Here is a 41089-nt window from a genome sequence, read left to right as displayed (position 1 = left end):
CCGCGGGTCCGAGTCCCGTTGTCCGCTCCATTCGAAGCCTCACCATAGCGGTGGGGCTTTTCGTTTATCCTGTTATCCAGCGAGTCCGTTTTCCATCGCGTTTGAATCGAAGTTGGTTCGGTGGAAAGGCGCGCATCATTCGGCGGCGAGGCGCATCATCGAACCAGCTCAACCGTCAGATCAACAAAAATTCCGTGCGATACCATCCAGCGCCGGCATCGCACGGAATCACCGCTCCCCCATGCCGCTCCACGCATAGTCCAGATGCATGAACTCAGGCACCTTGTACCATTTGACCGGATATCCGGCTCCGTGCGCGCAGAATACCGAATCGGGCGTGTTCTCCAAATCGGATTCCGGATCGTAAGCCATGCTCTCAATCACTTCATCGGCATTGTGACAGGCCCGGTAGACGGCGAACACGCAGCTCAGATGACCGCGGCCATGCGTGTACGCGTTCACATCCATCGCGTAATCGCGCATCTCGCTCACCGGTGCGGTGCCGTTGAGCACCATGTATTCGCCATCGCCGGTAGGCGTGTCGAATGAGCCGGATATACGCTGGATGTCGGCCATCGCATGCCCGACCATGTCCTGCGGCACCTCCAAACGGAAGCCATACCATGGTTCGAGCAGACGGCAATCGCCCTTCTTTTTCGCCTCCATCAGACCCTGGCGTATCGCACGATAGGTGGCTTGGCGGAAATCGCCGCCTTCCGTATGCTTCAGATGCGCGCGGCCAGTCAGCAAGGTGATCCGCATATCCGTGATCGGAGAGCCGGTGAGCACGCCCAGATGCTCGCGTTCCTTGCAATGCTGCATGATGAGGCGCTGCCAGTTGCGGTCGAGCACATCCTCGCTGCACACGGTCTCGTATTCCATACCAGAGCCTTGCGGCAGCGGTTCCAACAGCACATGCGTCTCCGCATAGTGACGCAATGGCTCGAAATGGCCGACACCTTCAATTGGCGAGGTAATCGTCTCCTTGTACAGAATGCCGCCGGGACCGAACGTGACATCCAAGCCGAAACGGTCATGCATGATCTGCTGGATGATTTCCAGCTGCACCGCGCCCATCAGCTGCAGATGCACCTCTTCGAGACGCGGCTGCCACACGACGTGCAGCAGTGGATCCTCATCCTCCAGCTCACGCAATGCCACCAGGCATTTGTGCGCGTCGCACTCCCCCGGCAGCAACGTGTAGGTGAGCACCGGCTGCAACACCGGACGTTCGCCATCATGCTCCTTGCCCAGTCCAGCGCCGGGGAACGTCCATGTCAATCCCGTGACGGCGCATACCGTGCCGGCTGGAACCGAATCGACGGTGGTGAACTTCGCTCCGGAATACACACGCACCTGATCCGCCTTCTCATGCCACAGACCATCATCATCGGTCCGCGTTCCATCATCCGCACCGGTGTGCGCGGCATCCACACGCGCGGTGCCGTCGAGCATCATCTTAGCTTTCAGCTCGCCGCCTGTGACCTTGAGCCAGGTCAGACGGTTGCCCTGCGCGTCATGCGACACCTTATATATGCGTGCGCCGAAATCGCCATCATATTGCGGTTCCTGCGTGAAGTGTTCGAAACCGGCCACGAACTGCTCAATGCCTTCCATTTTCAACGCGGAGCCGAAATAGCATGGGAACAGTTTGCGATTGGCAATCATGGAGCGAATGGTTTGCTCCGGCACGGTTCCGGTATCAAGATACACGTCCATGGCTGTCTCGTCCTGCATGGCGATGTCCTCCATGCTGGAGTCGGGGTCGGTGAAGTCGATGCAACCATCCGAGAAACGCCGCTTGAGCTGGTCCATCAACTGCGATTTGTCGGCGCCGGGCGCATCCATTTTGTTGATGAAGACGAACGTGGGCACGTGGTATCGATCAAGCAGCCGCCACAGCGTTTCGGTGTGCCCTTGGATGCCGTCCGCACCGGAGATGACGAGGATGGCATAGTCGAGCACGGCAAGTGTGCGTTCCGTCTCGGCGGAAAAATCAACGTGGCCGGGCGTATCGAGCAGAGTGATGGTGAGATCGGGCGTGGTGATGACGGCCGGTTCAGTGAAGATGGTGATGCCACGCTGGCGTTCCATGGCATTCGTATCAAGGAAGGCGTCGCCGCGGTCGACACGTCCGAGTTTGCGCACCTGGCCAGTGGCATAAAGCAGGGCTTCGGACAGCGTGGTCTTGCCTGCGTCCACATGTGCCAGAATACCTGCGACGATTCGATTCATGTCTTTCCCCTATCTCGCCATCCAATGGACGGGAAAGCCCCCGCACCATACGGATATGGCACGAGGGCTTACAATGGGTGACCCCGGGGAGACTCGAACTCCCGACCTTGAGATTAGAAGTCACATGCTCTATCCAGCTGAGCTACAGGGCCAAACCAGATTTAGTATAGTCAGTTCATGCACGGTTGCCAACTCGACACGGCAACCGTTCCACCAAACCGACGCTCAGGCCCGTCTCACCGTCGGTTTGGCATACTCCGTTCCACGAAACCGACGCTCAGGCCCCTCTCACCGTCGGTTTGATCGAACTTCTTCCGCGAAACCGACGCTCAGACCCGTCTCACCGTCGGTTTGGCATACTCCGTTCCACGAAACCGACGCTCAGGTGGCTGTAGGCGTCAGTTTGGTCGATTTGGAAGTCGGGTTGATTGGGACGATTGGGAAGGACGGAGTTGGACGGGGTTGGGTTTGGGGTTGGGCGGGCTTGGTTGGGGATGGGCTGGGACTGGGTTTTATTCGATGATCCAGCTCAGAACGACGAGCACGATGAGGAACAGGACGTTCACCGCGGTGTAGACGGCCAGATAGCGGCCCTTCTTGTCCGGATACGCGCGCGTCACGTTCTTGTAGCCAATCAACGACGCCATGGATGCGATCAGCGTGCCCAGACCGCCGAGATTGGTGCCGATGATCAGCTCGCGCCACTGGTCGCAGAAGCCGGACAGCAGCAGCGTGGTCGGCACGTTGGAGATGAACTGGCTGGACACCACGGAGACCTCCAGCGGATGCGCTCCGACCAGGGAGGCGGCCAATTCGTAGAATTCCGGCACACGCTTCATATTGCCGATGAAGATGAAGAACATGCAGAACGTGAGCGGCAGACCCCAGTCGACGTTGCGGAACACGCGGCGGTCGCACAGCAGGAACGCCACGAACACGACGACGCACATCACCCACAACGGAATGAAATCGTTCACGGCCAACAGGCAGACCGCGAACCGCGCAAGGTACACGATGGTGCGCCAGCCGCCATAACCGGCGCCATAGCCGGTCACACGGATCTCATCGGGTTGCGGCTGGTCGGAATGCGGGGCGAGCACGTTCTGCTCGATGCCGGAGCCGTCGATCGCGGAGAATTCGGCAACCGGTTTGCCACCGAACACGACGCATGTGATGATCACCAGCAGCACCGCAGCCGCAAAGGAATACGGCGCCATGATACCGATCATCTCCGTGGCCGGCATGCCGGTCAGCGCCTTCAGATACAGGTTGTGCGCATTGCCGATGGGAGTGAGCATGCTGCCAACGTTCGCGGCGACCGTCATCAGCGTGCCGACCAGCACCGCATGCTCCTCCATATGCGCCATCGTGAGCACGGCGATCGCGAACGGCACGAACGTGACCAGAGCCACGTCATTGGTGATAAGCATGCCTGAGAAGAACGGCAGCGCGATCAGCGTGAGCACCAGACCACGCGCGGTCTTGACATGGTGAAGCAGCCGCGAGCCGATGATGCGGAACACGCCGATGCGCTGGAACCCGCATACCACCAGCATCAGGCAGATCAGCTGCGAGATGGTGCTGGCGTGGATGTAGCCGGCGTACTCCTTATCCGGCGGCACGATGAAACATGAAATCAGTGCAAGTATTGTAGCGACTACGAGAATGGTCTCGTTCTTCAGGACCTTGACGACCAATCGCCGCATGCATTCCTCCGTCAATCCCGTTTGCAATCGCCTTGCACACCTTGCAAAATCCAAGCGATTTTCATGCAAACGCCTAGACCACTTTACCCAAAAGTGCGCCTAGCATGAGCCCTCGGCGTGCTGCTTTCCCGACCATTCCAACGATTTTCAGCCGCTATCGCTTACTGCCGCATACCCTTGCAAACCGGCAAAATTCATTTTGGTCGGCGAAAATCTTCACAATTTTCCTTTTCGGACATGAAGGATTCATCCGGAATTCGCCGTTCCTTCGCAACGAATTCACCGGCAACGCACGTCTATTCCGCCCTACTCCGCCCTATCTTGAACATTCAGACCACGACGCTCAGACCACGACGCTCAGGCCACGTCGTTGCCGAAGACGCGGGACTGCAGATCCTTACGCAGCATCTCCAGTTTGGTGATCTGTCCGAGCAGTTCGATTTTCTCGGCACCGTCCGGCAGCTGCGCCATGCGACGTTGCGACGCGCCGATCTTGCGCATGATGCCGGTGTCGAGCAATCGTACGATCAGCTCGGAGGCGTAGCGACGCTCGTCATCCGTTGGCCTGCGCAGCTGCGCGGATCGTTCCTGCGATTCGTCCGCGTCACGACTGGCGTCCGCCTCGCTCGGCGGCAACGGCAATGGCATGACGGCCAGCTCGTTAATGACGGATTCGAGCATCGGACCGCCCGCCTTCGTCAGATTGTGCATCCACAATCCCTGCGGCACGTCCGGTGCGGGCAATCCGCCAGCCGCGGCGACCGTCTGGAACAGCGTGCGGAACACCGGCGTCATGAAACTCGACAGGGTCAGGCTGGCGAACATCGTCGGGTCGACGGCCAACGGCACCTGAATCAACGTGGCCATGAACTGCTGCTCGCAGATGAACACGGCGTCATCGATGCGATAGTAGGTCTGTTCGACCGCATCGCGATGCTCCAAAGCCTTGCGCGCTGCGGGATTCGCATACGGGTTCGCGCCGCGGTCCGCATATGACGGTTCCGCCGATTGCCCCGCGTTGCCGGAAAAACGGCGCTTCGGCGCATACGCGTCCTCGTCGCGCACGTTGAGCTTGCGACGTTGGAACGACACCTCCCGCTGCATGATGTCCAGATCGACGCCGATACGGCGCACCGCCTTGCGGGAGTAAAGGTCGAGCAGCGAACGGTCGCGGATCTGCGCGATCAACGGGGCGACGGCCTTGACCGCGCCCATCTGCCCGGTCGCGTACGTGGTGTCGAAACGGTCGATCGCGGAATCGATCACGAAATCGTACAGCGGACGCGCGTTGGCGATCAGCGCACGCACCGCTTCGTTGCCGCGTTTGATGCGCAGGTCGCAGGGGTCGAGATTGTCCTCGGCGACCGCGACGAAGGCCTGCGTGGAAAACGCCGCGTCCAGACCGAACGCATGGATCGCGGCCTTCTGTCCGGCAGCGTCGCCATCGAAGGTGAACACGACACGCGAGCTCAACGCCTGCCCCTCCACCTTCAACGGACCGACCAGCTGCACGGCGCCCAACGAATCGTCCGCAATCAAACGGCGGATGATCTTCGCATGCTCCGCGCCGAAAGCCGTGCCACATGTGGCGACCGCCGTGTCGATGCCGGCCAGATGCATGGCCATCACATCGGTATAACCTTCGACGATAACCGCCTGACGTTTCTTCACGATCGCCGATTTGGCCAGATCGATGCCGTACAGCACCTGGGTCTTGCGATACAGCTGCGTGTCGGGCGTGTTGATGTATTTCGCGTTGATCGCATCGTCCTCGTACAGCTTGCGCGCGCCGAAACCAAGCGTGCGTCCGGTCGAGTCGCGTATCGGCCATGTCACGCGGCCGCGGAAATAATCGTAGACGCCGCGCTGGCCCTGCCGCGCGAGACCGGCATCGAGCATCTCCTGCTGGGTGAAGCCTTTGCCGGCAAGATGCCGTACCAGATTGTCCCATCCTTGGGGGGCATATCCGCAGCCGAACCGCTGGCAGTCGGCCTGGCTGAAATTACGACCGTCCAGCAGTTTGCGCGCGGCGAGCGCCTCCTTGGTCATCAGCTGGGATACGAAGAACTCCTGTGCCGCCTCATTGGCCTCGAGCAGACGCGCACGCTTCGATCCGGTGTGCGTGGGAACGTTGTCTGCCTTGTCGTAATGCAGTTCGATATGGTATTTGTCGGCGAGCAGCTCCACCGCGTCACGGAAATCGATGTTCTCCTGATGCTCGACGTAGCCGAACACGTCGCCGCCGAGACCGCAGCCGAAGCAATGCCACACGCCGAGCGCGGGACGTACGGAGAAGCTCGGCGTCTTCTCGTCGTGGAAGGGGCACAGGCCTACGTATGTGCCGGTTCCAGAGGGCTTGAGCGTGACGGTCGCGGATACGATGTCATACAGGTCGGCGGCGGCGCGGACCTTTTCTATGTCTTCCTTCTTGATCATTCCCGGCATATGTTCCAGCCTACCAGTCCATTCGGCCTCAGCACAGCAGGGAGTGGAGCGCCATCGCGGAGGCGTCGGTCAGGCTGGCCACCTGGTCGATGGCCACGCGGAGCCGGGCGCCATCGTCCGCGGCCCGACGCCAATCGTCGAGGAACACGTTCTCCAATGCGGTGGACGGCCGGGGATTGTCCTTCATGAACACGTCGACCAGATCCCCGACGATCCGGCGTTGCTCGACGTGCATCGGATCGTGTTCGCCGGGCGCCATGACGAAATGCACCGCGATGCCTTTGAGCGCCACGATCTCGTAGCCCGTCTCCTCGGGAACCACCAGATTCCCACGATAACGGGTCAGCGGATCGGTCCCATACGTGTCCCTCGTGGCATGTTCCACGGAATCGGCGAACCGGCCGATCAATTCGCTGGTCATGTTCTTCAGCCGTGCGAACGAGCGCCGCGAACCATCGAAGCCGTCGGGGAACGTGTCACGTCGGCGCATGCGGTCGAACGCATCCACCAGCCTGCCGCCATCCCATTGGGGGCCGTACCATGCGCGCGCGTCCTCCGCTATCGCACCGATCACCGCGCCGTCGCGTAGGACGCCTGGATCGAACGCGCCGGTGGCGATGGCGTCCTCCACGTCGTGCACACTGTAGGCGATGTCGTCGGCAAGGTCCATGACCTGGCATTCGATGGGCCGGCGTGTGGGATCCGACGCGCCGCGTTTGAGCCAGTCGAACACATCCGTATCGTCCGGATAAACACAAAATTTGGCTCCGCGCTCCCCTTTCGGATGCGCGGCGGCCTCGTCGAGCGTCCATGGATATTTGACTGCCGCGTCAAGCGCGGCACGGGTCAGGTTCACGCCCGCGGAACGGCCATCGGGGAACATGACCTTCGGCTCGAGTCGTGTGAGCAGCCGCAGGGTCTGCGCGTTGCCTTCGAAACCGCCGATGTCCCGGGCGATTTCAGCGAGCGCACGTTCCCCGTTATGTCCGAACGGCGGGTGTCCAAGGTCGTGCGCGAGGCAGGCGCAGTCGACCACGTCGGGATCGCAGCCGAGCGAAGAGCCGATCTGCCTTCCGATCTGCGCGACTTCCAGCGTATGTGTGAGCCGTGTACGTGCGAAATCGTCCGTGCCGGCTACCAGAATCTGCGTTTTCGCACCGAGCCTGCGCAGTGCGGATGAATGGATGAGACGGGCGCGGTCGCGTTGGAAGGCGGTGCGCGAGCTTGATTTGGGCGATTCGGGCGCCCAACGTTCCTCGTCGGACGCGCAGTATCCCTCGCTCGTCATGGCGCACCGCCTTTCGGTCGCTCCGGCGATTGCCGCGCGGATTGTTACAGAATGCTCGTCGGGTCGAGTTTGGCGAAGTCCTCGGCCGGCAGCACTTCCGCGGCATGCTCGTACAGGCGCGGGATGCGGTTGCGCAGGCAGGTGAAGATCTCATAGCTGATGGTGTCGGCGGCGCGGCCCCAATCGTCGGCGGTCGGCTCGGCGTAGTCCTCGCCGCGGCCGGGTCCGAACAGTTCCACGGTGTCCCCCTCGTGGATGCCGAGCGATTCGGCGGAACCGTGCAGGTCGAGCATGAACTGATCCATGCACACGCGGCCGGACACACGGTACAGCCGGGGGCCTTCCGCGGTCATCACGCGCACCGGCCCGCCGGGCTTGATCACATGCTTTGCGCCTTCCATGTCGAATCCGGAGGCGGAACGGTGGATGCCGTCGGCGTAGCCGAGCGGCACGATCGCGGTAGAGGTGTCGGTGGGGGTCAGATAGGTGCGCCCGTAGGAAATGCCGTGCCCGGCCTCCACAGCCTTGACCGTGCCCAACTGGGCCTGCAGGGTCATGGCCGGTTTCAGATCGTACGTGGATGGGGTGCCCATGGCCGGGTCAGCCTCGTATCCGTACAGGCCGATGCCGGGACGGGTCAGTTCGAAATGAATCTCCGGGCGGGACAGCGTCGCCGCGGTGTTGGCGAGGTGGCGAATCTCCGGCGCGATGCCGGCGGCTTCCATGCGGCTGGTGAAATCCTTGAAGCATTCGACCTGCTGGTCCGTGGCGGCCACGAATTCCGGCACGTCGGGCGCGTCCGCCACGGCAAGGTGGCTCCACTGTCCGACGATGTGCAGCACGCCTTCCTTGGCGAGCGGCACCAGCTTGGCGAGCGCCGTGTCGAACGTTGCGGGCGTGAAGCCGTTGCGGCCGAAGCCGGAATCGACCTTCACATGTACACGTGCCGTCTTACCGAGTCTGCGTGCGGCGGCCGCGACGCCGTCGATGCCGGCGAGCGAGCCGACGGAGATGTCGATGTCGTTGGCGATCAGCTCATCGAACGGCACTTCCGCGCCGCTGTACACCCATGTCAGAATATGGCAGCGATCCGGACCGATGCCGGCCTTGCGCAACAGCAGCGCTTCGTGCGATTGCGCGGTGCCGAGCCACGTGGCTCCGCCGGCCAGCGCCGCGAGGGCTGCCGGAATCAGACCGTGTCCGTACGCGTCCGCCTTGACGACGCCCATGACGGCGGTGCCGGAATGCGGGCCGCCCACGACGTTGACTAGATGCCGCATATTGTCGCGCAGTGCGGCGAGGTCGACGATGGCCTGCGCCGGATACTGTCGACGGGCAGCCTGGTAATTCGCTTTGCCTTGTTCGGATGAGAAATCCCATTCATGTGTTGCGCTCAAAGTCATGGCTCCTATTGTCGCGCCGCTATGTGACAGGAGTGGAACATCCGGAACGCATGGTGAGACGATTCACGATGTTTTCACGATTTTGTCCGGCAGTGTTTTTTACACTTTCCATACACAAGGCTGTTGCGCATATCGCCGCGGCCTTTCTGATTTCTGGCGTTGAGGCGTGCCAGAGTCCCGGAAATCCGTCCGGTCCAGCCCATTTTTAAAACAATCACAGGGAATCTGACGACCATGGATCTATTTCGCAAGAAGTCGGTGGACCAACTTGTCTCCGAATCGACTCCTCTGAAGCGAACACTGAAAACCTTCGATCTGACCATGTTGGGCATCGGCGCCATCATCGGTACCGGTATCTTCGTGCTCACCGGCAAGGGCGCGCTCACCGCGGGACCGGCATTGTGCGTGTCCTTCCTGCTTGCCGCGATCTGCTGCGGCTTCGCGGGTCTGTGCTACGCGGAATTCGCCGCAATGGCACCTGTTTCCGGTTCCGCCTACTCGTACGCGTATCTGGCGTTCGGCGAGCTGATCGCCTTCGTCATCGGATGGGATCTGATCCTGGAATACGCATTGCAGGCGGCCACCGTGTCCGCCGGCTGGTCGGGCTATTTCAACAAGCTGTTGGAAGGCTTCGGCCTGCATCTGCCGGTCGAACTGACCGCCGCGTACGGCACCACGCCGGGAGTCACCACGTATTTCAATCTGCCGGGCTTCGTGATCGTGCTTATCATCACGTGGGTGCTGTCCATCGGCATCAACCAGACGAAGAAGACCAACGACATCATGGTGATGATCAAGCTGGCCATCATCGTGCTGTTCATCGTGTGCACCGTCTGGTACATCAATCCCGCCAACTGGAAACCGTTCTCCCCGTATGGCATCTACACGTTCCAGCCGGGTTCGACGCAGCCGTACGGCATCGTGCCGGCCGCGTCGATCGTGTTCTTCAGCTTCATCGGCTTCGACGCCGTCTCCTCTTCCGCCGAGGAGACCATCAATCCGAACAAGACGCTGCCGCGCGGCATCCTGATCTCGCTGGCCGTGTCCACCGTGCTGTACATCATCATGACGCTCATCATGACCGGCGTGGTGCCGTACAAGGAGTTCGCGAAGTTCATCGACGCTCCGGTGGCGGGCGTGATTCTCGAGACCGGCCTCAACTGGCTGGCGTTCATCGTGAACCTCGGCGCGCTGATCGGCATGACCACCGTCATGCTGGTGCAGCTGTACGGCCAGTCGCGCATCTGCTACGCCATGAGCCGCGACGGCCTGTTCCCGAAATTCTTCGGCGATGTGCATCCGAAGTACCGCACACCGTTCAAGGGAACGTGGTTCTTCGGCATTCTGACGGCGATCGCCGGAGGCTTCATCAACATCAACGTGCTGTTCGAACTGGTGAACATCGGCACGCTGTCCGCGTTCATCATCGTGTCGGCCGGCATCCTGTGGATGCGCAAGACCCAGCCGGACGCCCATCGCGGCTTCCGCGCGCCGGGCGTGCCGTTCACGCCGATCTGCGCGATCGTGTTCTGCCTGATTCTGATCTTCGGCCTCAATTGGGAGACCTGGGTGCGGTTCGCGGTGTGGTTCTCACTCGGCCTGATCGTGTACTTCGCCTATAGCCGCAAGCACTCACAGCTCAACGAACCCGGTCTGTTCTAGGCATCCGCGGCTTTCCTTCCATCAGATAACAAGCGAGCCGTCCCCGTGTATCACGCGGAGGACGGCTCGCTTGTTATATCGAAAATAAGGTATGCGGCTTTCACCACTCGTGGCGTTGGTACGCGATCCTCGTAGTGTCGGTGGGCCTGTCCAGCAGCTGGATCAGTCCGCAACGCGCGAATCCGTTCGATTCGAGCACATGCTGCATGGCCTTGTTGTTCGGATGCGTGTCGGCGCGCACGTTGCCGTAATGCTCGATGCACCAGTTGATGCAGTCCTTGGCCGCGCCCTTGACGAGTCCGGACGACGCGATGCGGTGGATGGTCACGTACGAGTCGTCGTCCAGCCACGCCCCATCGATGTGCGCGTAGGTCGGATCATCTCCCGTGCACAGTGCGAATTGGGCGAGGATGCGCTCCCTGCCATCCACCTCGTCGACCAGCAGTATGGTGCGATGCTGGCGGATGTCGTCACGCACCACTTCCTCACGCGGAAACGTGTTTCCCCACTGCGTGGGATTCCCGTTGGCCGCCATGAGCTCACGCGCATGCTGGTAGATCCTCAGCATGGCGGGCAGATCCTCCGTGGTGGCGCGACGGAACCGACGTTCGAAAGTGGTTTCGCTCAACCCGTTCACCTCAATTCGACTGCATGCCTCTCTCAGGCATTCCAGCCGTCAAAGCTACCACGCCCACCGCACAGCGGCGCGCGTTTCACGCAATGTGTTTCACGCCACATACTCCACGCGACACGTCTCACACAACGCGGCGTTCGAACGGATCGGAGCTGATGCCCTTGGCGAGGATGCCCTTCGCCCACTCCTTGGCGGTGAACAGGCTGTGGTCGCGATAGTTGCCGCAGCTTTCGATCGTCGTCGCGGGCACATCGTTCCACGTGGCCTTGTATGCGATGAATTCCAGAGATTCCTTCAGCGCCTTCGCCACGTCCTCCGTGGAATGCTCGCCCCACGTCAGCAGATGGAATCCAGTGCGGCAGCCGAACGGGGAGCAGTCGATATATCCGGGGATGCGCTCGCGCAGCAGCACCGCGATGGTGTGCTCGATGGTGTGCAGACCTCCCGTCGGGATGGCGTTCTCATTCGGCTGCACCAGACGCAGGTCGTAGTTCGAGATCACGTCGCCGTGGGGACCAGTCTCCTTGTCGATGTAACGCACATACGGCGCCTTCACCTTGGTATGGTCCAGCTGGAAGCTTTCCACAACCGGCTTGTCTTCTGCCATGTTCACGTCCTTTCTTAGGGTTCCATTAACATTCGTCCATGTTCCACTGTCCACGTTTCGGCCGCATCAGTCAACCGTCGCGCCATACGTGTCGGCTATGACGCGCTCAAGCTTCACCGCCGGAGGCCGCGCGGATCACGTCCATGAACCGTTCGCCGTACTGTTCGAGCTTACGTTCGCCCACGCCATCGACTTCCAGGAATTCCTCGTCAGTGACCGGTTTGAGCCGCGCCATGCCGCGCAATGCCTTGTCGGAGAATACGATGTACGGAGGTTTGCCGAGTTCGCGGGCGATGTCCAGACGCAGCGCGCGCAATCGTTGGAACAACGCCTCGTCCTCATCGTCCGGCACATACGATCCGACGGCCGCCGGAGCAGCGGAAACCCGTTGCTCCGCCACACTCGACCGTTTGATCCGCTTGATCTCGTAATGGAAGTCCGGCGAAACCGTCTCCGCGGCGCGAGGTCCGAAACAGACGATCGGCATACGCCCCTCCGTAATCGTCAGGAATCCGTCAGTGGCCATCTGGCTCAGCACGTCGCGGATGCGCGCTTCCGGCACTTCGTCGAGCATGCCGAACGACGGCAGGCTTTCGGGGTTGAGATAGCTTAGATCCTGCGCCTTCGAGCCGCGCAGCACCTTGACGATTTTGCCGCTGCCGACATGCTGGTTCACATCGTGCACGCAACGGCTGATGGCTCGGGCGATGTCGGTGACGTCGATGGTTTCGAATGTGTGCTCGCAGTTGGCGCAACCGCCCACGCATTTGCCGTCCGTTTTCGCCGCCGCGCCCGCGGTTTCGCCGAAATACCGGGTCATGTACGCGTGCAGGCAGTCCGTGGTACGGCAGTAGCCGACCATCGCGTCGAGCAGCCGGCGTTTCGACGCGCGTACGGCCTCCTGCTCTTCGGGAGTCAATCGTTCGTTTTCGTAATCCGAATCGAGCAGCCGGCGGCGGGTGACGATGTCCGATTCGTTCCACAACAGCGTGCAGCGGCTTGGTTCGCCGTCTCGTCCGGCGCGACCCGCCTCCTGGTAGTACGCTTCGATGGATTCGGGCATGTTGTGGTGGATGACGAACCGCACGTTGGATTTGTCGATGCCCATGCCGAACGCGTTGGTGGCCACGACCACGGGCACACGGTCGGTGACGAAATCGCGTTGCGCCTTCTCTCGTGCGTCGGCGCTCATACCGCCATGGTAGGCGACGGCGATGGTGCCGATATCCGACACATCCGCACCCCCTGCGGCACGCAATTCGGCGACGGCGCTGTTAAGCGATTCGGCGAGCGCTTCCGTTTCCTTGCGCGTGGCGCAGTAGACGATGCCGGATTCGTCCGGATGGCTGGCGATATAGGACGCCACCCAGGATGCTTTGTCTTTGCGTGGCATGCTGATGACGTCGAAATACAGGTTCGGCCGGTCGAAACCGGTGACGGTGATGGACGGTGTGTGCAGGCCCAGAATCGAAACGATGTCGCGCCGCACGCGTTCGGTGGCGGTCGCCGTGAACGCCGCGACGGTCGGGCGGTTGGGAAGATGGGCGATGAATTCGCCGATGCCGAGGTATGAGGAGCGGAAATCCTGTCCCCATTGGGAGACGCAATGAGCCTCGTCAACGGCGACGAGGGAGATTCGCACACGGTTGGAGAAGTTGCGGAAACGGTCGGTTTCCAAGCGTTCCGGGGCTATGTACAGCAGTTTGATCCGGCCGGACGCCGCTTGGGCGAATACCATGTCCTGTTCGTCCGGCGTCTGCGTGGTGTTGATGAACGCGGCCGGAAGACCCACGTCGTTCAGTGCGTCGACCTGGTCCCTCATGAGGGAGATCAGCGGCGAGATGACGATGGTCACGCCCGGCAGCATCGCGGCCGGAATCTGGTAGCAGATGGATTTGCCGGCGCCGGTCGGCATGACGCCGAGCACGTCGCGTCCGGAGAGGATTGCCGAGACGATGCCGGATTGTCCGGGACGGAACGAATCGTATCCGAAATAGCGTTTCAGCGCGTCCAGCGCATGTGGGTCAACGGGTTCGACGGATTGAACAGCTTGCGTCATGCCTCCCAAGTGTAGCAACGTCGAAATTCGGCGGCATCGGTTTCGTCGACGTCACGTGGCATCGACGAAGGCGGGGCGGCCGGCACGGATTCCTTTCCATGCCGGCCGCCCCGCGATTCTCCGACGGATGGATCAGATCTGACGGAATGCCTGCTCCAAGTCGGCGATGAGGTCGTCCGCATCCTCCAGACCGACGGACAGGCGGATCAGGTTGGCGGGAACCTCAAGCGTGGTGCCAGCCACGGAGGCGTGGGTCATGGCGCCTGGATGTTCGATCAGTGATTCCACACCGCCCAAGGATTCCGCCAAGGTGAACACCTCGGTGGCACCGGCGAACTTCTTGGCCGCTTCGAATCCGGCGGCAATCTGGATGGAGATCATGCCACCGAAGCCGCCGTGCATCTGGCGCGCCGCGATCTCGTGGCCCGGGTGCGATTCGAGGCCCGGGTACCACACGCGCTCCACTTCGGGGCGGGTTTCCAGCCACTGCGCGATCTTCAGCGCGTTGCGGCTGTGCTGCTTGACGCGCAGGTCGAGTGTCTTGAGGCCTCGGATGTCCAGCCAGGAATCGAACGGCGAGGGCACGGCGCCGGCCGCGTTCTGTAGGAAGGCCACGGCGTCGCGGGTCTCCTTGTCATTCAGAACCACCGCGCCACCGACCACGTCGGAGTGGCCTCCGATGTACTTGGTGGTGGAGTAGACCACCACGTCGGCGCCGTCGTCCAGCGGATGCTGCAACACCGGCGACGCGAAGGTGTTGTCCACCACGACCTTGGTGCCGTGCGCATGCGCTACGGCGGCGGTGGCTGCGATGTCGGTGATGTTGAGCAGCGGGTTGGACGGGGTCTCAACCCAGATGTAGCGGTACTGCTTCTTCGCGAGCGCGGCGGACACGGCGGCCGTGTCGGTGATGTCGACCACGTCGAGGCCGATGCCCCACGGCACAAACACCTTGGAGAGCAGACGGTAGGTGCCGCCGTACACGTCGTTGCCGAGCAGGATGTTGTCGCCGGGCTTCAGGGTGGAACGCAGCAGCACGTCGATGGCTGCGAGGCCCGAGGAGAAGCTCAGCGCGTATTTCGCGCCTTCCACGCTGGCAAGCTGCTCGTCGAAGGAATTGCGGGTCGGGTTGATGGAACGGCTGTAGTCATAGCCGTGGCGCAGCCCGCCAACGCCGTCCTGCTTGAAGGTGGAGGTCATGTAGATCGGCGTGACCACGGCGCCGGTGGTCGGATCGGGTTCCTGGCCTGCGTGGATGGCACGGGTGGCGCGGGCGGAGGCGTTGAGGGCTTCGGTGTTGGTCGAGATGGTCATGATGGGAACTCCTTGAAAATATCGAATGGTTTGGGTTGTTCGGATGATAGGCATTGGATTATGGGTTTGCGGGTTTTCGAACGGTGTCTACAGATATTGTTCGGCGAGGCTCGGCTTGGTGGTGCGTTCCACGACGTCGGCGAATCCGTTGGCGCGCATCCAGTCGTCATTGAAGATCTTCTCCATATAACTGCGGCCGGAATCCGGTAGCAGCACCACGACAAGCTGGTTCTCGTCGAGATCGTGCTCGCGGGCGTATTTGAGGGCCGAGACCACGGCCATGCCTGAGGAACCGCCGACGAGCAGCCCCTCCTCGTTGGCGAGGCGACGGGTCATTTCGAAGGCTTCGGCGTCGGTGACCTGCACGATCTCGTCGGGAAGGTCGCGGTCGAAGGCCTTCGGATAGAAGTCCTCGCCGACTCCTTCGATCTTGTACTGGTGCACGTCGTCGGGGTTGGAGTAGATGGAGCCTTCCGGATCGGCTCCGATGACCTGCACCGCGCCGTCGGAGACGTCCTTCAGATAATGTCCGGTGCCGGAGATGGTGCCGCCGGTGCCGATGCCGGCCACGAAATGCGTGACCTTGTGGTCGGTGGCTTCCCAGATCTCCGGGCCGGTGGTGCGATAGTGGCTTTCCGGACCGTTCGGGTTATCGTACTGGTTGGGGCGGTAGCCACCGGGAATCGCCTTGGCGAGGCGGTCGGCGACCTGGTAGTAGGAGCGCGGATCGTCCGGGCCTGCGTCGGTGGGGGTCACAACCACTTCGGCGCCATAGGCGCGCAGGACGGCACGCTTGGCTTCGGAGACCTTGTCCGGCAGGGTGAAGATGGTGCGGTAGCCACGCTGCAGGGCCACGAGGGCGAGTCCCACGCCGGTGTTGCCGGAGGTCGGTTCCACGATCACACCGCCGGGCTTCAGCTCGCCGCTACGCTCAGCGGCATCGATGATGCGTTCGGCGATACGGTCCTTGGACGAGCCGCCCGGGTTGAGGTATTCGACCTTCACCGCGATGGTGGCCTTGATGCCGTCGGTCACGTGGTTGAGTTTGACGAGTGGGGTGTTGCCGATGAGTTCGGACAGCGAGTTGTGGATGGTCATGGCGTTTCCTTTGCGCGACGTTTGCTTCGTGGAATTTTCGATTGGTTTTCGATTTCTTGTTTTCGAGAAGCTCGCGTCCGTCGCGTGCAATCGCTGAAACGGGACCTGCGTATCGGAACATGCGTCCATTCGTCATCGCATATGCCGACTTCATCCGGCATGTGGTTTCGAATGATGTTTTGGCGATTCGCCCACGGACTGCCTCAATCGCAGCCGTGATATGAAAAGTCCTATCTCAAGTTATGCGTCGATGAACCGCGCGCCCCTCGGGGCGAGTGGTCAGCGACAACAACAACATGAGAAATTGAACATGGCTCACACCATAGCACACCCGTTGACAACAGCGTGTCCACCGTGTCCGCATGGTGAACGTGCCATAGCCCATGCAAGGTCGAAAATGGCCGGCGTCATCGCACGACCGCCATGCATGCGCGCATCCTTCGCACGGCTACATCGTGGCGGCTTGCAGCAATCGTTTCGTGTATTCGTCGCGCGGATGCGCCAGTATCCATTCGGTCGGACCGGATTCGACCACGCGTCCGTCATGCAGCACCAGGATGCGGTCCGCAAGGTGCTGCACCACGCCCAGGTCGTGGGAGACCATGATGATCGCCATATCGGGTTCGGCGTTGCGGATGGCTTCGAAAGATTCGAGGATCCGGACCCTTGCGGCCACGTCGATGGCGCTCATCGGCTCGTCGGCGAGCAGCACCTTCGGCTTGTCCACGATGGCGCGGGCGATCGCGGCGCGCTGCGCCTGTCCTCCGGACAGGTCGATGGGGAAACGATCGGCGAACATTTCCGGATCGAGGCTCACCATGTCCAACGCCTCGGCCACGCGTTCCGCGACATGCTCCCGCAGCCAATCCGGATGATGCAGACGGAGCGGCTCGCCGACAGAACGGCCGACGCGCCACCTCGGATCCAACGAATCGAACGGATTCTGGAACACCAATCCGGATTGCGCGCGCAAATCGCGCGCCACGTCGCCCCGAAGCGGCTTTCCGCAATATTCAACGCTGCCATCATCGGCGCGCTCAAGTCCCAGCAGCACGCGTGTCAGTGTGGTTTTGCCCGAGCCGGATCCGCCGATCACCGCAAGGCACTCCCCCGCATGCAATCGCACGTCCACGTCGAACAGCACCTGCCGGCGGTGCCGCCCCGCGCCATACCATTTGGCCAGACTCCGGCCTTCCAGCACCATCCGTTCATCATCGCCCATGGTCAGGCTCCTTCGTTTCCGGCGTGCAGCGACAAGGCGCGCGCCGCTTCGACCAGCCGTCGGCCCTCATCGGTTTTGGGATCCGCCAGCACATCCGCAGTCGTGCCGAACTCGGCGATCCGCCCGCGGTCGAGCACATAGCAGCGCGTGGTGACACGGCTCAGAACGGTGAAATCGTGGGTGATGAACAGCATGGAGGCCTTCGCGTCATCCACTAGGGAGGTGAGCAGATCCACAATCTGACGTTGGGTGATCGAATCCAACGCGGTGGTCGGCTCGTCCGCGATGATCAGCCGCGGAGACGTGACCAGCGCCGTAGCGATGCCGACGCGCTGCCGCTGCCCGCCCGACAGTTCGTGCGGATATTTGCACAGCACGTCCTCGCGCAAGCCGACCTTGTCCAGCATGCGCGTGACGCGTTCCAATCGCTCGGCGAGCGTCAGATCGTAATGCAGATACAACGGAAGCCCGACCTGCTGCGCCACCGTCATCACCGGGTTCAACGCGGCGGACGGATCCTGGAACACCATGCCCACGTACCGTCCACGCAGGTCGGCAATCACATTGTCGGACGCGCCAACGATCTGCGTGCCGCCCAATTCCACACTGCCTTCCACGCGTGCGGTGGGGGGCAGCAATCCCATCACCGCTTTGGCGATCATCGATTTACCGGAACCGGATGAACCGACCAAGCCGACGCGTTCGCCGTCGGCAATGTCGAGATCGACGCCGTGGACGATCGGCTTGCTATTGATGGCGATGCTCAGGTCACGGATGGAAACGCTCATGAGTCCTCCCTCAACGCGGGATTGGTCAATGGGTCGAGCGCGTCGCGCAACGCGTCGCCGAACAGGTTCAACGCGACCACCACCATGGTGACGATCAGGCCGGGCCATAGGACGGCCATGGGATAGATGCTGATGAATTTCACGGACGTGGACAGCGAATGCCCCCAACTGGGCACGCCGGCTCCGACGCCGACGCCCAGATACGTGAGTCCCGCCTCCGCCAGCATCGAGGTGCCGGCGCTCATGGACAGCTGCACGCACAATACCGGCAACGTGTTCGGCACGATGTGCGAGAAGAACACGCGGACGGTACTCGCCCCCGACCACAATGCCGATTCGACGTACGCGGAACGCGCGGCGAGCATGGCGGAGGGACGTAGGATGCGTGCCAGATTCAACCCGTATGCGCAGCCGCAGGAGGCCACGACCACCGCGGCGGACGCGCCAAACGGCACGGTGAGGATCAACGCGATCAGCACAGTCGGTATGGAGATCAGCGCGTCGACCACGACCACCGACGTGGACGCGAGGGCTCCGGAGCGGGACACCATCGCCGCCACCAGCGCCAGTCCAATCACCGCTGCGACGATGACGGTGAGCACGGCGATCAGCAGATTCGTGCGGGAGCCGGCCATCAGCCAGCTCAGCACGTCCGCTCCGGTGCCGTCGGTGCCAAGCGGATGCGCCGCGGACGGCGAGGCCCACACGTTGAAACCGTCGGTGTCGAGCAGCGGATACGGCGTCCAGACAAGGGATGCGGCGGCGGTCAGCAGCCACAGTCCGATGACGACCAGCGCGTATTTTCCGCCCACTTTGGACCAGATGGACGATATGACGATTTTCGACGCACTCATGCGGTCGCCTTTCCCGAGGTTATGCCGGCGGTTTTCAGACGTGGATCCAGCGCGCGGTGCGCCACATCGACCACGAGCCCCAGCAGCAGAAAGAACGCGGCCAGCAGGAACAGTTCGCTTTGCACCGCGATGAGGTCGCGGTTGCCGACGTCGGTGACCAGCATGGCACCAAGACCCGGCAGGGCGAACAGGTTCTCCACCACCATCACGCCGGTGATCATCTGCGCGAAGGTCAGACCGATCACGGACACCAGTTGAGGGGTGGCCAGACGCAGGGCCACGCGTAGCACTGCCTGCGTGCGGGTCATGCCGCAGGCCATGGCCATGTCCACCGCCTGCGAGGAGGCCATATCCCTCACCGCGGCGCGCGTGTAGCGCATGATGGACGCTCCGGCCGTGATGCCGGTGGTGAGCGCGGGCAACGTCAGCGAGGCGAGCGCACGCAGCGGCGACGACCAACCGTCATCCGGGAAGCCCTGCGCGGGTAGCAATCCCAACAGGCCCGAGCCTCGGGAGAACAGCAGTATCAGCAGCAGACCGCCCCATAACGCGGGGATGGCGCCGGCCACAATCGCAATGCCGTGGTACAGACCGCGCAACCGGTGGCTGCGCGCCAGCACGGCGGCACAGCCGAGCGGAAGCCCTATCGCAAGCGCGATCAGAAGACTCAGCACGATCAGCGGAAAAGTCACGGACATGCGCGTCACGACCTGCCCCGCCACCGATCTGCCGCCGACCGCGGACACACCAAGATTGCCATGCAGCAGCCCCAGCATCCAATCGCCGTATTGCGCGACAAGCGGCTTGTTCAAACCAAGATCGTCGCGCAACGACGCAATGCGTTCGGGGGTAGCGTTGGTGCCGGCGATCACCGCGGCCACGTCCCCCGGAAGCACGCGCAGCATCACGAACACCAACGCGGACAGGCCTATCAGAGCCGCCACGAACAGCACCAGCCGTTTCACCACGAATCGCATGATCGTCCACGCAACCTTACTTACTTGACCTGCCTGGTCTTACTTGGTCTTAGAGATCCGCCACAGAGGCAGCACCGTCTGGCTGAGCTTGCCGGGGAAGCCCTGCACGTGCTTGTCGACGGCCACCGTCACGCGGTAGCCGAACAGCCAGTCCGCCGGCGCGTCCTCGCTGACGGCCTTGGCCGCCTGCTTGAGGTAATCGGCGCTTTGCTTCTCGTCGGTGGCTTTGAGCGCTTTGGCGTACAGTTCCTGCGCCTGCTTGCCGTCGTAGTGGAAGTAGTAGTCCGGCGTGGTCCACTTGTAGAAGTCGTGGCTTTCGGCATGATCCACCAGCGAGAGCTCATAGTCGCCGTTGGTGTGCACGTCCTGCAACCAGGTGGAGAACTCCACATAGTTGATCTTCAGATCGATGCCGATTTTGGCGAGCTGGCTTTTGAGCTGGTCGCCAAGCTCGGTGCCGTAGGTGTTGGCGTAGGTGAGGGTGAGCTTCAGCGGATTGTCGGTGGAGTACCCGGCCTCTTTCATGAGCTGCTTGGCCTTGTCCACATTGTACGGATACAGGCTTGTCAGATCCTCGTATCCCGGGTCGACGGACGGAATCGGCCCGCCGAGCGCATAATCGACGTTCCCGCGGGAGGCGATGATCTCCTTGTGGTTGATGCCGTAGCGGACGGCCTGGCGGATGCGCTTGTCCTTGAGCTTGCTGTTCGCGCAGTTGAACGCGAGCACGAATTTGTCGCTGCCGTCGGCCGCGGACACCCGATATGTATTCGTATCAAGCGATTTGGCGAGTGTGGCGTTCACCGGGGAAAGCACGTCCACGTCGCCGCTTTTCAGCGCGTTGACGGCTGCGTTGTCGTCGGTGAGGAAGCGGATCACCACGTTCTGGGTGGCGGGCTTGTGCGCGGTTCCCCAATATTTCGGATTGGCTTTGAGCACCATTTTGCTGGCCGAGTCGAAGGATTCGACGGTATACGGGCCGGAGCCGACCGCTTCGGTTTTCGCGTTGTATTTGGCGTTTTTGTCGAACACGAGGCCAGGACGTCCGGTCAGATACCACAGCAGGTTGGAGTCGGGGGTGGAAAGGGTGAGCTTGACCGTGTTGGCGTCCACCGCTTCGGCCTTGTCGAGGCTGGCCACCTGGTTGGCGTTGTAGTACTGCTTCTCCTTGAGCTGGTTGATGGACCAGGCCACGTCGTCAGCGTCGAGCTTGTCGCCGTTGGAGAAGGTCATGTTCTGGTTGAGATGGAAGGTGTAGGTTTTCCCGTCCTTGGAAATGTCCCAGGATTTCGCGAGGCCCGGCTGCACTTTGTTGTCGGAGTCGCGCGACAGCAGCGCTTCGTAGACGTTGCCGATCAGCACCTGTTCGATGGCCGATCCGGACTGGTGGCGGATGTCGAGGCTGACCGGGGCGAGTTTGAGCCCGATGGTGACGGTGTCGGCTTTAGTTACGCCGGAAGTGTTCGCGTCATCGTTTTTGCCGCGCGTCACTGCAATGGCGACGATCACCGCGACGGCGGCGATGATGGCGATCAACGCGATAAGCCACTTCTTCGGGCCTTGCGATTTCGCGCCGTTCGACGATTTCGCACGCGCGTTCAGCGTGGCGTCGGTGCTTGCCGTGGACTGCGGCTGCTGTTCGTTCTCCTGTTTGGTTGCGTCGGCTTCGCCGTGCGCACCGGTAGGTGACGACATGGGATTTCTCCTCTTCGTATTTTCGATTATGTGTTGTGATTGCGGTTGACCGCCTGCGTGAGGTCGATCACCACGGCCTGATTCTACCGTCCGCCATACCCGCGGCCCGTTCGGATTCGCCCGCAAAGCGCGCGGAGGCTTCGGCCCGGTTATATACTTGACGCAGTCGCGGCAGGTCACAACGAGAAGGACGGTTGATCCATGGCGCATATTCTTTTGGGGGTCACCGGCAGCATCGCCGCGTTCAAGGCCTGCCATCTCGCCTCCGATTGGAGCAAGCAGGGGCATGAGGTGCGTGTGGTGATGACCGCCGCCGCACAGGAGTTCGTCACTCCCCTGACGTTCAGTTCCCTCACCCACACGCCGACACGCACGTCCATGTTCGCCGCCGGACATCGTCCCGGCGCTACGGCCGACGTGGCACCCGGACCGGACGGTCCGCTGCAGATCAGTCACGTGGCCGACGCGAAGTGGGCGGATCTGCTGGCAGTCGCTCCGGCGAGCGCCGATATCATCGCGAAAATCGCCTGCGGCATCGCCGATGACCAGCTGACCAGCACCATGCTCGCGTACGACAAGGGACCGAAGATCCTGTGCCCCGCCATGAACGTGCATATGTATGACAACGCCGTGACGCAACGCAATCTCAATACCTGCCGTGAGCTCGGTTGGACGATTGTGGAGCCGGAAAGCGGCATGCTGGCCTGCGGCGACGCCGGCAAAGGGCGTATGGAGGAGCCGGCACGCATCGAAACGGCGGTGGAAGCGCTGCTGCTTGCGAATCGTCCGGACGGCGAGCTGCCGCTTAAGGGACTTGCCGTGCTCGTCACCGCCGGCCCGACGCAGGAGCCGCTTGATCCGGTGCGGTTCCTCACCAACCATTCCACCGGCAAGATGGGGTATGCCTTGGCCGAACAGGCACGCGATCTGGGCGCGCAGGTGACGCTTGTGTCCGGTCCGGTGGCGTTGGACGCCCCGTATGGCGTGGATGTGGTCGATGTCACGACCGCACGGGATATGTTCGACGCGGTGACGAACCGGTTCGCGGACACGGACATCACCGTCATGGCCGCCGCGGTAGGCGATTTCCGTCCGGTCGAGCAGGCCCGGGACAAGATCAAGAAGAACGGGCGCAGCGGCATCGAACTCGAACTAACCTCGAATCCGGACATTCTGGCTTGGGCCGGCGAACATAAGCGGCCGGACCAGACATTGTGCGGATTCGCCATGGAGACGCGCGACCTTGAGGCCAACGCGGCGAAGAAGCTTAACGGCAAGCATTGCGACATGCTGGTGGCCAACAACCTGCGCACCCCCGGCGCCGGTTTCGCAGCGGACACGAACGTGGTGACGGTGCTGACGCCGGGCGAAACCGCAGACAGGCCAAGCATCGAACGATGGAGCAAGATGGGCAAGGACGCACTTGCGAAACGTATTCTTGTCAAGCTCGCAGCCATGCGTGCGGACGGCGAACGGCGCTAACCGCAGCATTTTCGAATCGCAATAACCGTATCAATCGCAATAATCGCAATATTTCAACGGAACTTCCGCAAAACGCGAAGGAGAACGCAACATGCTTCTGATGGCTGTGGATATCGGCAACACGAACGTCGTGATCGGTTTCATCGACGATGGGCGCATCGCGGGCACGTACCGCATCACCACGAAGGCGAACCACACGTCCGACGAATACGGGCTGATGATCACGCAGTTCCTGGCTTTGAGCGGCTACAAGCCGGCGGATGTCGATGATGTGATCATCTCGTCCGTGGTGCCGAAGGTCATGCATTCGTTCCGTGCGAGCATCGTGAAGTTCCTTGGCATCGATCCGATGATCGTGGGGCCCGGGGTCAAAACGGGGCTCAACATCCGCATGGACAATCCGCAGAACATGGGCGCGGACTGCATCGCCGACTGCGCCGGCGCGTACTACGAATACGGCGGGCCCATTTTGGTGGCCGATTTCGGCACGGCCACCACGTTCAACTACGTCACCGCGGACGCGGCGGTGATTTCGGGACTGATCACCACCGGCATACGTACCGCGGCGGCCGCGTTGTGGGAGGGAACCGCGCAGCTGCCGGAAGTGGAGATCACCCGTCCGAAGTCGATTCTCGCCAAATCGACGAAACCGGCCATGCAGGCGGGCTTGTATTACAACTTCCTCGGTGGCATCGAACGGACGATCACGCAATTCCATCGGGAGATTGACGAGGACTTCCGCGTGGTGGCGACGGGCGGATTGAGCCGCGTGTTCGCCAACGACACGGACATGATCGACATCTATGACCCGGATCTGATCTTCAAAGGCATGCGGCACATCTACGAACGCAACGTCCGCTAGAACGGCGTCACGGTGCCGTTACTGGATGACGAAGCCCTGATTGGCCCCATACTCCTTCAGATCCTTCTGCCATAGCGAGATGCCGCCCTTGAGCTTGATGCGGTCGGACGATTCCGTGTTCCTCAGCGCGTCACCAATGCTGGACGTGTCGGGCACCTGTCCTCCAGCGGCGATGATGTCGAGCCTGTCCTGCTCCTTGCGTAGCATGCTCGACCACTTGTAGGCCTTCCCCACCGTGGAACGGAAATCGCCTCGCGCATACACTTCGAACGGCAGATACTGGTATCCGGTCGACACGTTCTCCGCGGCGCGGGACAGCACGCGGTTGTACTCCTGGCCGCCGAAATACGGTATTTCGATGCCGCGGTCGTCGGTCACCGTGGTCCTGCTGAGGAATTTCGGATCGGACAGCGTGTCGTTGTCGGCGGGGAAAGCGCCGCCGTCCACACGGGTTTTGATGCCTTTGGCGTTATGGCACGCGTATTCGATGAAACGGTACGACGCCTCGGGCTTGCGGGAGCGTTGCAGCACGGCGAGTGCCGATCCACCGTTCTCCGACGTGACGGCCTTGCCGTCCGGTGTCGGCATCTGGGACACACGCCACAGACCGGCTGCGCCGGGAATGTCGGACATGAGCAGCGACGGCAGCCAGGCGCCCGAGAACAGCGAGGCGATCTTGCCTTGCCCCACGGCCGATTTCCAGGAATCCGACCATGTGGTGCGGTTCGTAGCCACCAGTCCCTCGTCGATCATCTTCTGCCAGAATTCGGTGAATTTGCGGGTGCCCTCGTCCTCGGTGAGATTGATCGTCACGTTCTTGCCATCGTTCGACGTGGAGAACGGACGGCCGCCGGCAAGCCAGATCATCGTGTCGTAGAAGCTCGCGTCGCCCGAATCGGCGGTGATGTACACGCCGATCTTCTTGAGTTTCTTCGCCGCCTCATAGTAGTCGTCCCATGTGCGGATCTTGGACGCGTCCACGCCGACCTGCTCGAACACGCTGTCGTTGTAGAAGAACGCCATCGGGCCGGAATCCATGGGCAATCCGTACACACGGCCGTTCAACTGCACCGAGGACCATGTGCCGGGCGTGTAGAAATCCGAATATCCCTCGGTTTTGCCGGTGATGGCCACCAGCTGGCTGCTGACCGCGTACTGGCGCAGCGCGTAGTATTCGAGCTGCACCACATCGGGAATGCCATAACCGTCCTGGATGGCGTTGTTGAGCTTGTCATAGCCACTGGTGTTCTTCCAGATGACGCGGATGTCGGGATTCTCCTTTTCGAAACCGGCGATGACCTGCTTCATGCTCGGCTCCCACGACCATACGGTGATGGCCGTGCGCGTGTCCTCGGCTCCGCACGCTCCCGCGCCCATCGTCATGACGCAGGCGCAGAAGATGGCGACAAGCCGCCTCACCAGTTTCAATCCCACGACAGCGGACCTCCGTCCCGTTTCCTTCACGTTCTATACCAACTCCAGATTATACGGAAGGTCTGCGTACAGTCTCCGGAAAAATGGCCGTATCTATGGGAAACGGACACGGAACGATGATGTTCCGTGTCCGTTTCCCATATACGATTGGTCCGTCATATCGATAACATATGACGGACCAATGAGGCGAATCAGGCTTCGATGCCGAGCTTGGCACGCTCCTTCTTGGAATACATGAAGGCCGGAAGCTGGCGGCCCTGCTTGATCCAGGAATGGTATTCGGCGGTAGCCGCGAACTCCACGTCGGAAGCGGAGTTCAGGCAGGTCTCCACGGAATCCTGGATGACGCCGATGATGAAGCCGACGCCCACCACCTGCATGGCGATGTCGTTGTTGATGCCGAACAGCGAGCAGGCCATTGGAATGAGCAGCAGCGAGCCGCCCGCCACGCCGGAGGCGCCGCATGCGCCGAGCGCGGAGACCACGGACAGCAGGATGGCAGCCGGCAGGCTGATCTGGATGCCGAGCGTATTGGCCGCGGCCATGGCCATGACGGTGATGGTGATGGCCGCGCCGTTCATGTTGATGGTGGCGCCCAGCGGAATGGACACGGAGTACATGTCCTTATCGAGGCCGAGCTTCTCGCACAACTGCATGTTCACGGGGATGTTGGCGGCCGACGAACGGGTGAAGAACGCGGTCAGGCCCGATTCCTTGAAGCAACGGTAGACCAGCGGATACGGGTTGCGGCGCAGGAACAGGAAGATGACCAGCGGTCCGAACACGAGCACCATGAGCAGCATGGTGCCGACGAGCAGGAGCAGCAGGCTGCCGTACTTGGTGAAGGCAGAAAGGCCATTGTCGGCCACATTGGTGAACACCAGACCCATGATGCCGAACGGGGCGAGGTTGATGACCCAGCGGATCACCTGGGAGACACTGTCGGCCACGTTGGCCATGAACGCCTTGGAGCTTTCATTGGCGATGGACTTCATGGCCAGGCCGAACAGGCAGGCCCACATCAGAATGCAGATGTAGTTGCCGTCGATGATGGCCTGAATCGGATTGGCCACGATGTTGGTCAACATGGTCTGGATCACTTCGGAAAGGCCCTTGGGCACCACGTCGGCCTTGGCGGCCTTGCCCAGGGACAGGGTCTGCGGGAAGGCGCGGGAGGTCAGCACGGCCACGACCGCGGACAGGAACGTGGTGAACAGGTACAGGAACACCACAGTGCCGAAACGACGGTCAAGCTTGGAGCTACCCTGCGCGAGGGCGCTGGCCACCAGCACGAACACCAGAATCGGAGCCACGGCCTTCAACGCGGACACGAACAGGGTGCCGAATTCTCCGATCCAAGTCACTTGCGGCATGATCAATGCCAGCACGGTGCCGATGACCAGACCGACGATGATGCGGACGATCAGCGAGGCACCGTTGTAGATATCGGCGACGCCACGGATGGCTTTGGAGATTTTACCCATAGTTCTCTCTCACTCTCTTGGAGCCGGAATCATTCCGGCAAGTCAACAGAAAGCCATGATAATCAGGCGTGTCGGGTGATATAGGGGAATGTCCAAAACCGCGAATCCCTACAAGCCCGCACCCAACGGCACGCGGGACACGAATCGTCGCGACTCCCCGGTCAGCGGATCGTCGAATCGCAGTTCGCGCGCCACCAATTCCAAAGGCCGCGAGAAGTCGTCATAGGCGCATTGCACCACTTCCGGGTAGAAATCGTCGCCCAGAATCGCCAGGCCGAGCGAATTCATATGCACGCGCAACTGATGCGTCTTGCCGGTTTTCGGGCGCAGCGTGTAGTTCACGTACGGATCGCCGTCGACGTGCCGCACGTCGCTCCCCCGCTCGACCAGCGTCTCCGCGTTGGGAACGTCGGCGCTTTCGTACGCCTGTAATCGTCCGCGGTCCTTGTTGATATGCGACCTGCGTACCAGCGGAAACGGCATATGCCGATCGATGCGGACCGCCGTTCCGTACCTCGGCCGTCGCACAGGGGCGAGCGGTGCCAGGCATTCGTAGGTTTTGACGGTTTTGCGATTTTGGAACAGCATCTGGTACGCGCCTCGCGCAGACGGATTACGTACGAACACGACGACGCCTGCGGTCAGTCGGTCCAAACGGTGCGCCGGCGTGATGTTCGGCTCGTCGTACCGCTCGAACAACCGGACCAGCGCGGTTTCGCGATACCACATGCCGCGTGGCGTGGTGGCGAGGAAATGCGGCTTGTCGATGACGATGATGTTCTCGTCCTCGTACAGAACCTCATATTCGAAGGGAATATGAGGTTCCTCGAGCACGTAACGGTGCCTGCGTTCGTTACTCAACGGTGACTGACTTGGCGAGGTTGCGCGGCTTGTCCACGTCGTAGTTCTTAAGCTTGGCCATGTCCATGGCGAACAGCTGCAGCGGCACCACGTCCACCAGCGGGCTCATCAGCGTCGGGCAGGCGGGACGCCAGAACACCACGTCGGCGTAACGCTCCACATCCGGATCGTTCTCCTCGGCCACGGCGATGATGTAGGCGCCGCGAGCCTTGACCTCCTCGATACCGGAGATGACTTTGGCGTGCAGCACGTTGCGTCCGCGCGCGGGCGGCACGATGAACACGACCGGCTCGCCCTCGTCGACCAGCGCAATCGGACCATGCTTGAGCTCTCCCGCGGCGAAGCCCTCGGTGAAGGTGTAGGCGATCTCCTTGAGCTTCAGCGCGCCTTCCATGGCGACCGGATACCCCACATGACGTCCGAGGAACAGGAAGGACTTCGCGTCCACCATCTGCTTGGCGGCCTCCTGCACGGTCTTGGTCTGGGTGTCGAGGACCCACTGGATCTTGCGCGGCATGTCCTTCAGGGAATCCAGGGTTTGGGCGATCTCGTCCCTGTACATGGCGCCTTTGACCTGCGCCAGGTACAGGCCGAGCACGTAGGCGGCGGTGATCTGCGCCACGAACGCCTTCGTGGACGCGACCGCCACTTCCGGACCAGCATGGGTGTAGAGCACCGCGTCAGATTCGCGCGGAATGGATGCGCCCTGCGTGTTGCAGATGGCCAGCACCTTGGAACCCTGCTCACGGGCGTGACGCAACGCCATCAGCGTGTCCATGGTCTCGCCGGACTGGGAGATGGCCACCACCAGTGTGCGGGGCGTGAGTATCGGATCACGGTAGCGGAATTCGTGCGCGAGCTCCACCTCCACGGGGATGCGCACCCAATGCTCGATGGCGTACTTGGCCACCATGCCCGCGTATGCGGCGGTGCCGCAGGCGATGACGATGATCTTGTCAATGGCCTTGACCTCATGCTCGTCTATGCGGATCTCATCAAGGTTGATGTTGCCATCCTTGTCGAGGCGTCCCAGCAGGGTGCGCTGCACGGCCGCCGGATCCTCGTGGATCTCCTTGTCCATGAAGGAGTCCCAGCCGCCTTTTTCGGCAGCCGAGGCATCCCAATCCACGGTGTAGGTCTTCGGATGTTCCACGATGTTGCCCATGAAGTCGGAGACGACCACCTTGTCGGCGGAGACCATCACGGCCTGGTCCTGGTCGATCTCCATGGCACGCTTGGTGTAGGCCACGAACGCGGCAACGTCGGAGCCAAGGAAGTTCTCCCCGTCGCCGAGGCCCACCACGAGCGGCGAATCGTGACGGGCGCCAACCACGATGTCCGGCTGTCGCACGTCCGTGGCGAGAATGGTGAACGCGCCTTCCAGCATGCGGGCCAGACGGCGGATGGCCTTGAACAGGTCAGGCTTACCGGTTTCCTCGATGATCTTGTCGCTGATTTTGCCCAGCAGTTTCGCCGCGACCTCGGTATCGGTTTCGGAGACGAAACGATAGCCCTCCGTCTGCAGGTCGAGACGAAGCTGGGAAGCGTTTTCGATGATGCCGTTGTGGATGATGGCGACCTTGCCGTCACGCGACGTGTGCGGATGCGCGTTAGTGTCGTTCGGCACGCCGTTCGTAGCCCAACGCGTATGGCCGATGCCCACGGTGGCGTCCGGCATCGGATCACGTTCGATGTCCTGCACCAGGTTGGCCAGACGTCCGGCCTTCTTACGGACGGCCACACGCTCCATGCCAGGCGCCGTCAGCGCCACGCCGGCCGAATCATATCCGCGGTATTCCAATCGCTGAAGTCCTTGGAGACACACCTCCAAAGGCTTGCCGCACGCGGTCCGAACATTTCCTGCATATCCTACGATTCCACACATAGCTCACCAGTGTATCGGACGGATATGTCACCTGCTCACGGCAAAAACCACTTTCACACAACCCGCCAGCGGGAGAACGGTGGTGCAAGACTTCAGGCTTCTGTTTGGCACGCAATGTACTGTTTCGCCTTTGCAGCATCGTACCCGGGTACTGATTCATCGAAATACTTGCCAAACACGTCCCTGTCCTTGCTCTCGTCGCTGACAATCGCCTTGTAATCCTCCACGGTCATGGATTGCTCGGCGAGTCCGTATTGCTTCAGGCACTTGAGCAACGGCACCACGGGATCCTCGTTGTTGGGGTTGCTACTCATGTCGCCGCGCAGCATATTCATATCCGTGAAATCATTGTCCGCATCGCATTGCTTGACAATGGCATCACCGTCGGCCTCGCTCATTCCCGACGGATACGAGGTTGACATGCCGCCTTGTGAATCGACGGTGACTTCGACATTTTGCTGTTGCGCACAATCGCTGAAATGCTGGCTGAGTTCAAGGAACTCCTGGTCGGTGATCTTGCTGTCCTTGAGTATCTTCTTAGTCAAGGATTGGTGTGCGTTATCGTAGGTGCGTTTGATTTGCTGCGCGTATGGCCCGGTAAACACCGTGCCATCCTGGGCCGTGGCGCTGCTTGATGCGCCGGTAGCGGTACCGGCAGATGAATCGATATGCGTCGCTCCCCCACAACCGGACAGCAACATCAGGCAGCATGCCGCCACGCACACGAAGGTCGTCACACCGGTGTGACGATGCCGCGCGATATTCGAAGTTCCCATGTGCTCTTCTCCTTGCGAATCCTTGTCTCTTCCATTCAGCCGGCCCGCGGCAGTAGGTGCGTGCCACGCTAGTTACGACACACACCCACTACCGACGCCGGGGTGTCAGTTCGACAGATGGGTGTCATCTGGGTGCTCATGCCGGTACACATACTGCGACAGGTCACTGAGCTTGTACCCGTCGTAGCGTTCCATGCATTCCTTTGCGACCCTGTTGTCCTTCTGCGCGTTCGCCCCCGTGTACGGGACCGGTGTCAGCGCACCGTCGGTCAGATCGAAGGTAGGGAAATCATCTTCGCTTTGAGCCTGTGCGCAGATACAATCCATGACTTTACTTTCCAACGCTGCGATGTCCTTCTCGCTGATTTTGCCGTCTTTGATGAGGTTGCGGGCGAAACCAGTCTGAAGATTGTCGTACGTGTCCGCGAACCTGCGGGCGTAGGCGCCCGTGAACTCAGTCCCGTCCTCGGCTTTCGCGGTGGTTTGCGACGGGCTCGGAACCGCGTCCTGACGTTCCGTACCGCACGCGACGCATGCCAGACATGCAACAATGATGCCGAAAATCGACACTATGCAGCGAACACGGACGACAATATCAGTCAGCATCGGTTGCCAATCACTTGTACACACGCCAATTCGCCGTGTAGAACTTCAGCGGTTGCCCGTGCGCGTTTGCGTATGACTTTTGATATGTTGGAGCTCACTTGCCGTAAGCTTTCTTCAGTGTTCCATCGTTTAATGAGTACGTCAGCACATGCTGCGAATACACCCCCTGTGCTGTAGCCATGGAATATGTCCAGTACACTACCCCGCGATTCCATACATCTTTTGCGTTCGCAGTACCTGCAAGCCCGGTAGCGAGCAACAACGACGCGGTAACCGCCGCCAATGCCGTTTTAGCCTTTTTCTTCATTGTGGATACTCCTTCTTGTATCCAGGTGACGCCCCGTTGACGTCATGCTCGCATTGTTTCGTGCTTCAGCAGACAATGCAAATCCTTGTCGTTAAAATTGCTACAAGGCCCAGCTTGTTGGTTATCGGTTCTTGAAATACCGGAACAAGTCACGTTCACGGGTGATCAGCATCGCCATCGAGGCTCCGGCCAGTACGCCGACGAGTGCTGCCGCCGGAATCCGGGAGAGAATGCCGACAAGCGTCGTAGACGAGATGATGATGCCTGTTTCCATATGTGTCAGCGCCCACACGATCAACGGTGCCGTCACGATTATCGCTGAACAGCACCACATCAATGTTTCAAGCAGCATTTGCAGCCAGAGCGCGATTTTCGGCTCCCCGCAATGCATGGCTGACGCCAGTTCGAGCCGCCGGGCACGCACCGCGGCATATCCTGCGAACAACGCGGAGACGAACATCACAACGGGAGCGAGCGCGCTTTGCCTCTCCCGGAATGTCTTGACGGCATCGAGCTGCGTGCCTTGTGTGCTGTTGAGCTGGCTGATCGTAGGTTGCTGCGAGGCGTCCGATGACCACGAGGATACCGTGGATTGGAGCAATGACTGCATGGCGTCAGGCACCGGCCAGGCTTTGACCAGGCATTGGTCGAAATCGTCCGCAGCTGCGGGAACTTGGCTAAGCGCCACATAGTCGTAGCTGGTTGATCTGCCGTCATCCGGGTATTGGAACACCCCGGCGACGCGCACCCTGCCGCCAGCACGCAATGCGAGCCGGTTCCCCGCCCGAGCGTGCACAGACCGCGCGGCTTGCGAAGACAGCCAGATGCCGTCGTAGTCCCGTGCAGTCAACGTCGCCCCACTGGACCGTGTCGAGGAGGCGAAGACGCCAAGCGCCCCCGTGGTGGCATCGAGCGAGGGGATGCCCGCAGATGGCAGGACGGCGGATGTGACCTTGTCGTTCCTCGACCGTAACGCGCCGGATGCGAGCACCCCGTCCACACTGGACAACCGTTCGCATGCTTCACCGCTAATCCTGCCTTTGACCTCGATGACGTACGTCGACGCGCCCGATGCGATATACCGGTCAACCTGCTGCGCTATTGACCGAATGCTGAACAGGTCGGCAGCAGACAACCCGCCGACCAACGCGGCGAGAATCAACATAAGCATGAACGCATGCGAGGTTCCGGACACGATATCCCGCCATGCTTCGTCCACGACACCACGCAGACGCATACGCCCTGTCTCAGCCGTATCCCGGTCAATGGCAGGCGCAACGGTATCTTGTTCCCGGCTCACTGGTAGTCCCTCAAATCGATGATGTCCGTGCACGCGTCGCGGGTGCGCGGATCATGTGTGGCGACCACGACAATCGCCCCTGATATCGACAACCCGTGCAAGGTTCGGTTCACGCTCGCCGCAGTCGCCAAATCAAGTTGTGCTGTCGGCTCATCCACAAGAAGCAGTCCCGCGTGGGAGGCGACCGCGCGCGCAAGCATCAGCCGCTGAGCTTCGCCACCGGACAGGTCACGGAACTGTTTGGCGGCAAGATGGTCAAGCCCGAACACGCGTAACAGTGACAAAGCGTGCTCTTCGGCTTCGTTCCTGCGGTCCCCGCGAGAAATATAGGGCAGTGCCACATGGTCGATGACTTTCCTACGCGCTACTCCATGAGGATTCTGCAATACCCAGCACACCCGACCGCATGAGACGCGTATGACCTTGCCCTGCGCTGGCTGCTGCCAGCCTGCGACAATGGACAATAGCGTGGATTTGCCCGAACCAGAAGGACCAACCAACGCATAGACGCGCCGGGGATACAGCGTCATGGTGATATGTCTGAACAGCCAGTCGTCCCCGTCGAAACTGTGCCCGACATCGTCAAGCTGGACATGGGCAGACCGCTCATCACAGGAATCGTCCTGAACCGTACTGGTTCCCGCCAATCCTGCAACCGCGGGTCGTATGGACTCGAGCTGGTCTTGCACGCTCATCGGCACGCCTTGCCCGTGCTGGCGGGAACATTGACGGAAGTCAAGGATGCGCCGGATTCCACGCTGACCATCGATTTGCCAAGCTGGGAGGCGACCACATGGACGGCGACCGGCTTGCCGCGCGAAACCATGCATGCCGAATCCGCAGAGACGTCATACATCGCCGCCGGCGGCACCGAGACCACGTTCAGCGTTTTGGCGAGCTTCCAGCGGTACGTAACGTTGATGGTGTTCGAAGCAGTGTCTTGTCCCGTGTCGCTCTGAGATCCTGCGGTATCGGAGGCCTGCCCGGAGGCTGACGGCTGTTGAGCGGCACGGTATTCGTTGCTCGCACCGATGGCGGAGAGCAGGGAGGCGTCGGTGCTGTCCACTGTCCGATCGGTGATGGTGAACGTCGCTCCATTGACTTCCATGACCCGATCACCTCGCAACATCGAGGAGTCATTGCGCCGGAACGTCGCACGAACCGGTTGGCTGGTAGTCGTCAGCACATCGGCTCCCTGCTCGACATGCCCGCCATATCGGGCCTGGCACTCCTTGACAGTCACCTTCTGTTGGGGCAACCATGCAAACAACGACGTATCGATGCTCCACTGGCGCTCCTGCGTGGCGCTCTGCGTCCCAGCGTGTGCGGCAAGTGCATTGAAGGCTTTCACTGTATCCCACGTCATCACGTCCGAATCCGGGGCCGTATATCCGAGCCGTCTGAGCTCCGCATTGAGCGCCGCGATATCGCCGCCCTTCATGCCACTGGTCATCGTCCGATACGGTGGTGTCCTCAGATACAGCGCGAGTTGGGGTTGTCCGTCAACGGCAATGAACGCGGAGCCTGATTCGATGCTGCTCCCGGACGCGCACTGTCTCAACTCCGTAACTACTCCCCCAACCGGAGCGGCTACGGAACCGGATTCGCTGCGTTCCACCGTGACGGTGACGGAACGCTCGTCATCATATGGTTCCGATTGCACGACGAGCGTGCCCGCGCGCGTAGTCGACTCGAACGCGGCAGGTTCGGGCTCACGGGTGAGCAAGAATCCGCCGCACACGCCGGCCGCCAGCATGACGAGCGCGAGCAGCACGGCCACGGAGACTGACACCGTGTTGCGGCCAGCGTTCCGGTTTCCACCGGTTTTTTGGTGATGCATCCGCATTCTGTGCTCCTTCGTGCAGAATCGAAACGTTGTCATTATCGGCGGGGAGGAATCCGCAGGCAAATCCTTGTCGTGCAAATACCTACACGGTCGCGATACTGGCACTCACGACAAACATGGCTTTGCGGTACGATTACCCGTTTTTCGTTGACTTTCCGCCGATACGGCACCTCATCTCCCAAGCAAATCATGATTGCGCATCTCACATTTTGGCGCTTTTTTGGAATATCCTGCGGAACGGTTTCCGTGAAACCCATCGTTTGACGCCAATCCGGCGGCGCCGACACAGAGCTATGCTGGTGTATGAATACCGTATTCGAACAAGCACAGAGCCAGGCACCATCATGAGCCAACAGCAGACACCATCCGCGACCGGCAGCGACCAGACGACGGGCACCGTGCAGGTCGTGCTCGTCGACAACGACATCCTGGCGCTGAAGATGCTGCGCGAGATCATGTCCGCGTGGCCGCGCGTCGCCATCACCTGGACCGAACATAACGGCTCGGACGCCTTCGACCACTACCGACAATGCGAATCCGGCATCCGCGATCTGCCGGACCTGTTCATCACCGACATCTCGATGCGCGGCCTGTCGGGCGTCGATATGAGCCGAGCCATCCGCTACACCAACGGCACGATGCCGATACTCGGCATCACTTCATACGAGCCGACCCAGTTCTACCATGATGCCGCCGACGCCGGCATGCAGGCGGTTATCGGCAAGAACGAGCTGTCGGCCCTCAAAAGCATCATCATGGAGGTCGCGGACACCGGCGCTCTCGCCGTCCGACCGCCCTTCGAGGTACCGGGGCGGGCGCATCTGCGCATCCGGCAGGAAGGCCTGCCGTACATCCTCTCGCTGAGTCAGCAGGAAAAGCAGGTGCTCACCATGTGTTCGCACGGATATAGCAACGCCGATATCGCGCAGGTGCTCGACGTTAGCCCGTCGACCATCAACACCTACATCACACGCGCGTCGCGCAAGATGGGCGTGGCCAGCAAACGGGAAGCAGTGGCGTTATGGACGAAAACCATCGGACTGTAGGCAGCTCGCCAATGGCGAACATCAAGACCATGATCGCGCCCCGGGCCACGCAGCGGCTGCATCACCATAAGATGCATATCGCCCTATGCCTGGTGACCACGATACTCATGGCCGCAGTACTGACGTTCCTCCCCGCAACGACACCCACACAGTGGATCATCTGCATCATCGCCTGCTGCTGCCCGCTGGGCATCGCCTTCGCACCGGTACCGATGTCCGTCATCTCATTCGCCGTGGTACTGCTACTGATGTTCACCCCCGGGATATCGCTATCGGATGCCGGCTCCATCATTCACATGCTCACACCGCTGGCCATAGGCACGCTCGCGTATTCGACACCCACCCAATGGTCGATCTGGGGTCTTGTCACTTCGATCGTCACCTTGCTGCTGGCTTTCGACCCCCGCGAAGCGCTCTCGCAGGGGGACGCGCTCTCCTTCTTCGTGCTGCTCGCCTTGTACATCGTCACGTATGCGATGTGCGCGTCCATCCGCACCATCGCCATCGACGATCGGCAACGGCACCGCGACGCCGAGCTGGAGCTGTTGCAAACACAGCAGGCACATCAGCGGGAAGTCACCAGATTCGCGCAAATGACCCATGACGCGGTCACGGCAAGCCTGTCGAGTATATTCCTGCTCGCGCAACAGCATATTGACACGTTGGACACGGCCGGCAAGACGGCGGATGCGTCAGACGAGGATTGGCGGACCGTCCGGCAGCTCAGCGAGAGCGCCCTTGCCAGTATCCGCTCGGTCATCAGGACCATGAACGCCTCGGACGAACGCCCTGAGGATCATCTGGATGGCGCTTTACACAACCTTCCGCTACCGCAGCGCATCGGCATCGCGATCGAGCAGGGGCAGCATCTGCTGGCCCCGCACCATATGCATGTCGATGTGCATACGTCAGGGCAGATATCATCTCCCGCCTGCACACGGTCAGGCGACGAGGCGGTGACCCTCATCGGGGAGATCTTCACGAATCTGCTGCGGCACGCGTCCCCTGACAGCGCGCCCATGCTCACCATCAGCTACGATGACGACAACATGTCGCTCATGCAGACGAACGCGCTGACGCACAAGAACACGCGCAGACACGGCACAGGCCGGCAATCGCCTGAAGCCTCGCAAGGCCCGGCCGCGAGCGGTGACGCCCTGCCGCGATCACAGAGCGGACTGCTCCTCCACCGTGGCGTCATCGAGTCGCTGGGCGGCGAACTGCGCTTCAACAGCGAGGACGAGACGTGGACGCTCTACGCGCGTATCCCCCTGCACCCCAACGTCTAACCCCAAAGCCTAGGCACAGTAGGCTGCTCGGGCACAGCAAGGCCGCTGCACCCGAGCGTCGTTCAAAATGCTCCTGTCAGGCGACGCACCATGGAAGCCACTTGGGGCATGTCCCCAACAAGACGCTGATACTTGCGGGAGCCGGCGTCGCAAGCGCATCATCATACCGGGCACCGGTGATTCCCGTGGACAGCCCGCAGACACCGACGGCGATGGCAAGGCACATCGCCAATGCCGCACGACTGTCATGGTTGCGGATTGCAACCCCACGAACGATTCGCATCATCAACACCACCTGTTCGTTCATCTTGACACGTGTCACAGCACGTGCTGCAGGAAGTCCTTGAAGCGCGGCTCGCTCGGATGGTCGATGATTTCCGGACCGCCTTGTTCGACGACCACACCACCGTCCATGAAGACGATCTGGTCGGCGACCTCGCGCGCGAAACCGATCTCATGGGTGACGACCACCATGGTCATGCCTTCCTTGGCGAGGTCGAGCATGACGTTGAGCACTTCGCCGACCAGTTCCGGATCAAGCGCGGATGTCGGCTCGTCAAACAGCATGATCTCCGGCTTCATGGCAAGCGCGCGTGCGATGGCCACGCGCTGCTGCTGACCGCCGGAAAGCTGCGCCGGATAATAATCGAGGCGCTCCCCCATGCCGACGCGGTTCAGCTCCTCGATGGCGAGCTTGCGAGCTTCCTTCTTGTCCATGTGCTTGACGTGGACCGGAGCCTCCATGACGTTTTCAAGAGCCGTCATGTGCGGGAACAGGTTGAAGCGCTGGAACACCATGCCCAGTTTGGAACGCTGTTCGGCCACTTCCTTGTCGTTCAGGGTCTGCAGCACGCGTTCGCCGCCCTTGTCGACGTATTTGTAGCCGATCATCTCGCCGTCGACGTCGATTTCGCCGCCGGTCAGCGTTTCCAGCTGGTTGATCAGACGCAGGAACGTGGATTTGCCGGAGCCGGACGGACCGAGGATCACTGTGACGGTGCCCGGCATGACGGTCATGTCGATGCCTTTGAGCACATGCAGATTGCCGAAGGCCTTATGAACCTGCGTCGCCTTGACTGCAGGAACGATTTCGTTGGTTGTGATTTCGCTCATGGTCGTTCCCCTCACGCGGTCATTCCCGCGAACGTGGCTTCGTTCTGCTTGTCGATGTCATCCTTGGGCTCGCCGAAGGTCTTGCCTGGCAACGGCGTGCGCTTGCCGCGGGCGCCGGCCGGACGGGCGTCGAAGCCCTTGCCGAAGTGCTTTTCGAGTCGGGACTGGATGACCATCAGGATGGACGTGATGACCAGGTACCAGATGCAGGCCACGATCAGCAGCGGGATCGGCTTGTACAGACGGGTCGCGATCGCCGTGGTGGCGAACTGCAGTTCCAACGTGAACGGCACGGCGTTGACGAGCGACGTGGTCTTCAGCATGCCGATGAATTCGTTGCCCGTCGGCGGGATGATGATGCGCATGGCCTGCGGCAGCACGATGCGGCGCATGATGAGCGTGCGCTTCATGCCGAGCGCCTTCGCGGCCTCCGTCTGTCCCGGGTCGACCGCCTCAAGTCCGGCGCGCACGATTTCGGCCAAGTAGGCGGCCTCATTCAGGGCCAGGCCCAGCCATGCGGCGTTGAATGCGGTGATGACCGACTGGGAATCGATGCTCCAGAATTCGATCGAGGTGAACGGGATGCCTACGCCGATGCGCGGCACCAGCACCGCGAACAGACCCCAGAACACAAGCTGCGTGTACACAGGGGTTCCACGGAAGAACCAGATGTAGAACCAGCTCACGCCACGCAGCACCGGATTGATGGATTTGCGCATGACCGCCAGAACGACCGCCAGAATGATGGCGATGACCATCGAGATGACGGTCAGCAGCAGCGTGTACTTGATGCCTTCCAGCACATTCTCGTTGAACAGGTATTTCCAGACCACGTTCCATTCGAAACGAGGATTGGTGACGAGGGTCTGCACCAGCATCGCGGCGAAGAGCGCGACGATGACGGCCGCCACGATCGGACCCGTACGCTTGACAGGCAAGGCTTTGATGCGATTGGGAATATCGAGGCCTTCGCCGTCGACTTGTTTCTTCGCCATGATGCTGTTTCCTTTTTCTATCTATCCAATGAGATCAGTTGAGGTCGGTCGGGTTGATCTCGGCCTTGTCGAGCGCGCCGGATTCGACGCCCCAATGCTTCAGGATCTTCATGTACGTGCCGTCATCCATCAGCTTCTGCACGGCCTTCTGCACAGCTTCGTCGAGCTGCTCGTCGCCCTTCTTGATGGCGATGCCCTGCTTGGCCACGCCTTCGACGTCACCAAGCGCCTCAAGCTGGCCGTTGGTCTGCGAAATCGCATAGCCGGCGACCGGCGAATCGGCGTAGAACACATCGGCCTTACCGGTGGCCACAGCGGTGGCGGCTTCGGCCTGGCGCTTGTAGGACATCACTTCGGCCTTGTTGTCGGCCTTGCAGCCCTTGGCGATCTTGTTGGCCTCGTCCTCCTGGACGGTACCGGTCTGCACGGCGATCTTCGCGCCGCACATGTCGGAGGTGTCGAGCTTCTTCGGGTTGCCCTTCTGGACGGCCCACGTGGAGCCCGCACGGTAGTAGCTCACGAAGTCGACGGACTGCAGACGCTCTTCGGTGATGGTCATGGCGGTGATGCCCAGATCATACTTGGAGCCGATGGACGGGACGATGGTGTCGAACATGGAGGAGACGATCTTCGGCTTCAGACCCAGCGTCTGGGCGATGGCCTTGGACATGTCCACATCATAGCCGACCGGGGTCTTGCCGTCCTCGGCGTAGAATTCGGCCGGAGCGTAGGACAGCTCCATGCCCACGGACAGCTCGCCGGACTTGACGGTCTTCGCGGAGGCGGCCAGCTTGGCCAGCTCGTCATCCTTCTTGATGGTGCTCACATCGTAGCCGACGGTGGTGTTCTTGGCCTTCGACTCGCTCTTGGCGTCACCGGAATCCGTGGTGCCGCACGCGGCGACGGAGAACATCATGGCCGCGCTCAGCGCAAGTGCGGCAAACGACTTGAACTTCAACGACATATCTGTATATCTCCTTATTCTCTTCTCATCCACTGAACAATAATCGTTCATTCGTCAACAAACGTCCAGTATTCCAAAGGCTCACGATAAAACCGCAATGCTACACCGACGTTAATCGACGAAAACGTGGGGGCATCGGCCGTATGTCCGATGCCCCCACGCCCCGCGATGCCGACGTGCGGCTCAGCCCAGATCGGCCGGATTGATCTCGGCCTTGTCGACAGCGCCGGATTCGACGCCCCAATGCTTGAGGATCTTCATGTATGTGCCGTCATCCATGAGCTTCTGCATAGCGGCCTGAACCGCCTTGGCCGTGTCGGAATCACCCTTCTTGATGGCCACGGCCTCCTTGGTCACGCCCACATCCTCGCCAAGGGCCTCGAGCTGGTCATCGGTCTGCGAGATCGCATAGCCGGCGACCGGCGAATCGGCGTAGAACACGTCGGCCTTGCCGGTGACGACATTGGTGGTGACATCGGTCTGCAGCTTGTTCGACAGGATCTGGATGTCCAGCTTGTTGTCCGCCTTGCACTGCTCGGCGGCCTTGTTGACTTCCTCCTCCTGCGTGGTGCCGGTCTGCACCGCGATCTTGAGTCCGCACAGTTCAGAGGTGTCGATCTTGTTCGGATTGCCCTTCTTGACCACCCACGTGGAGCCGGCCTTGAACATGCTGACGAAATCGACCGCCTGCATACGCTCAGGAGTGATGGTGAACGACGAAACGCCGATATCGTACTTCGAACCGATCGACGGAATGATCGAATCGAAATTCGACGTCTGCGGATCCGCCTCGAGGCCGAACGTCTTCGCCAAAGCCTTGACGATGTCCACATCGAAGCCGACCGGCGTCTT

35 protein-coding genes and 1 tRNA gene are annotated in these 41089 nt (G+C 61.1%); 5 read left to right on the top strand and 31 right to left on the bottom strand.

Going from position 1 to position 41089, the window contains the following annotated elements:
- Positions 1 to 228: 228 nt before the first annotated feature.
- The 6 genes from OU26_RS07875 to alr form a co-directional block, all read right to left on the bottom strand.
- Positions 229 to 2235 (bottom strand): elongation factor G, encoded by a 2007-nt coding sequence (locus OU26_RS07875; protein ID WP_026646324.1) that lies wholly within the window; start codon positions 2233 to 2235, stop codon positions 229 to 231.
- 78 nt (positions 2236 to 2313) lie between these two features.
- A tRNA-Arg gene (locus OU26_RS07870) sits at positions 2314 to 2387 on the bottom strand.
- A 360-nt stretch (positions 2388 to 2747) separates the two neighbouring features.
- A complete protein-coding gene (locus tag OU26_RS07865; RefSeq protein WP_026646323.1) occupies positions 2748 to 3941 on the bottom strand; it encodes an SLC13 family permease in 1194 nt (397 codons plus the stop codon).
- 357 nt (positions 3942 to 4298) lie between these two features.
- Complete coding sequence (gene dnaG / locus OU26_RS07860; protein WP_033499043.1) at positions 4299 to 6386, bottom strand: DNA primase; 2088 nt, start codon at positions 6384 to 6386, stop codon at positions 4299 to 4301.
- A gap of 28 nt (positions 6387 to 6414) precedes the next feature.
- Positions 6415 to 7674, bottom strand: a complete 1260-nt coding sequence (locus OU26_RS07855) for a deoxyguanosinetriphosphate triphosphohydrolase (RefSeq protein ID WP_026646321.1) — start codon at positions 7672 to 7674, stop codon at positions 6415 to 6417.
- Positions 7675 to 7718: 44 nt separating this feature from the next.
- Positions 7719 to 9077 carry an alanine racemase gene (gene alr, locus OU26_RS07850; RefSeq protein WP_026646320.1) on the bottom strand — a complete coding sequence of 453 codons (1359 nt, stop codon included), beginning with the start codon at positions 9075 to 9077 and terminating at the stop codon, positions 7719 to 7721.
- Between the two features lie 234 nt (positions 9078 to 9311).
- Between alr and OU26_RS07845 the strand changes: the two genes are divergently transcribed.
- On the top strand, positions 9312 to 10739 hold the full coding sequence (locus OU26_RS07845; protein ID WP_026646319.1) for an amino acid permease: 1428 nt from the start codon (positions 9312 to 9314) through the stop codon (positions 10737 to 10739).
- Between the two features lie 100 nt (positions 10740 to 10839).
- Here the strand turns inward: OU26_RS07845 and OU26_RS07840 are convergent, their stop codons facing one another.
- From OU26_RS07840 to OU26_RS07795, 10 genes are all read right to left on the bottom strand, one after another.
- Positions 10840 to 11307: a GNAT family N-acetyltransferase gene (locus OU26_RS07840; RefSeq protein WP_237743793.1), complete on the bottom strand. Its 468-nt coding sequence runs from the start codon at positions 11305 to 11307 to the stop codon at positions 10840 to 10842.
- A 187-nt stretch (positions 11308 to 11494) separates the two neighbouring features.
- Positions 11495 to 11980: an S-ribosylhomocysteine lyase gene (locus tag OU26_RS07835; protein WP_026646317.1), complete on the bottom strand. Its 486-nt coding sequence runs from the start codon at positions 11978 to 11980 to the stop codon at positions 11495 to 11497.
- Positions 11981 to 12086: 106 nt separating this feature from the next.
- A complete protein-coding gene (recQ, locus tag OU26_RS07830; protein ID WP_051592917.1) occupies positions 12087 to 14039 on the bottom strand; it encodes a DNA helicase RecQ in 1953 nt (650 codons plus the stop codon).
- Between the two features lie 132 nt (positions 14040 to 14171).
- Positions 14172 to 15353, bottom strand: a complete 1182-nt coding sequence (locus OU26_RS07825; protein WP_026646315.1) for a cystathionine gamma-synthase — start codon at positions 15351 to 15353, stop codon at positions 14172 to 14174.
- Between the two features lie 87 nt (positions 15354 to 15440).
- A complete protein-coding gene (locus OU26_RS07820) occupies positions 15441 to 16451 on the bottom strand; it encodes a pyridoxal-phosphate dependent enzyme (protein WP_026646314.1) in 1011 nt (336 codons plus the stop codon).
- Positions 16452 to 16899: 448 nt separating this feature from the next.
- Positions 16900 to 17673 carry an ABC transporter ATP-binding protein gene (locus OU26_RS07815; RefSeq protein WP_026646313.1) on the bottom strand — a complete coding sequence of 258 codons (774 nt, stop codon included), beginning with the start codon at positions 17671 to 17673 and terminating at the stop codon, positions 16900 to 16902.
- Between the two features lie 2 nt (positions 17674 to 17675).
- Positions 17676 to 18461, bottom strand: coding sequence for an ABC transporter ATP-binding protein (locus OU26_RS07810; protein WP_026646312.1), 786 nt, complete (start codon positions 18459 to 18461; stop codon positions 17676 to 17678).
- Positions 18458 to 19315, bottom strand: a complete 858-nt coding sequence (locus OU26_RS07805) for an ABC transporter permease (protein ID WP_026646311.1) — start codon at positions 19313 to 19315, stop codon at positions 18458 to 18460. Before OU26_RS07805 ends, OU26_RS07810 begins: the two co-directional genes overlap by 4 nt.
- Positions 19312 to 20292, bottom strand: a complete 981-nt coding sequence (locus OU26_RS07800) for an ABC transporter permease (RefSeq protein ID WP_026646310.1) — start codon at positions 20290 to 20292, stop codon at positions 19312 to 19314. The genes OU26_RS07805 and OU26_RS07800 overlap by 4 nt, the downstream gene beginning before the upstream one ends.
- 39 nt (positions 20293 to 20331) lie before the next feature.
- Positions 20332 to 21987: an ABC transporter substrate-binding protein gene (locus OU26_RS07795; protein ID WP_026646309.1), complete on the bottom strand. Its 1656-nt coding sequence runs from the start codon at positions 21985 to 21987 to the stop codon at positions 20332 to 20334.
- 201 nt (positions 21988 to 22188) lie between these two features.
- Here OU26_RS07795 and coaBC point away from each other — a divergent pair, with 201 nt between their 5' ends.
- A complete protein-coding gene (coaBC, locus tag OU26_RS07790; protein WP_026646308.1) occupies positions 22189 to 23469 on the top strand; it encodes a bifunctional phosphopantothenoylcysteine decarboxylase/phosphopantothenate--cysteine ligase CoaBC in 1281 nt (426 codons plus the stop codon).
- A gap of 91 nt (positions 23470 to 23560) precedes the next feature.
- Complete coding sequence (locus tag OU26_RS07785) at positions 23561 to 24331, top strand: type III pantothenate kinase (RefSeq protein WP_026646307.1); 771 nt, start codon at positions 23561 to 23563, stop codon at positions 24329 to 24331.
- 18 nt (positions 24332 to 24349) lie between these two features.
- On the opposite strand, the gene OU26_RS07780 is transcribed toward OU26_RS07785, so the two are convergent.
- The 10 genes from OU26_RS07780 to OU26_RS07735 form a co-directional block, all read right to left on the bottom strand.
- Positions 24350 to 25714, bottom strand: a complete 1365-nt coding sequence (locus OU26_RS07780) for an ABC transporter substrate-binding protein (RefSeq protein ID WP_237743795.1) — start codon at positions 25712 to 25714, stop codon at positions 24350 to 24352.
- 242 nt (positions 25715 to 25956) lie between these two features.
- Positions 25957 to 27249 carry a serine/threonine transporter SstT gene (gene sstT / locus OU26_RS07775; protein ID WP_026646305.1) on the bottom strand — a complete coding sequence of 431 codons (1293 nt, stop codon included), beginning with the start codon at positions 27247 to 27249 and terminating at the stop codon, positions 25957 to 25959.
- A gap of 108 nt (positions 27250 to 27357) precedes the next feature.
- The gene (locus OU26_RS07770; RefSeq protein WP_026646304.1) at positions 27358 to 28083 is read right to left on the bottom strand and encodes a pseudouridine synthase; all 726 of its coding nucleotides are present in this window, start codon (positions 28081 to 28083) and stop codon (positions 27358 to 27360) included.
- A 19-nt stretch (positions 28084 to 28102) separates the two neighbouring features.
- The gene (gene glmS, locus OU26_RS07765; RefSeq protein ID WP_026646303.1) at positions 28103 to 29995 is read right to left on the bottom strand and encodes a glutamine--fructose-6-phosphate transaminase (isomerizing); all 1893 of its coding nucleotides are present in this window, start codon (positions 29993 to 29995) and stop codon (positions 28103 to 28105) included.
- A 92-nt stretch (positions 29996 to 30087) separates the two neighbouring features.
- On the bottom strand, positions 30088 to 30771 hold the full coding sequence (locus OU26_RS07760) for a hypothetical protein (protein ID WP_229055300.1): 684 nt from the start codon (positions 30769 to 30771) through the stop codon (positions 30088 to 30090).
- A gap of 105 nt (positions 30772 to 30876) precedes the next feature.
- Complete coding sequence (locus OU26_RS07755; protein WP_003808461.1) at positions 30877 to 31377, bottom strand: hypothetical protein; 501 nt, start codon at positions 31375 to 31377, stop codon at positions 30877 to 30879.
- Between the two features lie 94 nt (positions 31378 to 31471).
- Entirely contained in the window at positions 31472 to 31684 is a 213-nt protein-coding gene (locus OU26_RS09550) for a hypothetical protein (RefSeq protein ID WP_237743789.1), read from the bottom strand.
- Between the two features lie 121 nt (positions 31685 to 31805).
- Entirely contained in the window at positions 31806 to 32921 is a 1116-nt protein-coding gene (locus OU26_RS07745; RefSeq protein ID WP_237743790.1) for a hypothetical protein, read from the bottom strand.
- Positions 32922 to 32980: 59 nt separating this feature from the next.
- A complete protein-coding gene (locus tag OU26_RS07740) occupies positions 32981 to 33679 on the bottom strand; it encodes an ATP-binding cassette domain-containing protein (RefSeq protein WP_003808456.1) in 699 nt (232 codons plus the stop codon).
- Positions 33676 to 34824, bottom strand: a complete 1149-nt coding sequence (locus OU26_RS07735; RefSeq protein ID WP_237743791.1) for a hypothetical protein — start codon at positions 34822 to 34824, stop codon at positions 33676 to 33678. The genes OU26_RS07740 and OU26_RS07735 overlap by 4 nt, the downstream gene beginning before the upstream one ends.
- A gap of 350 nt (positions 34825 to 35174) precedes the next feature.
- On the opposite strand from OU26_RS07735, the gene OU26_RS07730 reads away from it, so the two are divergent.
- A complete protein-coding gene (locus tag OU26_RS07730; protein ID WP_229029410.1) occupies positions 35175 to 35876 on the top strand; it encodes a response regulator transcription factor in 702 nt (233 codons plus the stop codon).
- Positions 35877 to 35887: 11 nt separating this feature from the next.
- Complete coding sequence (locus OU26_RS07725; protein WP_026646300.1) at positions 35888 to 37165, top strand: sensor histidine kinase; 1278 nt, start codon at positions 35888 to 35890, stop codon at positions 37163 to 37165.
- Between the two features lie 76 nt (positions 37166 to 37241).
- Here OU26_RS07725 and OU26_RS10225 read toward each other — a convergent pair whose 3' ends face one another.
- The 5 genes from OU26_RS10225 to OU26_RS07705 form a co-directional block, all read right to left on the bottom strand.
- Entirely contained in the window at positions 37242 to 37472 is a 231-nt protein-coding gene (locus OU26_RS10225) for a hypothetical protein (protein WP_003808445.1), read from the bottom strand.
- Between the two features lie 11 nt (positions 37473 to 37483).
- Entirely contained in the window at positions 37484 to 38278 is a 795-nt protein-coding gene (locus OU26_RS07720; RefSeq protein WP_026646299.1) for an amino acid ABC transporter ATP-binding protein, read from the bottom strand.
- 11 nt (positions 38279 to 38289) lie between these two features.
- Positions 38290 to 39273 carry an amino acid ABC transporter permease gene (locus OU26_RS07715; RefSeq protein WP_026646298.1) on the bottom strand — a complete coding sequence of 328 codons (984 nt, stop codon included), beginning with the start codon at positions 39271 to 39273 and terminating at the stop codon, positions 38290 to 38292.
- Positions 39274 to 39307: 34 nt separating this feature from the next.
- Positions 39308 to 40237 carry an ABC transporter substrate-binding protein gene (locus OU26_RS07710; protein ID WP_026646297.1) on the bottom strand — a complete coding sequence of 310 codons (930 nt, stop codon included), beginning with the start codon at positions 40235 to 40237 and terminating at the stop codon, positions 39308 to 39310.
- A 183-nt stretch (positions 40238 to 40420) separates the two neighbouring features.
- A partial coding sequence (locus OU26_RS07705) for an ABC transporter substrate-binding protein (protein ID WP_033499040.1) occupies positions 40421 to 41089 on the bottom strand: 669 nt, incomplete at its 5' end.

The sequence above is a fragment of the Bifidobacterium ruminantium DSM 6489 genome (assembly GCF_000770925.1).
Classification (GTDB): domain Bacteria; phylum Actinomycetota; class Actinomycetes; order Actinomycetales; family Bifidobacteriaceae; genus Bifidobacterium; species Bifidobacterium ruminantium.
This window is presented reverse-complemented; position numbering and strand designations above follow the sequence as displayed.

Coding starts and splice junctions, on each gene's coding strand:
- OU26_RS07875 (WP_026646324.1), bottom strand. CDS start 2,235: ATGAATCGAATCGTCGCAGGTATTCTGGCACATGTGGACGCAGGCAAG.
- OU26_RS07865 (WP_026646323.1), bottom strand. CDS start 3,941: ATGCGGCGATTGGTCGTCAAGGTCCTGAAGAACGAGACCATTCTCGTA.
- dnaG (WP_033499043.1), bottom strand. CDS start 6,386: ATGCCGGGAATGATCAAGAAGGAAGACATAGAAAAGGTCCGCGCCGCC.
- OU26_RS07855 (WP_026646321.1), bottom strand. CDS start 7,674: ATGACGAGCGAGGGATACTGCGCGTCCGACGAGGAACGTTGGGCGCCC.
- alr (WP_026646320.1), bottom strand. CDS start 9,077: ATGACTTTGAGCGCAACACATGAATGGGATTTCTCATCCGAACAAGGC.
- OU26_RS07845 (WP_026646319.1), top strand. CDS start 9,312: ATGGATCTATTTCGCAAGAAGTCGGTGGACCAACTTGTCTCCGAATCG.
- OU26_RS07840 (WP_237743793.1), bottom strand. CDS start 11,307: ATGCTGAGGATCTACCAGCATGCGCGTGAGCTCATGGCGGCCAACGGG.
- OU26_RS07835 (WP_026646317.1), bottom strand. CDS start 11,980: ATGGCAGAAGACAAGCCGGTTGTGGAAAGCTTCCAGCTGGACCATACC.
- recQ (WP_051592917.1), bottom strand. CDS start 14,039: ATGACGCAAGCTGTTCAATCCGTCGAACCCGTTGACCCACATGCGCTG.
- OU26_RS07825 (WP_026646315.1), bottom strand. CDS start 15,353: ATGACCATCTCGACCAACACCGAAGCCCTCAACGCCTCCGCCCGCGCC.
- OU26_RS07820 (WP_026646314.1), bottom strand. CDS start 16,451: ATGACCATCCACAACTCGCTGTCCGAACTCATCGGCAACACCCCACTC.
- OU26_RS07815 (WP_026646313.1), bottom strand. CDS start 17,673: ATGGGCGATGATGAACGGATGGTGCTGGAAGGCCGGAGTCTGGCCAAA.
- OU26_RS07810 (WP_026646312.1), bottom strand. CDS start 18,461: ATGAGCGTTTCCATCCGTGACCTGAGCATCGCCATCAATAGCAAGCCG.
- OU26_RS07805 (WP_026646311.1), bottom strand. CDS start 19,315: ATGAGTGCGTCGAAAATCGTCATATCGTCCATCTGGTCCAAAGTGGGC.
- OU26_RS07800 (WP_026646310.1), bottom strand. CDS start 20,292: ATGCGATTCGTGGTGAAACGGCTGGTGCTGTTCGTGGCGGCTCTGATA.
- OU26_RS07795 (WP_026646309.1), bottom strand. CDS start 21,987: ATGTCGTCACCTACCGGTGCGCACGGCGAAGCCGACGCAACCAAACAG.
- coaBC (WP_026646308.1), top strand. CDS start 22,189: ATGGCGCATATTCTTTTGGGGGTCACCGGCAGCATCGCCGCGTTCAAG.
- OU26_RS07785 (WP_026646307.1), top strand. CDS start 23,561: ATGCTTCTGATGGCTGTGGATATCGGCAACACGAACGTCGTGATCGGT.
- OU26_RS07780 (WP_237743795.1), bottom strand. CDS start 25,714: ATGACGATGGGCGCGGGAGCGTGCGGAGCCGAGGACACGCGCACGGCC.
- sstT (WP_026646305.1), bottom strand. CDS start 27,249: ATGGGTAAAATCTCCAAAGCCATCCGTGGCGTCGCCGATATCTACAAC.
- glmS (WP_026646303.1), bottom strand. CDS start 29,995: ATGTGTGGAATCGTAGGATATGCAGGAAATGTTCGGACCGCGTGCGGC.
- OU26_RS07760 (WP_229055300.1), bottom strand. CDS start 30,771: ATGGGAACTTCGAATATCGCGCGGCATCGTCACACCGGTGTGACGACC.
- OU26_RS07755 (WP_003808461.1), bottom strand. CDS start 31,377: ATGCTGACTGATATTGTCGTCCGTGTTCGCTGCATAGTGTCGATTTTC.
- OU26_RS09550 (WP_237743789.1), bottom strand. CDS start 31,684: ATGAAGAAAAAGGCTAAAACGGCATTGGCGGCGGTTACCGCGTCGTTG.
- OU26_RS07745 (WP_237743790.1), bottom strand. CDS start 32,921: ATGCGTCTGCGTGGTGTCGTGGACGAAGCATGGCGGGATATCGTGTCC.
- OU26_RS07740 (WP_003808456.1), bottom strand. CDS start 33,679: ATGAGCGTGCAAGACCAGCTCGAGTCCATACGACCCGCGGTTGCAGGA.
- OU26_RS07735 (WP_237743791.1), bottom strand. CDS start 34,824: ATGCATCACCAAAAAACCGGTGGAAACCGGAACGCTGGCCGCAACACG.
- OU26_RS07730 (WP_229029410.1), top strand. CDS start 35,175: ATGAGCCAACAGCAGACACCATCCGCGACCGGCAGCGACCAGACGACG.
- OU26_RS07725 (WP_026646300.1), top strand. CDS start 35,888: ATGGCGAACATCAAGACCATGATCGCGCCCCGGGCCACGCAGCGGCTG.
- OU26_RS10225 (WP_003808445.1), bottom strand. CDS start 37,472: ATGAACGAACAGGTGGTGTTGATGATGCGAATCGTTCGTGGGGTTGCA.
- OU26_RS07720 (WP_026646299.1), bottom strand. CDS start 38,278: ATGAGCGAAATCACAACCAACGAAATCGTTCCTGCAGTCAAGGCGACG.
- OU26_RS07715 (WP_026646298.1), bottom strand. CDS start 39,273: ATGGCGAAGAAACAAGTCGACGGCGAAGGCCTCGATATTCCCAATCGC.
- OU26_RS07710 (WP_026646297.1), bottom strand. CDS start 40,237: ATGTCGTTGAAGTTCAAGTCGTTTGCCGCACTTGCGCTGAGCGCGGCC.